The following is a 56,693-nucleotide window of genomic DNA, read 5'->3' as shown; positions in this document are numbered from 1 at the left end:
CTTCGAGTATTTCCTCGTCCAGCCGATGGACGGTCCGTCGCGCGACATCAACACGAAGCTCGCGATCGACTGGTGCAAGCGTCATCCGCAGTGGCGCCTGTCGATGCAGACTCACAAGTATCTGAACATTCCCTGATTTGCCGTGCTGACGATTACCCGAAAACTCGAATTCGACGCGGGCCACCGCATCCCCGATCACCGCAGCCAGTGCCGTAATCTGCACGGCCATCGCTATGTGCTCGAAATCACGCTGCAAGGCGATCTGGTCGACACCGAAGGCGCGCCCGACCGCGGCATGGTGATGGATTTCGCCGACGTGAAGTCGCTCGCAAACGAGCACCTGGTCGACAAGTGGGACCACGCGTTTCTCGTCTACGAAGGCGACACGCAGGTGCGTGGCTTTCTCGACAGCATGGCGGGTCACAAGACGGTCGTGATCGATCGCATTCCCACGGTCGAAAACCTCGCCGCGATTGCATTCGATATCCTCGCGAACGTCTACGACGCGCACTACGGCGTGAACCTGCGCTTGCATAAAGTGCGTCTGTACGAGACGCCGAACTGCTGGGCCGACGTGGTCCGCGACTAGCTTACCGCCTGAATCCACACCCCGCCGCGCGAGCGAACTCTCGCGTTATTGTCACGGTATGATCGTTCCGACCAACACACGGAGCGAGACATGCCGGTCACCGCATCGCGTCGCAGCAAGCATCGAGGCCGTCAGCGCCCCGGTGCCTGCCTGATTCGCTATCTGGCCCCGCTTCGCATTGCAAACCTGCGCGAGGCCAGCCGATGAGCACCTTCACCAACTCCCTCAAACAACGTCTGAAGGACAACGCGCCGCTGTTCGGGCTGTGGTTGTCGCTCGGCAGCGAGGCCGCCGCCGAAGCGCTCGCGCACGCCGGCTTCGACTGGCTGCTGATCGACATGGAGCACGCGCCGAACGATAGCGGCGGCGTCGAGTCGCAATTGCGCGCGATCGCCGCCGCCCATCTGCCGAGCGAGCCGGTGGTGCGCGTGCCCGCGAGCGAGCCGTGGCTCGTCAAGCGCGTGCTCGACGCCGGCGCGCGCACGCTGATGTTCCCGAACATCGAATCCGCTGAAGACGCGGCACGCGCCGTGCGGCTCACCCAATATCCGACCGCGGAGGCGCTCGACGGCCTGCGCGGTGTCGCGGGCGTCGTGCGTGCGGCCGGCTACGGCATGCGGCGCGACTACGTGCAGACGGCGAACGCACAAATCGCGACGATTGTGCAGATCGAATCGGCGCGCGGCTTGCGCGAGGTCGAGCAAATCGCGGCGACGCCGGGCGTCGACTGCGTGTTCGTCGGGCCGGCCGATCTGGCCGCGAGCCTCGGTCATCTCGGCGACGCGAAGCACGCGGACGTGCAGGCGGCGATGGCGCGCATCGTCAGCGCGGCCGACCAAGCCGGCATTGCCGCCGGCATCTTCGCGATGGACGTGGCCGGCGCGCGGCAGCATCGCGACGCGGGCTTTCGCTTCGTGGCGCTGGCCGCCGACGTGATCTGGATGTTGCGCGCGACGCGCCAGGCATTACAGGAGGTGAGGTCATGAACGGCAGAGTGCAGCGGGGCGCCGGGCCGAGGATTGCGCGGGCGACCGCGCAAGTGACCATTACGGCGGCGGCGCTGCTCGCGAGTACCGCGTGGAGCGCCGCGTACGCACAGGATCACGTCGCCAGGTCGAACGATCCGCAGACGCAATCCGCAGTGGCCGATTACAACGCCGGCAACCTCGCCGCTGCGCTGACCGAATTCCGCGAGGCCGCCGAGCGCGGCAGCCGGCTCGCCCAGTTCAACTACGCGATGATGCTGCTCAACGGCGAAGGCACGCCGGTCAACGTCGACGAAGGCAAGAAGTGGCTGCGCAAGGCCGCCGACGCGAACATGTCGCACGCGCAATACGTGTACGGCAAGATGTACGACGATGGCGAGTTCGTCGAGCGCGACCCGGTGGAGGCGCATCGCTGGTTCATGAAGGCCGCTGCGCAGGGTCATGTGCAGGCGGAACTCGCGCTCGCGAATCAGTTCCTCGACGGACGTGGTACCGAGCGCGACAACAAGCAGGCGTTCGTCTGGTACAAGAAGGCGGCGCAGGGCGGCGACATGACCGCGCAGTATGTGACCGGCTCGTTCTACGAGCGCGGCGGCGATGGTGTCGACCGGAATCTGAATGTGGCGCGCGCGTATTACGCGGCCGCGGCGGCACAGGGCGATCCGGCCGCGCGCCTGAAGTATCAGCAGTTGAGCGCGCAGTTGCGCGATCAGAAGGAAGTGAAACCCCAGTAGTGAAGCAGCAATCAAGCAAAAGGGCGCTCGCAAAGAGCGCCCTTTTGGCATTTTCGATTGCTGCGTGCCGTTAGCTACGCTTAGCTCTGCATCAACCGCTTCTGTCGCGCGACACTCATGATCAGCCCGGTCGCGACACCCAGTGTAGTCAGCGCGGTGCCGCCGTAACTCATGAACGGCAACGGCACGCCGACCACCGGCAGAATGCCGCTCACCATGCCGATATTGACGAACGCGTACGTGAAGAACGCCATCGTCAACGAGCCGGCCAATAATCGCCCGAACAAGGTCGCGCCATTGGCCGCGATGTAGAGCCCGCGCGCGATCAATAGCATGTACAGCGTGAGCAGCACGATCCCGCCCGCCAATCCGAACTCTTCGGAAAACACCGCGAAGATGAAGTCGGTGTGCTTTTCGGGGATGAACTCCAGATGCGCTTGCGTTCCCTTCAGCCAGCCCTTGCCGAGCGGGCCGCCCGAACCGATCGCTATCACCGCCTGAATCGTGTGGAAGCCTTTGCCGAGCGGGTCCGAGGTCGGATCGAGCAGCGTGCAGATACGGTGCTTCTGATAGTCGTGCATCAGCGGCCACTGCACTTCGGGCTGACAGATCTTGTCCTGGAACGCCGCGATCGACACAACCGCGATCACGCCTGCGATCAGCACCGGCACGATCAGCTTGAAACTCAGCCCCGCGAAGTAGATCACGAACAGGCCGGCGGCGAACACGAGCACGGCCGTGCCGAGGTCGGGCTGCTTCGCGATCAGGCCGACCGGCACGATGAGGATCGCGAAGCCGACCAGGTAGTCGTACCAGCGCATCACGCCTTCGCGGCGCTGGTAGTACCAGGCGAGCATCAGCGGTGTCGCGATCTTCAGTATTTCCGATGGCTGGATCACCACGCCGACGTTGATCCAGCGCTTCGCGCCTTTGCGCGTGAGACCGAACATCGCGACCGCGACCAGTAGCGCGATCCCGAACGTGTAAAGCGGGACCGCGAAGCGCATCAGCGTGTTGGGCGGCACATTGGCGAGCCCCCACATCAGCACGAAGGTGAGCAGGATGTTGCGCAACTGGTCTTCGACGCGGCCCGGCATATCGAGACTCGCGCTGTACAGCGTGACGATGCCGACGCACAGCAGCAGAAACACGATCAGGGCGAGCGGACGGTCGAAGCCCGCGAACATCCGCTTGATGCGGTCGAGCCAGGCGCGCTTGTCGAATTGCATGCCTTTCTCCTTATTCGTCGATACCGCCGGTGGCGAGCTGGCGCGGTGACGCGCCCTGGACGCTGTCCTCGCGCGATGGGGCCGCGACGCTCGGCGCCGGCTCGCTGGCCGGACGGGGTTTGTGCGGGGCGTCGGACGTACGCGACGCGGATTTCTTTGCCGCGGCCAAAGCCGATGCCGGCCTGGCCGCCGACGCCGCCCGCGCCGCACTGGCCGAAGCCGCTGCCGGTGCGCTGGCAGGCACCGTTGCCGCCGCGCCAGCCGATGCCGCCACCGGCACGGACGCGCCGTTCGCGCCCGAAGCCGCAACAGCCGCCGACGCACCCGAGGCCGCCGCGGCAGCCGCCGCCCCCGGCACTGGCAGTGCCTTGAAGCCCGCCGCAATCCTGAGCGGCTGGGCGCCCTCATGCTGCGCCGGCGTCTCACCGACCTGTGGCGCGGACGCTTCGACGGTGTTCGATGCCGCTGCCGCGACGGCTGCTTCGACCACGCCGGGCTTGTTCTTGCCGACCAGGTAATAGTCGAGCACCCTGCGCGCGATCGGACCGGCCGCCTCCGCGCCCCAGCCGCCGTTTTCGACGATCAGCGCGAGCGCGATCTTCGGTTGCTCGACGGGCGCGAACGCGATGAACAGCGCGTGATCGCGCAAATTCTCAGCGATCGCGTGACCCTTGTAGTTCGCGCCTTGCAGCGAGTACACCTGCGCGGTACCGGTCTTGCCTGCCGCCTGGTACGCCGCGCCGGCGAACACCTTGGCCGCCGTGCCGTTCGTGACCACGCCTTCCATCGCATGCTTGATGAAGTCGATGTCCTGCTGCTTGACCGCGATCCTGTCACTCGGGTCGCGCACCACTGGCCGCGTGTCCTTCGTGATCGGATTCTCGATGTCGCGCACGAGGTGCGGCTTCATCACGACGCCGTTGTTCGCGAGCGTTGCGGTGGCATGCGCGAGCTGCAGGATCGTGAACGAGTTGTAGCCCTGGCCGATGCCGAGGCTGACCGTCTCGCCTTCGTACCACTTCTGCTGCTCGGGTTTGCGGTACGCGTGGCGCTTCCAGTCGGTCGACGGCAGGATGCCCTTCGCTTCGCCGGCGATGTCGATGCCGGTGATCTGCCCGAAGCCCCACGGTTTCATGAAGTTCGCGATGTTGTTGACGCCGAGATCGTGCGCGAGCATGTAGAAGTACGTGTCGTTCGACACGACGATCGCACGGTTCATGTCCACCCAACCCTGGCCCGAGCGCACGTCGTTGCGGAATGTGTGGCCGCCGAACGTGTAGTAGCCGGGGTCCTGGAAGCCCCAGCTCGGCGTGCGCTTGTGCAGCGACAGCGCGGCGAGCGCCATGAACGGCTTGTAGGTCGAGCCCGGTGGGTAGGTGCCGTGTAGCGGCCGGTTCAGCAGCGGATGGTCGGGCGAGTTGTTCAGCTCGTCCCAGGTCTGCTGGTCGATGCCGTCGACGAATGAATTCGGGTCAAAGCTCGGCGCCGACACGAACGCGAGCACGTCGCCGGTGGACGGCTCGATCGCCACGAGCGCGCCGCGACGTCCGGCGAACGCCTGCTCGGCGACCTGCTGAAGGCCGATGTCGAGCGATAGCACGAGGTTGTTGCCCGGCGTCGCCTGGGTGCGCGACAGCGTGCGCACCGGGCGGCCGCCCGCCGTCACCTCGACTTCCTCGAAGCCGGTCTGGCCGTGCAGCTCGGTTTCGTAGCTCTGCTCGACGCCGATCTTGCCGATGTAATCGGTGCCCTTGTAGTTGTTCGCGTCCAGACGCGGATCGTAGTGGTCCGGATCGCTGTCGTTCTGATCGCTGGCGTCGTCGATGCGGTCCTGGTCGCGCTGCGAAATCCGTCCGATGTAGCCGATCACGTGCGCGGCGGTCGGCCCGAGCGGGTACTGACGGAACAGCCGCGCGCGCACTTCGACGCCGGGGAAACGGAAGCGCTGCGCGGTGAAGCGCGCGACTTCGTCGTCGGTCAGGCGCGTGCGGATCGGCAGACTTTCGAAGTTCTTCGAGTCTTCCTGGAGCTTCTTGAAGCGGCGGCGGTCGCGCGCGTCTATCGAGACTACCGTAGCGAGGTTGTCGACCACGTTATCGAGCGTGTCGTTCAGCTTCGAGGGTGTGATTTCGAGCGTGTAGGCCGAGTAGTTTTTCGCGAGCACGACGCCGTTGCGGTCGGTGATGATGCCGCGGTTCGGCACGATCGGCGCGACGGAGATGCGGTTTTCATCGGCCTGCAGCGAGTACTTGCTGTAGTGCCAGACCTGCAGGAACAGGAAGCGAAAGCCGATCAGCCCGAAGCAGACGAACACGAACAGGCCCGCCGCCGCGACGCGCAGGCGGAATTTCGTGAGCTGCTGTTGAGTGTCCTTGAATTCGGTCATGCGATTCTGCAAAAGGCCGGCATGCGGCCATCAAGAGTGTGCGCCCAAATTGGCCGCGGGCCGTGGGCCCGATGCGGGTTCAAATGGGGCGCGTATCGTCCGGGTCGGCGGGGCGGCGCTGCGGCATCAGCAACAAGATGCTCGCGAGCGGCCACAGCGCGGCTTCGACGAAACCGTCGATCAGATAACTCCAGCCCGGAAACGCCGCACCGGTCAACAACCGGATCACGAACGGCACCAGTTGCGCGACGACGAGTAGCGGCATCACCGCGAACGTTTGCACGCCGAGCGACATCCACAGCACGCGGCGGTGAATCGTGATCGCGCCGTACGACAGCAGCGTGTAGGCGAGCGCGTGCTCGCCGAGCAGGCTCGCGTTGTGCACGTCCATCAGCAGGCCCAGAAAAAACGCGATGCCCATGCCGACCTTGCGCGGCTGATGCACATTCCAGAACAGCAACACGAGCGCGACGAAATCGGGCACGCCGGCGAGACGCCCCCACGGCATCAGGTTCAGCAGGAACGCGGAGGCGAGGCTGAACGCGATGAAGTACGGGTTGACCGGCTGCAGGATGTATTGCGGGCGATTCATGGCTGAGCCCCCGGCTCGGCTTGCGGCTTCGCGTTCTTCGCGGCGGCCGGTTTGTCGGCTTTTCGGTCGGCTGCGGGCTTTTCGGACTTCTTGTCGGCGGCGGGTTTTTCGGACTTCTTGTCGGCGCTGGGTTTGGCCGGCGCCTTCTCCGTGGATTTGGCTGCCGGCTTTTCGGCCGCGGCTTTGTCGGCGGTGTTCTTGTCGGCCGGCTTGGCGGCCGCGGATTTGTCCGCCGCGCCCTTGCCTTCCGCGGCTTTGGCGCCCTTCTTCGCTTTCGCTTCTTTCGCGACGGTCGCCGCGTCGGGCTCGTCGGCCGGGCGCGGTGGCGCGGTGTTCTGGACGTGCAGCACCAGCACCTGACGCGCGCCGCGCACCGCCGCGACCGGCAGACTGACCACGCGGGCAAACGCGGTGTCGGCCTGCCTGTCGACGCGCACGACCTTCGCGACCGGCAGCCCCGGCGGATACACGCCGTCGAGACCGCTGGTGACGAGCTCGTCGCCGGTCTGCACGTCGGCGCTGATCGGCACGAAGCGCAGATCGAGCGTGTCGCCCTTCGGCGTGCCGTAGATCACGCTGCGCAAGCCGGTGCGCAGAATTTCGACCGGCACCGCCTGGTCCTTGTCCGTCAGCAGCGTGACTTCGGCCTGCAGCGGGAACACCCGTGTGACCTGGCCGATTACGCCGTCCTCGTCGACGACCGGCGAGCCGTTCTGGATGCCTTGCTGCGCGCCGCGTCCGATCACGACCTTCTGCGTGAACGGATCGCGCGTGTCGTACTGGATTTCGGCGGGAAGCGATTGCGTGGTCAGCTGCTGCGACAGTTGCATCAGTGCGCGCAGATGACTATTTTCGGCAGCGAGCGACGCGGCCGTGTTGGCCTGCTGCGACAGCTGCAGGTCCTTCTCGCGCAGCTTTGCGTTTTCGTTGCGCAGCGTGGCGCTCGTCACGGCGAGGTCGGCGGCGCCCATGAAGATGTCGCGCGGCACGAGCGCCGCGCGCTGCAACGGATAAAGACCCGCGCCGAGCACGCCGCGGACGATTTCGAGCGTCCGGAAACGGGCGTCGGAGATCAGCAGGGCAAGCGCCAGCACGACGAAGAACACCAGTCGCGCGAGAGCGGAGGGGCCTTGCTTGAACAGGGGCGGCGGACTGTATTCCATGGTCGGCGCCGGGGGCGTGAGCGGTTGGGTGAGACGGCGGCGCGCTAGGCAAGCGCGTTCAGCGCGCGGAGGCTGGTCGGCCCAGCCAACGACAAAGCGGCCCGCAAGGGGCCGTGTGCCAGATCCGCGCTACTGACATGGGAGGAAGGCTCGCTTACTCGTACGAGAAAATGCTGCCGAGCTTGTCCATGCGCTCGAGCGCCATGCCCGAGCCGCGCACGACGCAAGTCAGCGGATCTTCGGCGACGAGCACCGGCAGGCCGGTTTCTTCGGCGAGCAGTCGGTCGAGATCGCGCAGCAGCGCGCCACCGCCGGTCAGCATCATGCCGCGCTCGGCGATGTCCGCGCCGAGTTCCGGCGGCGTTTGTTCCAGTGCGATCTTCACCGACGACACGATCTGGTTCAGCGGATCGGTCAGCGCTTCGAGGATTTCGTTGCTGGAGATCGTGAAGCTGCGCGGAATGCCTTCCGACAGATTGCGGCCCTTCACTTCCATTTCCTTGACTTCGGAGCCCGGGAACGCGGAGCCGATTTCCTTCTTGATGGCTTCGGCGGTCTGCTCGCCGATCAACATGCCGTAGTTGCGGCGGATGTAGTTGACGATCGCTTCGTCGAATTTGTCACCACCGACGCGCACCGAGCCCTTGTACACGATGCCGCCGAGCGAGATCACGCCGACTTCGGTCGTGCCGCCGCCGATGTCGACGACCATCGAACCCGTTGCTTCCGACACCGGCAGGCCCGCGCCGATCGCGGCGGCCATCGGCTCTTCGATCAGGTACACCTGCGAGGCGCCCGCGCCATGCGCGGCTTCCTTGATCGCGCGACGCTCGACCTGGGTCGAACCGCACGGCACGCAGATGATGATGCGCGGCGACGGCGAGAACATACGCGATTCGTGAGCAGTCTTGATGAACTGCTTGATCATCTGCTCCGTGACGGTGAAGTCGGCGATCACGCCATCTTTCATCGGGCGGATCGCCTCGATGTTGCCCGGCACCTTGCCGAGCATCTGCTTGGCTTCCTTGCCGACTGCCTGAATGGTCTTCTTGCCGTTCGGGCCGCCTTCCTGGCGGATCGACACGACCGACGGTTCGTCGAGAACGATGCCCTTGCCGCGCATGTAGATAAGCGTGTTGGCGGTGCCTAGGTCAATGGCCAGATCGTTGGAGAAGTAGCTGCGCAAAAAACCGAACATTCAAAATCCTGTCTCGCTGGGGGCCGGGCCTCGCACCGTATGCGTAGGACGGCAGCGGAATAAATAACAGCTTCAACCGGGCGGTAGCGACGCCACATGAACTTGAAGCCGCGGGGGAGTCTACCGGAGGCCGTTGCAAAGCCAGGGCGGAAAACGCCGGACGTTCTTTGAATTGTCCGTAAGGCCTTGGTAAGTCGGTCCGGGTTTGGGTCGAACGCGTAATCATACCTTATAATTTTGGATGTTTTGAAGGAAACGGAGCGTACATTTTGCCGTTGCCGCTCCTTTTTTTAGATTGCCCTATCTTGTCGTAACCCGCTGTTAAAGCGCGACTTTTTAACTGTAGTGACATTCCACCCTTTCCGGTGATTGCATGGCTCTGACCCTGACCGATGTAAAACGCATCGCGCATCTTGCGCGGCTCGAACTGGCCGATTCCGACGCCGAGCACACGCGTGCCCAGCTCAATGATTTTTTCGGCCTCGTCGAGCAGATGCAGGCGGTCGATACCACCGGCATCGCCCCGCTTGCCCACCCGATCGAGCAGATCGAAGACGTCGCGCTGCGTCTGCGTGACGACGCCGTCAGCGAGACGGTCGAGCGCGAGGCTTTCCAGCGCCCCGCGCCGGCCGTTCAGGACGGCCTGTACCTCGTGCCGAAGGTGATCGAATAAGACCCGCCGGGCAGAGCCCCGGCCCGGCGGCGGCGCGAGCCTTTCGTGCCGCAGCCGCGCGGCGTCGCCGCGAACCTTGCCGGGCTGGTCTGCCGACGGGCAACCGAACGCCTCCACGGCAGCGTGACCACGCTGCCGCGCTTTCCAGGATAAAACGCAATGCATGAAAAAAGTTTGACCGAACTGCGCGCCGCGCTCGCGGCCAAGGAATGCTCCGCAGTCGAACTGGCGCAGTTGTACCTGAAGCGGATCGACGCGGCCAACAGCCTGAACGCGTTCATCCAGGTCGATCCCGAACTGACGCTCGCGCAGGCGAAAGCCGCCGACGCGCTGCTGCACACCGGCCACGCCGGCCCGCTCGTCGGCCTGCCAATCGCGCACAAGGACGTGTTCGTCACGAAGGGCTGGCGCTCCACGGCCGGCTCGAAGATGCTCGCGAACTACGAAAGTCCGTTCGACGCGACCGTGGTCGCGCGTCTGCAGAACGCCGGCATGGTGTGCGTGGGCAAAACCAACATGGACGAGTTCGCGATGGGCTCGTCCAACGAGAATTCGTACTTCGGGGCCGTGCAGAATCCGTGGGACCGCAAGGCCGTGCCGGGCGGATCGTCGGGCGGCTCCGCGGCCGCCGTGGCCGCGCGTCTCGCGCCCGCCGCGACCGGCACCGACACCGGCGGCTCGATCCGCCAGCCGGCGTCGTTCTCGGGCATCACCGGCATCAAACCGACGTATGGCCGCGTGTCGCGTTACGGCATGATCGCGTTCGCGTCGTCGCTCGATCAGGGCGGCCCGATGGCGCAATGCGCCGCGGACTGCGCTACGCTGCTCAACGCGATGGCCGGCTTCGACGAGCGCGACTCGACGAGCCTGTCGCACGAGCACGAGGACTACACGCGCTACCTCGGCAAGTCGTGGCGGGACGGCGGCGCTGACAAGCCGCTCGCCGGCCTGCGCATCGGCCTGCCGAAGGAGTACTTCGGCGCCGGTCTCGCCGACGACGTGCGCGCGTCGATCGACGCCGCTCTGAAGCAATACGAAGCGCTCGGCGCGACGCTCGTCGAGGTGTCTCTGCCGAAAACCGAACTGTCGATCCCGGTCTACTACGTGATCGCGCCGGCCGAAGCCTCGTCGAACCTGTCGCGTTTCGACGGCGTGCGCTTCGGCCACCGCGCGGCCGAGTACCGCGATCTGCTCGACATGTACAAGAAGTCGCGCGCCGAAGGCTTCGGCCCCGAAGTGAAGCGCCGCATTCTGGTCGGCACCTACGTGCTGTCGCACGGCTACTACGACGCGTACTACCTGCAGGCGCAGAAGATCCGCCGCATCATCGCGCAGGACTTCCAGGAAGCGTTCAAGCAGTGCGACGTGATCATGGGACCGGTCGCGCCGTCGGTGGCATGGGACATCGGCGCGAAGGGCGACGACCCGGTGCAGATGTATCTGGCCGACATCTACACGTTGTCGGTGAGTCTCGCCGGCCTGCCGGGCATGAGCGTGCCGTGCGGTTTCGGCGCGGGCGCGAATGCGCAGCGCCCGGTCGGTCTGCAGATCATCGGCAACTATTTCAATGAAGCCCGGATGCTTCAGGTGGCCGACGCGTTCCAGCGCGCGACCGCCTGGCACCGTCAGGCACCGGCAGGAGTGTGAGCACCATGACCAAACAATGGGAAGTCGTGATCGGTCTGGAGACCCACACGCAGTTGTCGACGCATTCGAAAATCTTCTCGGGCACCGCGACGCAATTCGGCGCCGCGCCGAACACCCAGGCCAGTCCCGTCGATCTGGCGTTGCCGGGCACGCTGCCCGTGATGAACCGCGGCGCGGTCGAACGCGCGATTCAGTTTGGCCTCGCGATCGGCGCAACGGTGGCGCCGCGCAGCATTTTCGCGCGCAAAAACTACTTCTACCCCGATCTGCCGAAGGGCTATCAGATCAGCCAGTACGAAATCCCCGTCGTGCAGGGCGGCCAGGTGACGATCCAGGTGCCGGCCAATGAAAAGACGGGCACGCAAGCGTACGAGAAAACCATCAACCTGACCCGCGCCCACCTCGAGGAAGACGCGGGCAAGTCGCTGCACGAAGACTTCGCGGGCATGACCGGCATCGACCTGAATCGTGCCGGCACGCCGCTGCTCGAAATCGTCACCGAGCCGGAAATGCGCAGCGCCGCCGAGGCCGTTGCCTACGCGAAGGCGCTGCACACGCTCGTCGTGTGGCTCGGCATCTGCGACGGCAACATGCAGGAAGGCTCGTTCCGCTGCGACGCGAACGTGTCGGTGCGTCCGGTCGGCCAGAAGGAATTCGGCACCCGCACCGAGACCAAGAACCTGAACTCGTTCCGCTTCCTCGAAGAAGCGATCCAGTACGAAGTGCGTCGCCAGATCGAGCTGATCGAAGATGGCGGCACGGTGGTGCAGGAAACGCGTCTATACGATCCGGACAAGCGCGAAACGCGCTCGATGCGCAGCAAGGAAGACGCGCACGACTACCGCTATTTCCCCGACCCCGACCTTATGCCGCTCGTGATCGACGCCGCATGGGTCGAGCGCGTGAAGAGCGAGATGCCTGAGCTGCCGGAAGCGATTCAGCGGCGCTTCGTGTCGCAGTACGGCCTCACGCCCTACGACGCGAACATGCTGACCTCGAGCAAGGCGACGGCCGCATACTACGAAGCGGTGGTCGCGAAGGTCGGCCCGGCCAACGCGAAGGTCGCGGCGAACTGGGTGATGGGCGAAGTGTCGTCGCAGCTCAATCGCGAAGGCCTCGACATTGCCGCGTGCCCGGTCTCGGCCGCGCAGCTCGCGGTGATTCTGCAACGCATTGCCGACGGTACGATCTCCAACAAGATCGCGAAGGAAATCTTCCTCGCGATCTGGGAAGAGAAGGCCACCGACGAAGCCGCCGCTGATCGCATCATCGAGGCGAAGGGGCTGAAGCAGATCTCGGACACCGGCGCGCTCGAAGCGATCATCGACGAAGTGCTCGCCGCGAACCAGAAGTCGGTCGACGAATATCGCGCCGGCAAGGAAAAGGCGTTCAACGCGCTGATCGGCCAGGCGATGAAAGCAACCAAGGGTAAGGCCAACCCTGCTCAGGTCAATGAATTGCTCAAGAAAAAGTTGTCCTGAGTTGAAGTGCCGCGGCCGGGCGTGATCACGGCCGTGTCACCACGGGCCGTTGCCGGATCGAAGCAGGGCAACGGCCCGTTTTATTTTGCGGACCCGCTTCAGCCGGTTAAGCGTAGACCACGGAGTGTGTGCATGACAAATCATCCCGATCTCGACGATTTCCGCGTGCCGTACTTCGACGACGGCAAGAAGAAGAACCACTTCTCGCTCGACCATTACGATCCGAAGGCGAAGCCGTTTTCGAGCGGCTCGAAAGAAGCGGACCGCGCGCGTCTGTCGCAAGTGGGCCTGCTGCTCGACAACCTGCAGGAGCGGCTGCACGCGCAGCGCAAGCGTCGCGTTCTGCTGGTGCTGCAAGGCATGGACACGAGCGGCAAGGACGGCACGATCCGCGCGGTATTTCACGAAGTCGACCCGCTCGGCTTGCGCATCGTGCCGTTCAAGGCGCCGACGCCCGTCGAACTCGCGCACGACTTCCTGTGGCGCGTGCATTCGCAGGCACCCGCGGCCGGCGAGCTGACGATCTTCAATCGCAGTCACTACGAAGACCTGCTCGTGCCGACCGTGCAGGGCGAACTCGACGCGGACGAGTTCCAGCAGCGCTGCTGCCACATCCGTCAGTTCGAGCAGTTGCTCTCCCACAGCGGCGCGACGATTGTCAAGTGCATGCTGCATATTTCGAAGGACGAGCAGCGAGTGCGTTTGCAGGAGCGCATCGACGATCCGCTGAAGCACTGGAAATTCGACGTGTCGGATCTCGAAGCGCGCAAGCAGTGGGACGCATATCAGTCCGCGTATCGCGACGCGCTGGCCGCGACGTCGACCGAATACGCGCCGTGGTACGTGATTCCGGCCGACTCGAAGACGCATCGCAACGTGATGGTCGCCGAACTGCTGCTGCGCACGCTCAATGCGCTGAAGCTCGAATATCCGCCAGCCAAGGAAGCGCTGAAGGGCGTCAAGGTCGAGTGAACGCGGCCTCGCTCTTTGGCTTCAGAAACGAATCGAACAAAAGAGGAACGACATGTTGCGTGTGATTACCGCCAACCTCAATGGCATCCGCTCGGCGGCGAAGAAGGGCTTTTTCGAATGGTTCGGCGAACAGGGCGCCGACGTGCTGTGCGTGCAGGAAATCAAATGCTCGCAGGACGACATGACGCCGGAGTTCATGGCGCCGCACGATTTCACCGGCTATTTTCAGCACGCGGTGAAGAAGGGGTACAGCGGCGCGGGCGTCTATACGCGTCATGAGCCGGACGAAGTGGTGATCGGCTTCGGCAGCGAGGAGTTCGACCCGGAAGGGCGCTATGTCGAGCTGCGTTTCGGCAAGCTGTCGGTGGTCTCGGTGTATGTGCCGTCGGGGTCGAGCGGAGACGAGCGCCAGCAGGCCAAATTCCGTTTCATGGACGAGTTCATGCCGCATCTCGCCGAGCTGGCGAAGGAACGCGAGGTGATCGTATGCGGCGACGTGAACATCGTGCACAAGGAAATCGACATCAAGAACTGGAAGAGCAACCAGAAGAATTCGGGCTGCCTGCCCGAAGAGCGCGCGTGGCTCGACAAACTGTTCGACGAAGTCGGCTATGTGGACGTGTTCCGCACGCTCGACCAGCGGCCCGAGCAGTACACGTGGTGGAGCAATCGCGGTCAGGCGTATGCGAAGAATGTCGGGTGGCGGATCGATTATCAGATCGCGACGCCGGGCATCGCAAGCAAGGCGAAGCGTACCGACGTGTTCCGCGACATCAAGTTCAGCGACCATGCGCCGCTGACCGTCGACTACGACCACAAGGTCAACAAGTAAGCGCACCAGCCGCGGCGCGTGCAGCGCCGTGGCCCGCCAGCAGTCGGTAGAAGCGGGGTATCAGTCGCGCGCCGTCTTGCGGGTCGGCCGGCCGATCCCCGCGTAATCGGGCAACTCGTCGACGCTCTTGCCGATTGCCTTCGCATACAGCGACAGCATGTCCGGCAGCCGCTTGATGATGTCGTCGCGGCGCGCCGGTGTGTACGGGTGCACGTAGATGAAGCCCTGCTCGCGATTGCCGCGCGTCGCTTGCGCGAGCTTGTCCCACAGCGTGACCGCCGCGCGCGGATCGAAGCCGGCGCGCGACGCGATATCGCTGCCGATCACGTCGGCTTCGGTTTCGTCGGTGCTCTCGTACTTCATTTCCAGCAGACGCGAACCGATGCCTAACGGCGCCATGCCCAGGTCGGCAAGGCCGAACAGTTGCGGGATCGTGCCGGACGAATCGAGCTGGCTCGCCTGCAACTGACCGAGCCGCATGCGCGCGTGCTCGCGCAACGCGTGCGCGATCTCGTGGCCGATCAGCATGCCGACCTCGTTGTCGTTCAGGCGCACGCGATCGAGTATCCCGCTGTAGACGACGATCTTGCCGCCCGGCAGGCAGTACATGCGGATGTCGTTCGAGCGCACCACCGCGACTTCCCACTTCCAGCCCTTGGCTCGCTCGTTCCATTTCAGCGAGTACGGAATCATCCGGTCGATGATCGAGCGCACGCGCGTCACGCGCGCGTCCGTGTCGCCGTACAGGCGGTTCGCGTGGCTGGCGCCGTAGACGATCTGGCTGAACTCTTCGGCGGCCTGCGCCTCGAGCATCGACGACGGGATCAGGTTGCGGAACACCATGTAGCCGCCGTAGCGCAGTTGGGGGCTCACGTAGTAGGGCGGCGGGACGGCCGCGGGGGCCGACGCGCCGGCGCTCGGAGCGCTGCCGCTAGCGCCGGACGCGCCCGCGGCACCGGCGTTGGCGTTGGCGCCGGTATTGTTATTCGCGCCAGGGTTGGCGCCGCCGGCGCCGCTGTTGTTGCCGGCCGCAGCCGAGGTCGCGTTTTCGGCGCTGGCGCCGCTTGGCGCGGACTTGGCCGCAGGCGTCGGGGCCGGGTTGGCTGTCGCACCGCTCGTGGTCGCGGCGGCAGCCGGCGCGGGCGCTTGCGCGCCGCTCACCGGGCTGGCGCCAGTCGCTGGTGTGCCCGCCGCATAGGCGCCCATCGGCATCGCCAGCGCGACGCTCGCGCAGCCGAGTACGCCTGCGGCGCTGAGTGCGGTGCGGCGCGCGCGGGTCGGAAACGGTACCTTCACGACCGGTCCCTCCACGGCGCGATGCGCACCAGCAGCAGCATGCCCGGCACCGCGAGCGCGGTACAGAGGATGAAATAGTCGAACCAGCCGATCCGCGCGACCACAAAGCCGCTCGCCGCCGACGCGAGCGTGCGCGGCACCGACGCGAGGCTCGTGAACAGTGCGAACTGCGTCGCGGTGTAGCGCGGATCGGTGGTGCTCGCGATGTATGCGGTGAACGCGGCCATCGTCAGACCGGTGGCGAAGGTCTCGAAGCCGTACACCAGCGCGAGCGCGACCGAGCGCGGATCGAGCTGCACGCTCCAGTCGATGCCGACCAACGACAGCAGCTTCGTCGTCCCTTGGCTCAGCGCGACGGCGATGTTGTAAATCGCGGCAAGTCCGGGTGAATCCGGGCCGAGATGCGCGAGCCACGCGAAGCCGAGCGTCGACACCATCTGCAGCAATCCGAAGATCCACAAGCCACGGCCGATGCCGATCCTCATCAGCCAGATGCCGCCGATGATGCCGCCGGCGAGACTCGCGCCGAATGCCGTGGTCTTCGCGATCACGCCGATTTGCGTGCGCGAAAAGCCGATGTCGAGGAAGAACGATGTGGACAGCGTGGTCGCCATCGTATCGCCGAGCTTGTAGAGAAAGATGAAGCCGAGCACGAAGAGGGCACCGCGCCAGCCGTCGCGCTGAATGAATTCCCTGAACGGCTCGACGATCGCCTCGCGCAGATTCTTCGGCGGCTGGCCATGCACCTCGGGCTCGCGCACGACCAGCGTCATCAGAACGCCAGGCAGCATGAACGCAGCCGTCACGATGAACACAGTGCTCCACGGCAGATGATCGGACAATATCAACGCGAGCGAACCGGGCACGAGCGCCGCGATCTTGTACGCGTTCACGTGCACCGCGTTGCCGAGGCCCTGCTGCGTATCGCTGAGCAATTCACGCCGGTATGCGTCGATCACGATGTCGGAGCTCGCGCCGAAAAACGCGACCAGCGCAGTCAGCGCGGCGACGCTCCAGATCGCTTCACGCGGCGACACGAAACCGAGCGTCGCCATCGCGCCGGCCACGAGCAATTGTGTGACGAGCATCCAGCCGCGCCGTCGGCCGGGCCGCCAGCCGGGCACGCGCGGCACGTAGCGGTCCATCAGCGGCGCCCAGACGAATTTCCAGGTGTACGGAAACTGGATCAGCGCGAACAGGCCGATTTCCTTCAGATTGACGCCTTCCGAGCGCAGCCACGCCTGCACGAGGTAGACGAGCGTAAACAGCGGCAATCCCGAAGTGAAGCCGAGAAAGACGCAAATCAGCATGCGCGTATTCAAAAACGCGCGCCAGCCGGGATGTTCTTCGTGAGCGGTAAGTGCGGGCGCCTCGTGCGGCGGGTTCGACATGTGGATAACTGAGGTTAGCTTTTCTTGACGCGATAGACCGCAAGACTACCACGCCAGTTCACGCCCCACCGCACCACCTGTCCGTCGTGCAGCACGACACGATCGAGAATTTCGATGCCGACTTCGGGCGCGAGCGCTTCGAAGTCCTTGATCGTCAGCACGCGCACGTTCGGCGTGTTGTGCCATTGATAAGGCAGCGACTTCGACACCGGCATGCGCCCTTGCAGCACCGACAGCCGGTGCGCCCAGTAGCCGAAATTCGGAAACGACACGATGCATTGCTTGCCGACCCGCACCGTCTCGCGCAGGATCGCAGCGGTCTGATGAATGGTCTGCAGCGTCTGCGACAGCACCGCGAAATCGAAGCTGCCGTCTTCGAACAGGCGCAGGCCGTCTTCGAGATTCTGCTGGATCACGTTGACGCCGTTCTGCGTCGCGGCGAGCACGCCGGCGTCGTTGATCTCGATGCCGTAGCCCTGCACCTCCAGTTCCTCGTTCAGCAGCGACAGCAGCGAGCCGTCGCCGCAGCCGAGATCGAGAACGGTCGCGCGCGGTTCGACCCAGCGGGCGATCGCGCGGAAGTCCGGGCGCGATGCCAGGTAATCAAGTGCTCGCTGGTTCATGCGTTGACCTCGTTTGCAATGCGTTCGTAGTAGGCGCGCAGCAGGTTGTGATAGCGCGCGTCGTCGAGCAGGAAGGCGTCGTGGCCGTGCGGCGCGTCGATCTCCGCGTAGGTGACCGTGCGCTTGTGATCGAGCAGCGCCTTCACCAGTTCGCGCGAGCGAGCCGGCGCGAAACGCCAGTCGGTCGAGAAGCTCGCGATCAGATACTTCGCGGTGGTGTGCGCGAGCGCGGCGGTCAGATCGCCGTCGAAGGCCTTGGCCGGATCGAAGTAGTCGAGCGCGCGCGTGATCAGCAGGTAGGTGTTGGCGTCGAAGTAGTCGGCGAACTTGTCGCCCTGATAGCGCAGATAGGATTCCACTTCGAACTCGACATCGAAGCTGAAGTTGTAGTCGTCGAGCGCGCCTTCCGCGCGACGCAGCGAGCGGCCGAATTTCTCGGCCATGTCGTCGTCCGACAGATACGTGATGTGGCCGATCATGCGCGCGACGCGCAGGCCGCGCTTCGGCTTCACGCCGTGCGCGTAGTAGTTGCCGCCGTGGAAGTCGGGGTCCGACAGAATCGCGGAGCGCGCGACCTCGTTGAACGCGATGTTCTGCGCGGACAGCTTCGGCGTCGATGCGATCACGATGCAATGGGCGACGCGCTCCGGATACATCATGCTCCACGCGAGCGCCTGCATGCCGCCGAGGCTGCCGCCCATCACGGCGGCGAAGCGAGTGATGCCGAACGCGTCGGCGACGCGCGCTTGGGCGTTGACCCAGTCTTCGACGGTGACGACCGGAAACGTCGCGCCATACGGCTTACCGGTGGCCGGGTCGATGCTCATCGGCCCGGTCGAGCCGAAGCACGAGCCGAGGTTGTTCACGCCGATCACGAAAAATTTGTCGGTATCGAGCGGCTTGCCGGGGCCGACCAAATTGTCCCACCAGCCGATGTCCTTCGGATTGTCGGCGTACACGCCCGCCACGTGATGCGATGCGTTCAGCGCGTGGCACACGAGCACCGCATTGCTGCGCGCGGCATTGAGCGTGCCGTAGGTCTCGACCATCAGGTCGTAGCCCGCGAGCGAGCTGCCGTTGCGCAATCGCAGCGGCTCGGTGAAATGCATTTTTTGGGGAGCGACGATGCCGATGGAGTCCATTCATTCCGCCATTGAGTCAACAGGGCGGCTAAACGGCGTCGGCGAAGCACGAGGAGAAGGGCGGTGTGCGCAGCTGACGACCTCTTTAGCCGCATTTATAGTGAACCGCGGGCCTGAGGCCCAAGGTTCGCGCGCCCGCAATCGAGTCAGCAAATCGGCGCGTGAAAGGGGGAAACCGGGTGCAACGTGTTCGGGATGCCTTGGCGCGGTCTGTTATGCATCGTGGGACCGCGGCGGCGTCAGGCGCAAAGTATAGCGGAAAATACCACGCGGCAGCGGCGCGGGCGGTGCCGCGCGAAGGGACCGAGTCCTCGCGGACTACTGAAGAATCAGCAGCAGTTGCTCGTCCGCGTGTTCGGCGGGCGGCCGCGCGAAACCGCTGCGCACATAGCGATGCCAGCGGCCGATCACGTAGCTCACCAGCAGGCTCGCGCGAATCGCGGGATCGTAGCCGGCGGGCAGTGCGGTGGATTGCGGCGCAATCTGCGGGTCGGTATGGCCAGTGGCGTGGTTATCGGCACGGGCAAGCGCTTCGGTCTGCGCGAGTCGCAAGCACTGCTTCAGCGATGCCTCGACCCGTTCGAGCATCTGGTTCACGCGCTCGGTCAGCCGTTCGTGCTCGCCGACCAGCGCCTCGCAGGTCAGCACCCGCGTCATGCCGGGATTTTTCGCGGGGAAGTTGAGCAGCATCAGCGCGATCGAGCGCGCCTGCAGCACGCCGTTGCTTTCGTGACCGGTGATCTGGTTGATGAGGCCGAACAGCGTCTGCTCGATGAACTCGATCAGCCCTTCGAACATCTGCAGCCTTGCTGGCGAAATGACGATACAGCGCGGCTTCCGACACACCGAGCCGGGCGGCGAGCGCGGCCGTGGTGACCTTTTCGCTCTTCGGCGCCTCTAGCATGCTGGCGAGCGTCTGCAGGATGTGCACGCGACGCTCGCCCGGCTTCGGACGCGTTGCGCGTGTCGCGGCGGAGGATGCCGCTGAGGCTTCGTCAGGCTTGTCGATCGGCTGCATGGCTGTCGTCCCCCGGCTGATGTCGTTGGCGGCTTTCGTCCCTACTGTCCCGGCTTGCGTCCCTTCCATCGAACCGCGCGCGTGCCCAGTCGTAGCGATTTTAGCGAACGAATGCTGCGGTCGACATAATGCGGCCGGCCGGTGCCCGGCAGGCGCGTCGGTACGCCAGCCGCGTGCGGCTTGCGCGGCAGGTGCCCGGTGATCCACACGGTGCGGATGCCGAGCCGCCGATAGTTCTTCAGGTGCGAGCGCGTGTCCTCGACGAGGATCGCGTCTTTCAGCGACACGTGCGCGTCGCGCATCGCGCGGCGCAGCATCGCGTGATCGGGCTTCGCGCGCCATTGACGGCGATCGCGCATGTGCTCGATCGCGATCACGCGCTCGAACAGCCGCTCGATGCGCAACTCGGCGAGCACCGCGCGCGCGTAGCTTTCGGGCGCATTGGTCAGCACGATCTTGCGGCCCGGCAGCGCCGCGACGAGCCGCGCGACGCCGCGCTCGTGGCGGATCATCGAGCCGAGGTCGGGGAACGTGTGCACGACCTTCAGGAAGTCGTGCGCGTCGAGCGGATGATGACGCGTGAGCCCGAGCAGTGCCGCGCCGTAGCGCAGCGTGTAGCCGGTGCGCAGACGGTTGGCTTCGTCGATGTCGACTTGCAGCGCGTCGATGATGTACCGGGTCATGCCGCGATTGATCGCGGGAAAAATGGCATGCGACGCGCGATGCAGCGTGTTATCGAGATCGAACAGCCAGACTGGCTTGCCGCTCGCGATGTCAGGACGGCGGCGCCGCGAAGTGGGGGTGCGCATGGTGGAGGTCTTCAGCCGCTGACGGGCGTTTCATGCTGCGGATGCGGAGAGTTTGCCGCATCGACGCCCGGGGCGCGCATAGGCTGCCGGCCGCGAGATGCGGCACAGGCGTCGCGCCGCTCGGACGCAACCCCTGTGCCGGGGATGCCGCAACGCTCAATGCGAGCGGATCATCGTGCCGAATGGCTGTTCGGTCAGGATTTCGAGCAGCACCGAGTGTTCGATGCGGCCGTCGATGATGTGCACCGAGCGCACGCCGCTCTTCGCCGCATCGAGCGCGGACGAGATTTTCGGCAGCATGCCGCCGGAGATCGTGCCGTCTTCGAACAGGCCGTCGATTTCGCGCGCCGACAGGTCGGTCAGCAGATTGCCTTCCTTGTCCATCACGCCGGGGATGTTGGTCATCATCACGAGCTTTTCGGCGTTCAGCACGACCGCCAGTTTGCCCGCGACGAGGTCCGCGTTGATGTTGTACGACAGACCGTCTTCGCCGAAGCCGATCGGCGAGATTACCGGAATGAACGCGTCGTCCTGCAGTGCCTTCACGACCGCCGGGTTGATCGCTTCCACTTCGCCGACCTGGCCGATGTCGACGTACTGGCCAGGCTTTTCTCGATCCGGCATCAGCATCTTGCGCGCGTGGATCAGGCCGCCGTCCTTGCCGGTCAGGCCGACCGCGTGGCCGCCGAAGTGGTTGATCAGCATCACGATGTCCTGCTGCACCTCGCCGCCGAGCACCCATTCGACGACTTCCATCGTCTCTTCGTCGGTGACGCGCATGCCCTGGATGAACGTGCCCTGTTTACCGATTTTCTTAAGCGCCTGGTCGATTTGCGGACCACCGCCGTGCACGATGACCGGGTTGATGCCAACCAGCTTCAGCAGAATCACGTCGCGCGCGAAACCCTGCTTCAGACGCTCTTCGGTCATGGCGTTGCCGCCGTATTTGATGACCACGGTCTTGCCGTGATACTGGCGGATGTAAGGCAGCGCCTCGGCCAGAATTTCGGCTTTCAGGGTGGGCGCAATCTGCGAGAGGTCGGGAAGCTCGGACATGGCGGCAGGCTCGGGCACGGAACAGTTAAAACAGCGCGAATTGTACAGGACTGGCGCGCTGCAACAGGGTTTTCGGCAGCGGCGCGAGCGACGGTCGGTGCAGGTTTGGCGGACCGCACCTTGACGGGCCACGGGGGCGGGCAAACAGCAAGCGTAACGCACTTGCGTGACGGCCGTGCATTGGCCGAACGGACGGCTGCACCTAGGCGTATCAGTCATGGCATCATGATCTGACCGATGCCCCCGGCCTTTCGCGCCCATCCGCAATGAAACCGTCTTCTACCCGTTCCGGGAGCAGCGCGCGCTGTCCGCGCTGCGGCAATGCCTTCGACTGCGGCATGCAGGGCGAGACATCATCTCCGTGCTGGTGCCGTGCTTTGCCACCGCTGCCGGCAGAGCGGCTGAAGCCGGGGGGCCGCTGCTTGTGCCCGGAATGTCTCGCCGCGGAGATTGCCCAGGCGACACGCGAGGCAAGTGGCGTTGAACGGCCGTAAACGCTGCGTTTGCCAACGGCCGATCTGAACCCGCCTATGCACCGCGATGCTGCGCCACCAGCGCTCGCAGATCGCGCGCCACTGCTTCCAGCGCCGGCTCCCACTCGCCGAACCGCGGCTGCCGATACAACGTGGCGCTCGGATACCACGGGCTGTCGCCGCGCTCCAGTAACCAGACCCAATGCGGATTGACGTCGAGCAGCACCCACGTGTGCTGGCCGAGCGCGCCGCTCAGATGCGCGACCGATGTGCATACGGTGATCACGAGGTCGAGCGCGCCGACGAAGGCGGCGGTCTCGTCGAAGGTGGCGAGGCTCGCGGTGTGATCGATGATGCGCAGGCCGGCCGCGCGGGCGGCGGCGACCTCGGCGACCGCGCCCGGCTGCAGCGAGTAGAAGGTGACGTCGTCGATGCCGGCGAATTGCGCGGCATAGCGCTGCCAGCCGACGCTGCGAAACGGGTTGCGCTGATGCCCGCGGCTACCCGTCCAGGCGAGGCCGACCTTCACGCGGCGCCCGTCGGCAACGCGTTCGCGCCACGCCGCAAGCGCGGCCACATCGGCGAACAGGTAGGGCGCGGCTGGAATGCTCTCTTCGCGGGTATCGAAGATTAGCGGCAAGCTCAGCAGCGGAATTTCATAGTCCATCGGCGGCAGCGATTCGACGCCGCCGCCGGACGAGAAATCGTCGACATGAGCGCCGAGGCTGCGCGGGAGCAGCGCGCCCATCTGCGGAAACGAATTCCACACCACGCGGCCGCCGTCACGATGCACACGCTCGGCCAGCATCGGGATATAGCGGCTGAACTGCAGCACGTCGCCCATCCCCTGTTCGCCCCAAACCAGCAGCGTCTTGCCGGCGAGCGGCTCGCCGCGCCAGATCGGCGCCGGCATCACGGGACGGCTGCCGCCGAGCTCCCTGGAGCCGTCCCAGCGCGCCTCGTGCGATACCCACCCTTCGGCGTATCGGCCGCGCAGGAGTTGCAGCATGCCGAGGTTCGAGCGCATCGTCGGGTTCTGCGGGGCGAGCTCGCAGGCCGTCGTGGCGGCCTGTTCGGCGTCGTCCCAGCGTTGCGCTTCACGTAACGTCAGCGCATAGTTGTTGTAAGCCAGCGGACTGACAGGCGCGCGCTGCACGGCCTGGACACCGGCTTCGAGCGCGTGGGGCAAGTCCAGACTCTGGCGATACGCGTTGGCGAGGTTGATCCATGCGTTGCCATCGTCGGGGGCATCGCAAATTGCGGCTTCGAGCAGCGCGAGCCGTTCGCTCAGATCTCCGTCGGTAAGCGTCAGCGCGCTCGCGAGATTGTTGCGTAGCTGCGGCAGCGCGGGGTCGAGCGCCAGCGCACGGCGATACGGAGGGATCGCGTCGGCATGCCGGCCGGCCATCTGCAGCGCGTAGCCGGCGCGGAAGTGCGCGACGGCGCTCCCCGCATCGAGTTCGGCAATAATGGCGGCGAGATCGATCGCCTCCGCATGGCGCTTCTGCGCGAGCCACGCGGCGATCAGCGCGTCGAGCGAGGCGCCGTCGAGCGGATGCAGTTTGGCCGCGGCGTCCAGGGAACGAGCTTCGTCCGCCGTGGCGCCGCTGGCTCGGGACGCGGCGGCATCGCGCAGCAAGGTCAGGAATGCGGACGAAGCGTCGGCTTCGCGAATCGCGGTGGGTACCATGAACGGATGGCGCGGAGCAGTCGTCAATGCAGCCTGGCGACGCGCGATGCTATTTGGAAGACAGTCATGTTACCGGCACTCGGCCGCCTGGTCAGCCATGCGGGTCCGAACGGGTAGACTAGGGTCATGCAACGTATAACCAACACCGGTCGCGTCAATCTCGGTCATCTGTTCTGGCTGCGCAGCCTCGCGATCATTGGTCAGCTGCTGACGATCGCGTTCGTGCAGATCTTCATCGGCGCCAATCTGCCGTTGCCCGCGATGCTGCTCGTGATCGGGCTCGAAGTGCTGTTCAATGCGCTCACATGGTTTCGCGTGTCGCAGCAGCGACCCGAGTCCAACATCGAGCTGTTCGGGCAGATCTGGGTCGATCTCGGCGCGTTGTCGGCGCTGCTGTTTCTGTCCGGCGGCACCACCAACCCGTTTGTATCGCTATACCTGCCATCGCTTGCAATCGCGGCGGCCGTGCTGCCGTGGTATCTGATGGCCTGGCTCGCGGCGTTCGCGGTCGCCTGCTACGCGATGCTCAGTTTCGATTCGGTGCCGCTCAATCTCGAGAATCCCGCCAACCTGTTCGACTACTACCGCTCGGGCATGTGGGTCAATTTCATGGTCAGCGTAGGGCTGATCGCGTGGTTCGTCGCGCGCATGTCGCGGGCACTGCGGCTTCGTGACGCAGCGCTTGGAGAAGCGCAGCAGCGCTTGCTTCAGGACGAACGGGCGGTCGCGCTCGGCGTGCAGGCGGCCACCGTGGCTCACGAAATCGGTACACCTCTGTCTACAATCGCAATGTTGTCAGAAGAATTGCGCGACGCGGCGCGCACCGACGCGGGACTCGCTCCCTACCGCGCCGATCTCGAACTGCTCGAGCAGCAGATGACGCTGTGCACGTCGGCACTCGCGCGCTTGCGCAGCCGCGCGACGACCACGACGAACCGTCAGCCGGTCGACGAATGGCTCGAATCGTTTGCCGAGCAATGGCGCCTGCGCCATCCGCACGTGAAGTTCGAGCGGCTCGGTACGCCGCCCGCCGATGTCAGTCTCAACGACACGGTGGCCGTCAGCCAGATACTGACGATCCTGCTCGACAACGCCGCGCGCGCGAGCCGCGATCACGTGACGCTGTCTTGCACGCTCGCGCCGCGCGGCGACCAGATCGTATTCGAAGTGTGCGACCACGGTCCAGGCATTCCGGTCGCGCTGCGCGGCTCGCTCGGCACGATGCCGGTGGAGAGCACGCAGGGCGGTCACGGCGTCGGTTTATATCTGGCGTTTTCGGCGGCGGCGCGTCTGAAGGGATCGATCGAGCTGACCGACGCCAACGGCGGGCGGCCGCGCGGCACGCGTGCGGTGCTGCGACTGCCGCTCGGCGCGCGCAAGATTTCCGGAGCGAGCCCGCAAGGCGCCGCGCCATCCAACACGGAGAAACAGGCATGAGCGAAAAGAATTTTCTGGTGATCGACGACGACGAAGTGTTCTCCGGCATCCTGGCGCGCGGCTTGACGCGGCGCGGCTACACGGTGAGCGAAGCGCACAACGCGGACGAGGCGATCCGGCTCGCGAATCAGCAGAAGTTCAGCGAGATCACGGTGGACCTGCATCTGGGCAACGACTCCGGCCTGACGCTCGTCGCGCCGTTACGCGATCTGCAGCCCGATGCGCGCATGCTGGTGCTGACCGGCTACGCGAGCATCGCCACCGCGGTGCAGGCGGTCAAGGACGGCGCCGACAACTATCTCGCGAAGCCCGCCAACGTCGAGACGATCCTGTCGGCGCTGCAAAGCGAGGCGAGCGCGTTGCAGGCAGAGGAGGCGATCGAGCATCCGCAGCCGCTGTCGGTGGCGCGGCTCGAATGGGAACATATTCAGCGGGTGCTCGCCGAACACAACGGCAATATCTCGGCGACCGCGCGCGCGTTGAACATGCATCGGCGCACGTTGCAGCGCAAGCTGGCGAAGCGGCCGGTGAGGCAGTAGGCCGCGATCGGGCGGCACAAGACAAAACGGGCTGCCTATCCGATATCCGAAGGCAGCCCGTTTTTCATGTATCAGCGCTTGGCGCTGTCACCGCGCATATCACAGCACGTAGCGCGACAGATCCTCGTCTTCCGCGACTTCGTTCAACGCGCGATCGACATACGCCGCGTCGATCTGCACTGTCCGGCCGGAATGATTGCCGGCCGAGAACGACACTTCCTCGAGCAGCTTTTCGATGACCGTATAAAGACGCCGCGCGCCGATGTTCTCAGTCTTCTCGTTGACGGAGTACGCGATCTCCGCAAGACGGCGGATGCCGTCGTCGGCGAATTCGAGGTGCACGTCTTCGGTCGCGAGCAGCGCCTGGTATTGTTTGACGAGGCTCGCATCCGTCGACACGAGGATCGATTCGAAGTCGTTGACCGACAGCGAGTCGAGTTCGACGCGAATCGGAAAGCGCCCCTGCAGTTCCGGGATCAGATCGCTCGGCTTCGCAAGATGAAACGCGCCGCTCGCGATGAACAGGATGTGATCGGTCTTCACCATGCCGTACTTGGTGTTGATCGTCGTGCCTTCGACGAGCGGCAGCAGATCGCGCTGCACGCCCTGACGGGACACTTCACCGCCGCCGGCTTCGTTGCGCGATGCGATCTTGTCGATTTCGTCGAGGAACACGATGCCGTTCTGTTCGACGTTCTGCACCGCCTTGGCTTTCACCTCTTCGTCGTTCAGCATCTTGCCGGCTTCTTCGTCGGTGAGCACCTTCAGCGCTTCCTTCACCTTCATCTTGCGGCGCGTCTTCTTGCCGCCGCCTATGTTGGCGAACATCGAGCGGATCTGCTCGGTCATGTCTTCCATGCCCGGCGGCCCCATGATGTCCATGCCGACCTGCGGCTGCTCGACGTCGAGCTCGATTTCCTTGTCGTCGAGCTGGCCTTCGCGCAGGCGCTTGCGGAACGTCTGACGCGTCGTGCTGCCTTCATCGGCGGTATCGGTCGAACTCGTGCTCGAACCGAAACCGACCGGCCGTGCGGTCGGCAGCAGAATGTCGAGAATGCGGTCTTCGGCCAGATCGCCGGCCTTGGTCCGCACTTTGCGCATTTCGGTTTCGCGAGTCTGTTTGACCGAAATTTCGATCAGGTCGCGCACGATGCTGTCCACGTCGCGGCCCACATAGCCGACTTCGGTGAACTTGGTTGCTTCGATCTTGATAAACGGCGCGTCGGCGAGCTTCGCGAGACGCCGCGCGATTTCGGTCTTGCCGACGCCGGTCGGTCCGATCATCAGGATGTTCTTCGGGGTGATTTCCTGGCGCAGCGGCTCGTCGACCTGCTGACGGCGCCAGCGGTTGCGCAGCGCGACGGCCACGGCTTTCTTCGCGCGGCCTTGGCCGATGATGTGTTTGTCGAGCTCGGAGACGATCTCGGCGGGGGTCATGGTGCTCATCGATGGGTCCTTACTCGATCGTCTCAATGACGCGGTTATGGTTCGTGTAGATGCACATGTCGCCGGCGATTTCCAGCGATTTCTCCACGATGTCGCGCGGCGATAGCTCGGTGTTGTCGGCAAGCGCCCTCGCGGCCGCCTGCGCGTACGCACCGCCCGAGCCGATCGCGCAGATGCCGCCTTCGGGGTCGAGCACGTCGCCGTTGCCGGTGATGACGAGCGTGGTGGTCGCGTCCGCGGCGATCAGCATCGCTTCGAGACGACGCAGCATGCGATCGGTGCGCCAGTCTTTCGCGAGCTCCACGGCCGCGCGCGTCAGATTGCCCTGATGTTTTTCGAGCTTCGCCTCGAAGCGGTCGAGCAGCGAGAAGGCATCCGCCGTGCCGCCGGCGAAGCCGACCAGCACCTTGCCGTTATAGATGCGCCGGACCTTCTTCGCGCCGCCTTTCATGACGATGTTGCCGAGCGTCACCTGGCCGTCGCCGCCGAGCGCCACCTTGTTGCCGCGGCGCACGGAAACGATCGTCGTGCCGTGAAATTGCTCCATATGCGTTCCTCTTTGCAAAACGGGTAGGACGCGGCAGCGCTGCGCGCTACCGCATGAATCCAGTCAGCGGACGGCGCGCCGGCTGGCGCGCTCGTGAGCGCATGTTCGATCTATTTTAGGGCGGGCGCGGTCATATCAAGATCCGCCGGAAGGCCTAGGGAGAAAAACTGAAAATCCGCTCAGGAAGCCTGAGAAACGAGGCGGGAACGCGAGGCGGGACGGGAGGGATGGCGGAGCTTGCGCGGACGTCGCGCAAAAAGAAAAGGCGCACGGTTCACCGTGCGCCTCTAGACGAAGCAGCGTTTCAGGGCGCGAGGCAGAAGCCGCGCCTCAGCTAATCAGTCGCCGAACAGTTTCTGGCGCAGTTCGCGGCGCTCTTGTGCTTCGAGCGACAGCGTGGCTGTAGGCCGTGCGAGCAGACGCGGAATGCCGATCGGCTCGCCGGTTTCTTCGCACCAGCCGTAGTCGCCCGCCTCGATGCGCGCGATCGATTGCTGCACCTTCTTCAGCAGCTTGCGTTCGCGGTCGCGCGTGCGCAGTTCGAGCGCATGCTCTTCCTCGATCGTGGCGCGATCGGCCGGGTCCGGCACGATGACCGTTTCACGCAGATTCTCGGTCGTCTGGCCAGCATTGCGGAGAATGTCCGCCTGCAACTGTTCGAGCCTGTTCTTGAAGAAGGCGAGCTGATCCTCATTCATGTAATCCTTGTCGCTCATCTTCAGGATTTCGGCTTCGGTCAAGAGTCGTTTCGTCGTCATCTGGCTTACTTCTTCAATGTGAGGCAAAACTCATAGTGCCCGCACTTTCGTATTGCCCGCAAACGCGTCGCGTGGACGCGCGGCGCAGGGTGGTCACGAACGTTGGGCTGTCGTGACGCCGAAGCGCCTGGCATCCACACACACCGGGCGTTGCTAGCTACGCCGCTGCGGGGCCGAACTCCTCTGGAAACCGATTCACACATGCTCCTGAGGCATCGCTCGCCGACAAGCGCTTGCCCTTTCAGGCCGTGCCCGCCAGCGTTTTCGGCGTGTCTCCGGACAAGATTTTCCGGCGCCGTTTCAGGCCCGTCGCGGGATACGCGCGACCGGGCAATTCGTTGTCATTCTCCAGTGGGCACGTATTGTAACTGAATCACAATCCGGCACCGCAACTGCCGAAATTCCGCCTGCGGTGCAGCGATATCCCGAAAATATAACGCGCACAAAGCCAAAAAGCGATGGTCGTGCACGCTTTAATGCAGCAGGGTTTTCACGCGGTTTTCATATAGCCGGCAATCGCACGGTCTTGGTGCCGCGGCATCGCAGTTTCTGCAGAGGATTCACGCCCGCGCAGTCGGCGTCGCGCGTCTCGGCGCAATAGAAGTAGCACGACGCATGCCGCGCTATGCGCGGCGTGTCGTGGGCCTTCTACGGGATTTGCTGGTGTGACGGCGCTGCGCCCGCTCAGGCGAGGCAGGCGTCGAGACCGTCGGTGATCAGGTCGCGCGGCAGTTCGATGCCGATGAACACCATCTTGTTGGTCTTCTTCTCGGCCGGTTGCCATTTCGCGGCGAGGTCGCTGCCCATCATTTGATGCACGCCCTGGAACACGACCTTGCGATCGACGCCCTTCATGTACAGCACGCCCTTGTAGCGCAGCAGGTGCTCGCCGTAGATCTGCAGGATGCCACCGAGGAAGTCCTCGAGCTTGTTCGGATCGAACGGACGATCGCTGCGGTACACGAACGACTTGATCTTGTCGTCGTGATGCGCGTGGTGGTGATGCCCATGATCGTGGCCTTCGTGATCGCAATGGCCATGGTCGTGATCGCAGTTCGCGTGATCGTGGTCATGGTCGTCGTGCGTGTGGCCGTGTTCGTCGTGCGCATGCGCGTGGCTGTGCGCGTGTTCGTCTTCGGCGAGGAAGTCCGGGTCGATTTCGAGCTTCGAGTTCAGGTTGAAGCCGCGCAGATCGAAAATTTCCTTGATGTCCGCTTCGCCGAAATTGACGACCCTGATCGCCGCCTTAGGGTTCATGTGCAGCAGACGGTGACGCAGATCGCCCACCTGCCGCTCATCGACGAGATCGGCCTTGGTGATGAACAGGCGGTCGGCAAAACCGACCTGGCGCTGCACCACTTCGTGCTCGTCGAGCTGACGGTCCGCGTGCTTCGCATCGACCAGCGTGATGATCGCGTCGAGCAGGAATTCGCTCGCGATCTGATCGTCCATGAAGAAGGTTTGCGCGACCGGGCCTGGATTTGCGAGGCCGGTGGTTTCGATCACGACACGATCGAAGTCCACTTCGCCCGCCTGCTTCTTCGCGGCCAGATCGTTGAGCACGCGCGACAGGTCGCCGCGAATCGTGCAGCAGATGCAGCCGTTGCTCATCTGGATGATCTGCTCGCTCGTGTCCTGCACGAGGATCTCGTTGTCGATGTTCTCTTCGCCAAACTCGTTCTCGATGACGGCGATCTTCATGCCGTGCTTTTCGTTCAGAATGCGCTTGAGCAGGGTGGTTTTACCGCTGCCGAGAAAGCCGGTCAGGATGGTGACTGGAATCATGTGGGTCGCCTGTAAGTCGTGAAACGGTGCGTGATCGAACGCTAGCGCAAGGCTAGCCAGAAGCGTGAGGCCGGCCGCCGCAGCCAGATGGCGCGGCCCTGTCCAGCCGGTTATTGAAACATATTTGCCTGGCGGGCGCAGGGGCGGCCGCCTTGCGGCCGGCTGATGTCCGGCCGCGCGGAGGCTGGCCGCTGCCGCCGCCGGCACGCGCAATTGCCCACGAAATATGGGCGATCAGGCGATTTGCAACAGCAGGCCCTTCAGATACTCCCCTTCGGGGAATGCCGTGAGCAGCGGATGATCGACGCCCGCGCCGAGCCGCTTCAGGATGCGTGCGTCGACGCGGGCGTCGGCGGCGGCGCCGGACACGATCTTCTGGAACAGTTCGGGATCGATCGCGCCCGAGCACGAGTAGGTGAACAGCAAACCGCCCGGACGCAGCAGCCTCAGGCCCGTCAGATTGATGTCCTTGTACGCGCGCGACGCGCGGTCCACGTGCTCGCGCGATGGCGCGAACTTCGGCGGATCGAGCACGATCAGGTCGAAACGTTCGCCCTCGTCGTAGAGGCGCCGCAGTGTCTTGAACGCGTCGGCGTCGAGCCAACTCGCGCGATCGGCGTCGAAGCCGTTGGCCGCGACGTTCTGCTGCGCGAGCGCGAGCGCTTCACCCGACGAATCGACCGACACCACGCGCTTCGCACCACCCTTGAGCGCCGCGAGTGAAAAGCCGCCGGTGTAGCAGAAGCAGTTCAGCACGTCGCGATCTTTCGCGAACTGCTGCACGAGCAGGCGGTTATCGCGCTGATCGACATAGAAGCCGGTCTTGTGGCCGTTGCGCACGTCGACGTGATAGCGCACGCCGTTTTCGCTTGAGATCAGCTGCTCCGAAGGCGGCTCGCCCGCGAGCACACCGGTGACCTGTTCGAGCCCTTCCTTCTGACGGATCGACACGTCCGAGCGCTCGTAGACGTTCGGGCAGCCGGTCGCGCCGATCAGCGCCGCGACGATCGCGTCCTTCCACGCCTCGACGCCGGCCGCCATGAACTGACAGACGATCTGGCTGCGCTGACCCGCGTCCTCGGCGACGTAGTAATCGACGATCAGCCCCGGCAGACCGTCCGCCTCGCCGAAGATCAGTCGCACGGCGCCGGTGTCGCGGACCATCGCCTGACGATGCGCGAACGCGCGCTGCACGCGGCGCTTGAAGAACGCGTGATCGATCGGCTCGGCTTCGTCGAAGCTCCACACGCGTGCGCGGATCTGCGAGTGCGGGCTGTAGGCGGCGCGCGCGAGGAAGCGGCCATCGTGCGCGCGCACGAGCACGGTCGCGCCGGGCGCGGGGCGGCCGTCGACATGTTCGATCGCATTGGCATAGACCCACGGATGGCGGCGCAGCAGCGATTTTTCTTTCGACGGTTTGAGCGTAACGGTATTCATCAGATGTCGGTGAGGTAGTAGCGATGGGGCGGCGCGTCGTGGCGCGCGGCCGGCAGTCGCGTGATCAGTTGCGTTTCTTGGCGCGAGGATGCGCGCTGTCGTAGACGTGGGCGAGGTGCTGGAAATCGAGGCCCGTATACACCTGCGTCGCGGTGATGCTCGCGTGTCCGAGCAGTTCCTGCACGGCGCGCAGATCGCCGCTCGACTGCAGCACGTGCGTCGCGAACGAATGGCGCAGCACGTGCGGATGCACGTTGGCAGGAATGCCGGCCGCGAGCGCCGCGCGCTTCACGCGCTCGCGCACGACGTTCGGCGACAGCCGGTTGCCGCGCGCCGACAGGAAGAGCGGATGCGGATCGTGGCGGACCATCCGTTCGCGCACCGCGAGCCATGCATTCAGCGCCGCGACCGCCTTGCTGCCCACCGGCACGACGCGGCGCCGGTTGCCTTTGCCGAGCACTTCGACTTCGCCGGAATCGAGCTTCAGCCAGCCGGCCGAGCGATAACCGTCGGCGTCGGCGAAACGCACGTCGAGGCCGACCAGTTCGGCGAGGCGCAGGCCCGACGAGTAGAACAGCTCGAGCATCGCGTGATCGCGCAGGCCTTCCGGGGAGTCGGCGGGCGGGCTGTCCATCAGGCGCGCGGTGTCGTCGACGGAAAGCGCCTTCGGCAGCGTTTTCGCCTGCTTCGGCGCGCGCACCGCGGCGACCGGATTGGCCGGCAGCTCGATTTGGCCCGCAAGCCAGCGATAAAACGCGCGCCACGCCGACAGCCGATGGCCGATCGACCGCGCGGTGAGGCCGCCCGCATGCGCGCGCGCGACGGCGCCGCGGATGTCGACGGCGGTGAGACTTTCGAGCGCTCGGCCTTTGGCGAGCAGCTTCAGTTCCGCGAGCTCATGCGTATAGCCGCGCAGCGTATGCTCCGACAGCCGCCGCTCGTGCTCGAGATGCGAGAGATAGGCGGCGATCGGGTCGGCGGCGGTCACGGTGGGCGGTGACGTTGCGTGGCTCAGCGCGGCAGCAGCCGGCTCAGCGCGGCGCTCGCGAGCGCGCCGATCTGCGTGAGGAAATCGGTGGCCATGCCTTCGTGGAAGCGTCGCGGGTCGGACGAGCCCATCACGAGCAGGCCGAACGTCGGCGCGTCTTCAGCACCTTCGGGGTCGCGCAGCGCAAGCAGCGCGATCGATTCGGTGGTCTGCGCCGTTTCGCCCGATGGGGCGCTGGGGTCGTCGGTCGCGCTTGCCGGCGGGTTGGCCGCGCCGTTGGACGCGCTCGCCGCCTGCGGGAGCCATTGCGCGGCCTCGAAGCCGGTGTTCGCGCCGCAGTAAGGCGTGCTCAGGCTGCCCGCGAAAATCCGCACTTCCTCGCTGACGTGGCGCGCGAAGTCGGCTTGCGCATAGGGCTCGGCGACGTCCCACACACGCAGTGCCGCTTGCGGCACGTCGAAGATATCGAGCAGACCGCCGGCGATCGTGCGCGGCAGCGCGTACGGATCGCGCTCAGCCATCACGCGGATGGTCCAGCGGTTGAACTTCGCCGCGATGCTGTCGTTCTCGTGACCGTAGCGCAGCAGTTCGGCCAGACGCCGTTCGAGATGCTTGTTCTTGTCGCGCAGCATCTCCATTTGCCGCTCCTGCAGCGACACCGCGGCTTTGCCGTGCGGGTTCGCGAGCCGGATGGTCGCGAGCGTTTCCGCGTGTTCGACGAAGAATTCGGGATTGGCGAGCAGGTATTCGGCGACTTCGCGATCGTTCATGGTTTCGGCGTGAGGACTACGGGATGGCCGCCTCGCGGCGGCGCGTAGGTCAATGAGTTAGACGGAGGGCGCCACGGCGGCCGGGCTGGACGGATTGTGCTGCGACGAGTCGGGCGATGCGCTCGACGCATCTTCTGCCAACTCGATCTCCCCTTCGAAGACGGTGACCGCGGGGCCGGCCATCAGCAGCGGCGCGCCTGGTTGCGCGATGTCCCACGTGATCGTCAGATCGCCGCCGTGCGTGTGCACGAGCACCGGCGAATCCAGCAGGCCGCGCCGAATACCGGCCGCGACCGCCGCGCACGCGCCGGTGCCGCACGCGAGCGTTTCGCCCGCGCCGCGTTCGTAGACGCGCAGCCTGATCTCGTTGCGGTTGACGATCTGCATGAAGCCCGCATTGACCCGCTGCGGGAAGCGCGTGTGCCGCTCGATGGCCGGACCTTCGACCAGCACAGGGAACGCCTCGGCATGGTCGACGACCTGCACCGCATGCGGGTTGCCCATCGACACCACCGACATCCAGCGCGTCGTGCCGTTCACGTCGAGCGGCCAGAGCGTATCCGCGCCTTCGCGGCGGCCTTGCAGACCTTTGGTCGCGAACGGCACGAGTTCGGGATCGAACACGGGCGTGCCCATGTCGACGATCACCTCGCCGTTGTCCTGCATCGTCAGCGTGATCGTGCCTTTCTGGACTTGCACGCGCACGCTGCGCTGGTCGGTGAGACCGCGCTCGCGCACGAACTTGACGAAGCAGCGCGCGCCGTTGCCGCAATGTTCGACCTCGCCGCCGTCGCAATTGAAGATGCGATATCTGAAATCGACGCCTTCGACGGTCGGCTTTTCGACCAGCAGCAACTGGTCGGCACCGACGCCGAAATGGCGATTCGCGAGCGCGCGCACCTGCGCCGTGGTCAGTTCAAGCGGTTGGGTATAGCCGTCGAGCACGACGAAGTCGTTACCCGCGCCGTGCATTTTGGTGAATTTGAGCTTCACGTTTTTCGTGTATCCGTTGCTGCGTAGGGCTTCGCGCGTGCGGGCGGAGCCGAAAATCCGGGCTTTGCCGGCTGTTGGGTGAATCACCCTTTCGAGCCGTGCTGGGCCAATAGCAGATGATACACGTTGGCCCATCGGAAACGGTATGGCGGGCAAGGGGCCTGGATGCCGCCTCACGTGCGCTCATCGACGTGCTCCGACTGCTGGGAGCCGGGTCCCAGCGCCATCTTCAATACACCCCAGGCACTCCCGGCGGCCGCGTCTTGAACCGCTTGTGCACCCAGTAATACTGCTCGGGCATCAGCGGAATCTGCTCTTCGAGAAATTCGTTCATGCGTCGCGCATCGGCGTCATCATCGCCGGTCGGATAGTTGTCCCAAGGCTTGAAGACCTTGAGCCGGTAGCCCTTGTAGTTCGGCAGCACTTCGCCGATGAACGGTACCACCTGCGCGTGCCCGACCTTAGCGAGACGGCCGACCGCGGTCAGCGTGCAGGTCGGCACGCCGAAGAACGGCACGAACGTCGAATTGCGCGCGCCGTAGTCCATGTCCGCGCCGAGCATCACCGGTTTGCGTTCGCGCAGCCAGCGCAGTACGACGCGCGCGCTGTCCGCGCGGCTTGCCATGTCCGCGCCGAAACGCGCACGCGCCGCTTTCGCGACTGCCTCGAGCTCCTGATTCGACATCGGCTGATACAGCGAGCCGCACTGGCGCTTCAATGAGTAGTTCAGAAAAATCGAACCGGCCTCGATGCCGACAAAGTGAAAGCCGAGAAAGAGCGTCGGCGGCAGGTTCGGGTCGGTCAGATCGATTGCGCTGTCGAGCTGGATCAGCTTTTCGAGCTTCTTCGCCGAGCCGAACCACTGCACGCTGCGCTCGAGATAGCTGCGGATCGCGTGACGGAAGTGCTTCTGCGCGACGTCCTCGCGGCGCTCGTCGCTCCAGTCGGGGAAGCACAGCTTCAGATTCGTATGAACGATGCGCTTGCGACGGCTCGGGATTTGATAGAGCAGCCAGCCGAGCCCGTCGCCGAGACGGGCGACGAATCCATATGGCAATAAGGCAAAGAGTTTGAGCAGCCCGACTGCGAGCTTCGCGCCGTAGCTACTCAGCATGCAGCCTCCGGGCGCACGGCGCTGCTAGGGGCGGGATTGCGGGGAGCGGAAAAATTGGCGTGATACCGCACTCGTGGACACTCTGTGACATTCAAAGGAAGTCGCTATAATAAGGGCTTCGCCGAGTTAATAGACAACTTGCGGGGCGAAGCCGGCGGGTGCGGTCCATGGGTTTCCATGAGTCAAGCGTCCATCGGTAAGGTAATCCGCTAAAGCGTCGCCGCTTCAGACTCCCGAAGTCGGCTACGTGGAACGCAACCGTAACCACTAACAGGAGTCTGCAACGTGGCAAACGACTACTTCTTCACTTCCGAATCCGTTTCCGAAGGCCATCCCGACAAAGTCGCGGACCAGATCTCGGACGCGATCCTCGACGCCATCCTCGCTCAAGACAAGTACTCGCGTGTCGCGGCCGAAACGCTGTGCAATACGGGTCTCGTCGTGCTGGCCGGTGAAATCACCACTACCGCGAACGTCGACTACATCCAGATCGCGCGCAACACGATCAAGCGCATCGGCTACGACAACACAGACTACGGCATCGACTACCGCGGCTGCGCGGTGCTCGTCGCCTACGACAAGCAGTCGCCGGACATCGCCCAGGGCGTGGACCGCGCGCACGACAACAACCTCGATCAAGGCGCGGGCGACCAAGGTCTGATGTTCGGTTACGCGTGCGAGGAAACGCCGGAACTGATGCCGCTGCCGATCCACCTGTCGCACCGTCTCGTCGAGCGCCAGGCGAATCTGCGCCGCGACGGCCGTTTGCCCTGGCTGCGTCCGGACGCGAAGTCGCAGGTCACCGTGCGCTACGTCGACGGCAAGCCGCATTCGATCGACACCGTCGTGCTGTCCACCCAGCATGCACCGGACATCGAGCTCGACACGCTGCGCGAAGCGGTGATCGAAGAAGTGATCAAACCGACGCTGCCGGCCGAGCTGATGAAGGGTGATATCAAGTACCTCGTGAACCCGACCGGTCGCTTCGTGATCGGCGGTCCGCAGGGCGATTGCGGTCTGACGGGCCGCAAGATCATCGTCGATACGTACGGTGGCGCGGCACCGCACGGCGGCGGCGCGTTCTCGGGCAAGGACCCGTCGAAGGTCGACCGCTCGGCGGCTTACGCCGGCCGTTACGTCGCGAAGAACATCGTGGCCGCGGGCCTCGCGTCGCGCTGCCTGATCCAGGTGTCGTACGCGATCGGCGTCGCTCAGCCGACCTCGGTGATGGTCAACACCTTCGGCACCGGCCGCGTGTCGGATGCGACGATCACGGAACTCGTGCGTCAGCATTTCGACTTGCGTCCGAAGGGCATCATCCAGATGCTCGACCTGCTGCGCCCGGTCTATGAGAAGAGCGCGGCGTATGGCCACTTCGGCCGCGAAGAGCCGGAATTCACGTGGGAAGCCACCGACAAGGCGCTCGCACTCGCCGAAGCGGCAGGCACCGAGCCGGTCGCGGCAATCGCGTAACTAGCGCGTAACCAGCGCGAGTCGATAGTTACCTGAAAGCGAAAAACCCCGCCGGCGTGAGCCGGGCGGGGTTTTTCTTCGTCCGTCGACGGCGTAACGATGCCGTCGCGCTCGAAGTCTTGCACTAGCCACTCAACGCGCAACAGCAACTCACCGGCCCAGCAATCTCAGCGGCTCGCAAACGCAAACGCGAACCACCCGCTGCTGCTCGTCGACAGCCGACGCGGTCGGCGGCTCGCAGGCGTGCGCACCGCCGGCGCGTGTTTCGCGACCGCGAGGTGCAACGGTGTCGGCTTGCGCAGCAATGTGCGCAGCGACAGACGGCGCGTGCCGCTCTGCTGGCGCAGCGCCGAGAAGAACGTATGGAACCAGGTGCGAAAGCCGTCGACGGCCTTCGCGTCGCGCCACTGCTCGCCGAGCGCGCGGGTGCGCGCGGCATGGTGACGCAGCGCCCGCATCATATGACGGCGCGCGGGACGCGCCGCTTTCAGCGCGGCGCGGGTAAGACGGGTGCTCAAAAGAGTATGCATGGCTTCACATTTAGGCAATGAACCGCACGTCGGCGCGTGCATCGGATGTGCACGGACAAACAGCACCATATGTGCCAATGACGGGGTTGCGATGAACGGCCTGAAAGCCGGAAATTCGGTGCGCGTCGTGTCGCGAGAGATCGCGACGCGAAACATGGCGCGCAGCGCAGCGAAGGTACAACGCGGAGAAACCGACGGCACGAGCCTTGACGGCCTGCGCACAATAGAAAACTGCGTAAGCGGCGATCGACATGCGAGCAGGCTACACGGGAATCGTGACGTCAGAAAGTCGGGTTAGTACCCTGCGAGATCGAATTCCCTCAGGATCGAATCGTCGCCGACACCAAGCTGGTTTCACTTGTGACGGGCGATTTGCGTGCATATTTGACCAGCGAATGTGCGATGCGGGTGCACCGCACGCTTGAAACCGGTGCATTGGCGCGCCGCGAAACAACGCACCCCGATCGCGCCCGTTTTACAATCGAACATCAGTTAGTCGACGTTAACGGAACGCCATGTCACTCCATTCGAAGAAAGAGCAGATTCAAACGTTGCGGGAGCAGGGTTTTGTCGTTGTGCCAGGACTCGTGTCGCCCGAGCGTTGCGACGAGCTGAAGCGGATCGCACAGCGGCAGCTGCAGGAAGCGGCGGCACCGATCGAATTCGAAGCGGATCTGAAGTATCCGGGCGCGCCGTCATCGAAAGATGCGCCGGGCGGACATACGGTGCGGCGCCTGCTCGACGCGTACGGTCGTCACCCCGCGTTCGCGCAATGGGCGACCGCGCCCGAAATCCGTGGCTGGATGGAACTGTATTTTGGCGAGGAGCCGCGACTGTCGCGCGCGCATCACAACTGCATGATGACCAAGCACCCCGCATACGGCAGCCTGACCGGCTGGCATCGCGACGTGCGTTACTGGTCGTTCGAGCGCGACGACCTGGTGTCGGTGTGGCTCGCGGTCGGCCCGGAAACCATCGATAACGGCGCGCTGTGGTTCGTGCCGCAATCGCATGGCGCCGCCTTCACGTCCGAGCGTTTCGACGAAGCGAAATTTTTCCGCACGGATCTCGCCGAGAACGAGGCGGCGATCCGCACCGCGGTGTCGCCGGAGCTGAAGACCGGCGACGTGGTGTTCTTCCACTGCAACACGCTCCACTCGGCCGGCAAGAATCTCAGCGATCAGGTGAAGTTCTCGCTGGTGTTCACCTATCACGGCGTAAGCAACGTGCCGCTGCCCGGCACGCGCTCGGCCGCGAAGCCCGAGATCGCGTTCTAGCTATTTTCGTCGTGGGCGTCGCGCGGACGCTCAGCGCTTGCGCCCCGACATCGCGATTCCCGTCAGCCCGGCGAGCGTCGCCACCACGCCCGCGACGATCAGCACGATCGCCTTGTTGCTCGGCGAACCGGTAAAGAAGCGCGACACGTCGCTGCTCACCGAATTGAACGCCTGCCCGCCGAAATACAGCAGCACGATGCCGCCGACAATCAGCGCGATCGAAATCGCCTTCGCCATCTGCACCTCCCATCAACTTGAACCGGCCAGAGTGTAGGTGAGCCGCGCGTGCTCGTCCATCCCGCATACTGGGTGCCTGCAAGCGCCGCGTCGATTGGCTAACATAGCGGTCTAGCCGCACCACGGCGACATCACGACAATAAATCCCCGAGCAGCACGCCTCCCGCAACGCGCGAATCCTCACGCCCGCAATTCTCGGGCGATCTCATCGACAAGGACACTAGCAATGGCTTACGAAGCAGCTTCAGAACGCTATTCGGACATGCAATACCGCGTCTGCGGCAAGTCGGGTCTCAAACTGCCGGCGCTGTCGCTCGGCCTGTGGCACAACTTCGGCGACACCACGCCGATCTCGACGCAGCGTGACATCCTGCGCACGGCGTTCGACCTCGGCATTACGCACTTCGATCTGGCGAACAACTATGGCCCGCCGTACGGCAGCGCGGAAACCAATTTCGGCCGTCTGTTCAAGGACGATTTCAAGCCGTATCGCGACGAGCTGCTGATTTCGTCGAAGGCCGGTTGGGATATGTGGCCGGGTCCGTACGGCCAGGGCGGCGGCTCGCGCAAGTACGTGCTCGCGAGTCTCGACCAGAGCCTGAAGCGCATGGGCCTCGAATACGTCGATATCTTCTATTCGCATCGCTTCGACGCGCACACGCCGCTCGAAGAAACCGCGGGCGCGTTGGCGAGCGCGGTGCAGCAGGGCAAGGCGCTCTACATCGGCATCTCGTCGTACTCGTCGGCGAAGACCCGCGAAATGACCAGGCTGCTCGCCGAATACAAGGTGCCGCTGCTGATCCATCAGCCGTCCTACAACATGCTGAACCGCTGGATCGAACACGACCTGCTCGATACGCTCGCCGAAGTCGGCGCGGGCGCGATCGCGTTCACGCCTCTCGCGCAAGGGCTGTTGACCGGCAAGTACCTGAACGGCGTGCCGGCCGATGCGCGCGTCAACAAGCCGGGCGGCGGTTCGCTGAAAGACGAGCATCTGAACCCGCAGAACATCGAACACGTGAGGAAGCTCAACGACATCGCACAGCGCCGTGGTCAGAGCCTCGCGCAGATGGCGCTCGCATGGGCGTTGCGCGATCAGCGCGTGACGTCGGTGCTGATCGGCGCGAGCCGCGCGGAGCAGGTGCGCGAGAACGTCGGCGCGCTGAAGAACCTCGCATTCTCGGCCGACGAACTCGCCGAAATCGATCGCTATGCGACCGAAGGCGGGATCAACCTGTGGGAAAAGCCATCGACGGACCAGGCGATCTGATCGCGTGAGGAGCCAGCCGTCCGCGCAACAGGCGGACCGAACGAACGGCAAAACGAAGCCGCACGCTCAGCGTGCGGCTTTTTCGTTGGTACTTCGCGCCGCGCCGCTACACGAGCGCCGGCAGACCCTCGACCAGCGCCACCGCGCACATCACACCGATCAGCGCGCCCAGCACACGCAGCGCGTTGTGTCGCAACTCGGTTTTGCAGGGCAGCGCGCCGACGAATAGCGCACCCGCTAACGCCATCGGAATGACCAGGATGAAATCGCCGATCGTGAAGTACGTCATCTTCGTCTCCTCCCATGCAGGATGGATGCTATGTCGTTCCGGCAGAGGCTGCGGTTTTGAAATCATGCAGCACCAGTGCACGAATCGAGTATAGGAGACGGATGGAGCGGTGCGGCGGCGCGAGCTTGCGCGCCGGCGCTTATTCGCAAGCTGCTGAACCCCGGCGCGACGGGCGTGCGGCGATTGGCGCGGCGCAACAAAACACGGCGCAAAGTATCGAGCGTTCACTTACGCAAGCCTTTCGTTTTGCGCCGATCCATGCGGGATCGATGATCGCGCGCGGCTATTCGCGTGCGCGCAGGCGTGTCGCCGCGACCAGGCCGATCACAAGCAGCGCACCGACCAGCCCGACGACCCCGTTCCAGCCATGACCGGCCCACACGTGGCCGCCATACGAGCCGACCAGGCTCGAGCCGATGTAGTACGCGAGCAGGTACAGCGCCGCAGCCTGGCCTTTCGCATCTTTCGCCAGACGCCCGACCCAGCCGCTCGCGACCGAATGCCCGGCAAAGAACCCGAATGTCACGCACGCGATGCCGGTCGCGACCGCCGCGAGCGGATGCAGCATCGTCAGCGCGAGGCCGAACACCATCAGCAGCAGGCTCCCCATCAGCACGCGCGCGCGGCCGAACGTATCGGCCATGCGCCCGGACCACGGCGACGCGACCACACCGACCAGATAGACGATGAAGATCGCGCCGATCTCCGTCTGATTCAGCCGATACGGCGGCGCGAGCAGCCGGTAGCCGATGTAGTTGTACAGCGTGACGAAGCTGCCCATCAGAACGAAGCCGAGCAGGAACAGCAGCGGCAAGCCCGGTCGCGTGAACTGCCGCAACAGCAGCGTGCGGTGATGCGCGAAGCCGAGCCCGCGGCGTGGCACGAAATGGCGCGATGGAGGCAGCAGTGCGCGGAACGCGAGCATCGACAGCAGGCCGAGCACGCCGATCGTGCCGATTGCGACGCGCCATGAAAACAGATCGGCGACCACGCCGGTGATCACCCGCCCGGCCATGCCGCCGATCGCCGTGCCGCCGACGTACAAACCCATCGCGAGACCGAGACCGTCGGGATGCACTTCCTCGGCGAGATAGGCCATCGCGACGGCCGGCACGCCGCCGAGCGCGAGCCCTTCGAGCGTGCGCAGCACGAGCAGCTGATTCCAGTGCGGCGCCACGGATACGCCAATCGTCAGCACCGACGACACCGTCAGCGACAGCGTCATCAGCTTGTGCCGACTCCAACCCTCGGAGACGAAACCGGCGACGAAAATCGCCAGCGCGAGCGCCGCGGTGGATAGCGACAGCGACAGACTGCTTTGCGCCGGCGTCACGTTGAACGCTTCGGAGAACGACGGCAGCAGCGGTTGCACGCAGTAAAGCAGCGAGAACGTCGCATAGCCGGCGAACAGCAGCGCGAGGCTGGCGCGCCAGTACGCGCGCGAGCCGCGTTCGAGATAGGGGATGTCCGACACGCTGGCGGTGCGGGTGGAAGCAACTGAAGCTGCAACGGGGGAGGGAACGGCAGATGCAGTCCGCTGGGATTGCGGCGGCAGGGTCACAACAGAACTCCTTGGGTCACACGGAAACGCGCGAAAGGCGTTAAGGATACGCTGAAAACTCGCTTCGAGCCCGTGGCGTGGGCAACGCGCGCGCCCTTCACGCCTCGCATGTCGCGCGCCCGTCTCCCGGCGCTAGCCGTGCGCGCCCGCGTCGTTGGCCGGCGCCGGCGTCTGCGTCGCACCCGAAGTCGCGGACGGCGGATGCCCGACCACATCGTCGCCCGGCAGTCCCGACGTATCCCAGCCGCCGCCGAGCGCCTTCACGAGCGCGACGCTCGCGGCCATCCGGCGGCGCGCGATCGACACCGCGTTGCGCTCGTTGGTGAGCGTGGTCGTCTGCGCGACGACCACGTCGAGATAGGTGATCGCGCCGTTCCGGTAGCGGTCCGACACGACCGCGAGCGCGCGCCGCGCGGCCGCGACCGCGTCGTCCTGGGCGGCCGCTTCCTGTTCCAGCACGCGCAGCGCGGCGAGATTGTCCTCGACCTGGCCGAACGCGTTCAGCACCGTTTGCCGATATTGCGCGACGCTTTCGTCGTAGTGCGCGCGCGCCTGATCCTTGGCGGCCGCGCGGCCGCCGAAGTCGAGCAGTGTGCCCGCGAGCGTCGGCCCGAGCGACCACAGCCGGCTCGGCGCGAGCAGCCATTGGCTGTAATTGGTCGCTTCGAGTCCGCCCGTCACGGCCAGCACGAGGTTCGGGAAAAACGCCGCGGTGGCCACGCCGATCTGCGCGTTCATCGCGGCGACGTGCCGCTCGGCCGCAGCGATGTCGGGACGCCGCTCGAGCAATCCGGACGGCACGCCGGTCGCCGCGACGACCGGCACCGCGACGAGCGGCGCGACCGGCAGCGTGAAGCTCGACGGCGGCTGACCCATCAGGATCGCGATCGCATGTTCGAGCTGCGCGCGCTGCACGCCGAGATCGAGCGCCTGCGCCTGGGTCGTCTTCAGCTGCGCTTGTGCCTGCGCGACATCGGCATCGGTCGCGATGCCGCCGGCGTAGCGATGCTGAGTCAGTTCGAGCGCCTGCTGGTAGGCCTTGATCGTGTCGTCGAGGAGTCGGCGCTCCTGGTCGAGCCCGCGCAGCTCGAAGTAATCGGTGGCGAGCTCGGCCTGCATCGACAGCAGCGCGGCGTCGACGTCGGCGGCGCTCGCCTGCGCGCCAGCCTTCGCGCCTTCGACGCTGCGCGACACGCGGCCCCACAGGTCCGGTTCCCACGACGCGTCGACCTGCACCAGATAGTCGTTCAGCGCGAGACCGGCGGTCGATTTATGCAGCACGTTCTCCGAGGTCCGCGTGCGCGAATACTGGACGCCCGCGGTGACCACCGGGAAGAATTGCGAGCGATATTGCGCGACGCTCGCGCGCGCCGCGCGAAAGCGCGCTTCGGCGGCCTGCACGTCCTGGTTCGCGCTCGCGACCTGCGGTTCGAGTGCATCGAGCGATGCGTCGCCGTAGATGCGCCACCACGCGCCGCGCGTGAGCGTGTCAGCGGGTTGCGCGGGCTTCCAGCCGGTGCCCTCGAGTTCGCGCCAGGTCGCGGGCGTGACGGCGGCGGGCTTCACGTAGTCGGGGCCGACGGTGCAGGCGCCGAGCGCGCCGGCGAGAGCCAGCGCGACTGCCGGGGCGCGAATGGAAACGCTCGCCGACCCGCGCGCGAATTCAGCCGAAGACGCAAGCACGCGCCGCAAAACCGACATCTTCATCATCACGTCCTCGCGCCCGGCCGCGCGCCGGCTAGCGCCGCCGGCGAGCTGGCCGCCGCGCCGGTCGCACCGGCTCCAGCCGCGCCTTCCGAAGCCGGACCCTCTTCCGCCTTGCGCGGCACGATGCGCACCGGTGCGCCATCGACGATCGAATCCTGCGGATTCAGGATCACCTGCTCGTTGCCCTGCAAGCCCGCCACGATCGCGACGCGCGTGCCGAAGTCCGTGCCGAGCGATACCGGCAGCAGCTTCACCTTGTGCTGGGGATCGACGGTCGCGACCTTGACGCCGTCGGGGCGGAACAGCAGCGCGTTGCCCGGCAGCGTGAACGACGCCGTGCCCGCGCCGAGCGCGAAATGCACCTGCGCGTACGCGCCCGGCAACAGCTCGCCGCTGTGATTGTCGACGTCGACTTCGACGAGCATCGTGCGCTGCTGCGGATCGACCGCGCCGGCGGTGCGCGCGACCGTGCCCGGATAGTGCCGCGACGGCATCTCGGTCAGCGTCAGAAACGCGCTCTGCTGCGCGCGCACCTGCTGCGCGTACGCTTGCGGCACGTTCACATAGACACGCAGCCGGTCCGCCTGAGCGACATGAAACAGTTCCTTCGCGGGACCGCCCGAGCTGCCCGCGTCAATCAGCGCGCCGACGTCGACGTTGCGCGCGGTCACGGTGCCGTCGAACGGCGCATAGACTTTCTGGAACGACTGGGTCTTTTCGAGTCGTGCGACGTTGAAACGCGCGGCGTCGAGCGTGGCCTTTTTCGCGAGCATGTCGCCGACTTTTTCGTCGGTCTCCTGCTTCGACACCGACTTGCTTCTGAACATATCCGTCCAGCGATCCGCGGTGCTCTTCGCCAGCGCGTAATTCGCTTCGGCGTTCGCGAGATCGGCGCGGGCGGCGCGCAACTGGTCGTCGATTTCGGGCGTGTCGATTTCCGCGAGCAACTGGCCGCTCTTCACGCGCGCGCCGATGTCGGCGTACCACTTCTTCAGATAGCCGTTGGTGCGTGCGTAGATCGGCGTGTCGAGGAAGGCCTGCACGTTGCCGGGCAACGTCAGATCGAACCCGGCCGACGACTTCTGCGGCTGCACGACTTCGACGCTCATCTGGCTCGTGTGCTCGGCATCGCGTTCGAGCGCCGCATGCGCATCGTGGCGCGACCAGATGCCTTGCGCGGCGAGCGCGAGCACCGCGACGGCGGCGGCGATCATGATCAGGTGCGTGCGTCGCGCTTTCGCCGGATCATGCGCGGCGTGACCGCCAGAGCCAGAGCCAGAGCCCGAACCCGAACCCGAACCCGAACCCGAGCCGCCGGGACGTTGTGCTTCCATCAAGCTTCCCCTTCGAAATTGCATGGGCAGTCGAGGCTGCCTCTTGTGTCGTGGCATCGCATGTTGCGCGTGCCAGTTGGTACGGTCATCGCGTGCTGGATGTTCATGGCTTCTGCACCACGTGTTCCGCGGCACGCTGATGCCGCGCCGCGAGCCGTCGATAGATCATCGAGAACACCACCGGCACGAAGATCAGCGTGGCCAGCGTGCCGACCCCGAGCCCGCCGATCACCGCGCGCCCGAGCGGCGCATTCTGCTCGCCGCCTTCGCCGAGACCGATCGCCATCGGCACCATGCCGATCACCATCGCGAGCGCGGTCATCAGCACCGGGCGGAAACGCGTGAAGCCCGCTTCGATCGCCGCGCGGGTCGCGTCGCCGTGCAGCAGCAGCTGTTCGCGCGCGAAGCTGATCACGAGAATCGAGTTCGCGGTCGCGATGCCGATACACATGATCGCGCCGGTGAGAGCAGGGATCGACAGTGTGGTGTGGGAGAGGAACAGCATCCACACGATGCCCGCGAGCGCGCCCGGCAGCGCGGTGATGATGATGAACGGATCGAGCCACGACTGGAAATTGACGACGATCAGCAGATACACGAGCAGCACCGCGAACAGCAGACCGGCGAGCAGGCCCGAGAACGACTCGTTCATCGTTTGCACCTGGCCGCGCAGTTCGATCGTCGAGCTCTTCGGCAGCTCGGCTTTCGATTCGTCGATGATCCTGCGGATGTCGTCGGACACGCCGCCGAGGTCGCGGCCGTCGGCGGTGCCGTAGATGTCGATCGTGGTTTGCGCGTTGTAGTGCGTGAGCACCGCGTTGCTGGCTTCGCGGCGCATCGTCGCGAGCGAGCCGAGAATGTTGTTGCGGCCGTTGGCGTTCAACGGAATGTTCGCGAGCGATTGCAGCGAATCGATCGTGTATTGCGGCGCCTCCGTGATCACGTTGTAGCTGACGCCGTTGCGCGGGTTGAGCCAGAACGTCGGCGTGGTCTGCTGGCTGCCCGACAGCGTGATCAGCAGATTGCTCGCGATATCGTGCTGCGAAAAGCCCGCTTGCTGCGCGCGCGTGCGATCGACGTCGATGAAAATCCGCGGCAGATCGGCGGGCTGCTGGATGCGCGCATCGACGAGGCCCGGCACCGTGCGCAGACGGTTCAGCAGCTTCGCGGCGAACGCACGATTGGCGGCCACCTCACGGCCGACGATCTGGATGTCGATCGCCGACGGCATGCCGAAATTCAGCGTCTGACTGACGATATCGGCCGGCAGAAACGCGAACTGCACGCCGGGGAATTCGTCGGTGAGCGTGCGCCGCAAGGTGCGCACATAGCCGGTGCTCGGATGATGTTCGGGATTCAGCGTGATCAGGATGTCCGAGTCGGAGGTGCCGATCGTGCCCGTGTTGCTGTACGACAGGTTGATACCCGACACCGGCAGGCCGATGTTGTCGATGATCGAATGCAGTTCACCGGCCGGAATCAGCTGACGGATGCGCGCATCGACTCGATCGGTCAGCACCGCGGTTTCCTCGACCCGCATGCCGGTTTTTGCGCGCATATGCAGTGCGATCGTGCCGGCATCGACGGCGGGGAAAAAGTCGCGGCCGATAAACGGCAGCAATAGCAGCGACGCGCCACAGCACACGAGAAACAGCGTGACGAACAGACCCGGTCGCGCCACACGCGCTTCGAGAAACTTGCGATAGCGCTCGCGCAAACGCGAGAAACCGCGCTCGAACGCGTAGTGCACGCGCATGAACGGATTCCGCGTTTGCGCCGGCGCGTGATGCAGATCAGCGGGCTTGTGATGATAGCGCAGCAGATACTTCGCGAGCGTCGGCACGAGCGTACGCGAGAAGAAGTACGACGCGAGCATCGCGAACACCACCGCTTCGGCGAGCGGAATGAACAGGTAGTGCGCGACACCGGTGAGCAGAAACATCGGCACGAACACGATACAGATCGACAACGTCGACACGAGCGTCGGAATCGCAATCTGATGCGCGCCGTCGAGAATCGCCTGTTCCAGCGTCTTGCCCTGTTCGAGCTGATGGCTGATGTTCTCGATCGCGACGGTCGCATCGTCGACCAGAATCCCGACCGCCAGCGCGAGCCCGCCGAGCGTCATGATGTTGATCGTCTGGCCGAGCGCGGACAACGCGATGATCGACGTGATCATCGACAACGGAATCGATACCGCGATGATCAGCGTCGCGCGCCAGTTGCCGAGGAACAGCAGAATCATCAGGCCCGTCAGGCACGCGGCGATCAGCGCTTCACGCAGCACGCCCTCCACCGATGCACGCACGAACAGCGACTGGTCGGCGACAGGGTCGATATTCAGCGACGGCGGCACCAGATTGCGCAGCGTGGGCATCATCGTCTTGATGCGGTCGACGATATCGAGCGTGGACGTGTTGCCGCTTTTGTTGATCGTCAGCAGCGCGGCGCGCTGGCCGTTCACGCGCACGATGTTGGTCTGCGGCTGGTAGCCGTCGCGCACGTGCGCGACGTCGCGGATATAGACGGTGCCGTTTGCGGTGGTGCGGATCGGAATGTTGTTCAGCCCGGCGAGCGAATCGGGGCTGCCGTTCATTACCACCGAGTACTCGGTCGAGCCGATTTTCGCGGTGCCAGAAGGCAGAATCAGGTTCTGCGCGGAGACCGCGCTGACCACGTCCATCGGCGACAGATTGCGCTCTTGCAGCTTGCGCGAATCGATATCGATCATGATCTGCCGTTGCTTGCCGCCATACGGCAGCGGCGCGGATGCACCCGGCACGGTGGCGAGCTGCGTCTTCAGGAAGTTATTGCCGAAGTCGAACAGCTCCTGCTCGGTCAGCGACGCGGACGACAACGCGAGCCGCAGAATCGGTACCGTCGACGCGTTGTAGCGCAGGATGAACGGCGGCGTGATGCCGGGCGGCAGCGAGCGCACTTGCGACTGCGACAGCGCGGTGACCTGCGCTAGCGCTTCGTCGATATTCGCGCCCGGCTGGAAAAAGATCTTGATGACCGTGATGCCGTTCAGCGACGTCGATTCCGTGTGTTCGATATCGTTGACCGCTACCGACAAGCCGCGCTCGTAGTTCAGCGCGATGCGCCGCTCCATTTCGTCGGGGGGCAGGCCGTTGTACGACCAGATCACCGACAGCACCGGAATATCGATGTTCGGAAAGATGTCGGTGGGCGTGCGCAGAATCGTCAACGGTCCGACGATCAGCAACAGCAACGCCAGCACGACGAACGTATAGGGGCGCCGTAGCGCGAGACGAACGATCCACATGACTAGCGCGGTCGAATGAAATCAGCGGCGGCCGCACCGCGCGGATCGGAAACGCAGGCGCGCCGGTCGGCGCGAAGGCAGGTGCGAAGCTGCGCCTCACTCGCATCTGGCAGATCGTTCTGGTAATGCACGTTTTTGATGTCTCCCCCCGGCAGGGTTTATGATGGTCTTCGTTACGACGTCTGACGCGGAGATCATCGGCTGTGCGCAGCGTAATGGGAATAGGGCGAAACGACTGGTGAAAGCCTTCTATTCGCCTTCCCAAAGCCCCGCAAAGCGGGAACAATGACTCGAACCTCTCACGCGCCATGCGCGCGACAGATTAAGTGCGCACGCAACGTCCAATGCGAAGCGGCGTTTTTATCATCACCTCGACCGGCGTGAAATCATAAAGCCGGCTAAGGGAAGCGGGGAATTATCATGCAAGTCGGTTCCATTGTCCGATCGGTACATATCGCCGTGCCGCAAGGCGCGCGCGGAATCGTCATGCGCATTCTTGGCGACATGGCGATGGTGGCGTGGTACGCCGGCGAACCCGGCGCATCGCGGCAGCTCAATACCGAACCCTTTTTCCTCGAAGATCTGATCGATACCGGCGACCTGATACGTCCGGCCGGCGCGCAGACGCATTGAACGAGACGCTTACCTGTTGCTCATGGCCGTTGTGTGACACGCAGGAGCGGTTGTAGTGATGTTGTAAGGTGAGATCGGCTCGCCAGCATCGCTACGGGTCGATGCGCGCGTCGATTCACGGCGCGCCGCAAATCAGCCCGTATTTCTAGCGATGCCACGCACGCATTGCGAGCCGTCGCCCTCGTCTTTAGCCGCGGCGCGGCGCACAATGCGGGGCATGAACGACACCATTCCCGATAATTTCCATCCTGAGGCCGGCGCCGATGGCGCCGTGCCGTTCGCGCGGCTCACGCCGGAAACCGTGCTGGACGCGATCGACGGCGTGCTCGCAACGTCCGGCGTGCGGACCGACGGCCGTCTGCTGCCGCTCAACAGCTACGAAAATCGCGTGTATCAGGTCGGCGTCGAAGACGGTCCGCCCGTGGTCGCGAAGTTCTATCGTCCCGAGCGTTGGAGCGACGCGGCGATTCTCGAAGAGCACGCGTTCGTCGCCGAACTCGCCGCGCGCGAGATTCCGGCCGTGCCTGCGCGCATTCTCGATGGCCACACACTGCATAGCTTCGACGGTTTCCGCTTCTCGGTCTTCGAGCGACGCGGAGGTCGCGCGCCGGATCTCGACCGGCGCGACACGCTCGAATGGCTCGGACGTTTCATCGGACGCATTCATGCGATCGGGCAAACCCAGGACTACGCGGAACGTCCCGCGCTGAACATCGACACGTTCGGCTACGAGCCGCGCGACTTCCTGCTCGCGCATCGTTTCGTGCCCGACGACCTGCGCACCGCGTGGGAAACCGTCGTGAATCTCGCGCTCGAAGGCGTCGCGCTTGCGTTCGAACGGGCCGGCGAGATTCGCACCTTGCGACTGCACGGCGACTGTCATCCGAGCAACGTGTTGTGGACCGATGCGGGCCCGCATTTCGTCGATTTCGACGACAGCCGCATGGGTCCCGCGATTCAGGACCTGTGGCTGCTGCTGCCGGGTGAACGCGCGGAGGCGTCGCGCGCGCTCGCCGATCTGCTCGCCGGCTACGAGGATTTCTGCGAGTTCGAGCCGCGCGAACTGTATCTGATCGAAGCGCTGCGCACGTTGCGGCTCATTCACTATCAGGCCTGGCTCGCCCGCCGCTGGAACGACCCGGCGTTTCCGGCCGCGTTTCCATGGTTCAACACCCAGCGCTACTGGGAGGACCGCATCCTCGAGATGCGCGAGCAGATCGGCGCGATGCAGGAAGGGCCGTTGTGGCCGGTTTGACGCGTTGACGATCAAGGCGCCTGCGACGCCACGTTCGACGACTCCACCAGCGTCGATCTGACGATCACCTCCGCGCGCACGTCCCGTCCGATCGCTTCGATCGCGGGACGCATATGCGTGAAATCATCGGGCGTGCACACGTCGCTGTCGAAATGCGTGGCGCCGTCGCGCGTCATCGTGACCACGTTGCTGAGCGGATCGAACGTGTACTCCGACGTGAAATCGACGAAGCGGTCCTGCGTGCGTTGCGCCTCCGGCATGTCGAGCACGCGGAAGTTGGCCGGCAGTTCGATGCGCGCGCGTTCGTGGATCGCGAGGTTGTGGCACACGAACGGCTGCGTGCGCTTGCGTTCGCCGAGCCAGTAGCGCGTATCGGCCTCGACGCCGCCGCCGAGGCTCGTCAAGGCCGGGATCGATGCGGTCATGCCGGTCACCACGAGACTTTCCAGCGTGCCTTTCATCGTCAGCGTGAGCGGGCCGTCGACCGCGCTGAGGTCGCTCGTCGTCAGCGTCGCGGTGCCGCGCAGATTCGCGTTGCGCAACTCGGCCTGGATCGATTCCTCGCGTTGCCCGGGCGTCTGCGTGCGTAGCCGCGCGCGGGCCTGCTCGGCGTGCGGTCCGGCATCCTGAAGCCGATACGTGAAGCTCGCCGAGCCGTCCGGTTCGATCTTGATCGCGAGATCGGTGCTGCGCGACATCTGCGCGGTGGCCGGTGTTTGCGCGAGCACGCCGTCGTCGATCAACACGGTGGGACGGTTCATGTCGGATGAAGGCAGAAAACCGAACTCGACGTTCGACGCGGTCGAATCCGCGTACGTCTGCAAATCGGGCAGCCACGTGATCGCATGATTGATGACGCCGTAGCCGGGCACGCTCGGCAGCGTGTAGATGGTGCCGCTGCTGATCAGCGCCGGCTCGTTGCGCACGCCGACCGCGTCGAGCAGCGCGCCGTAGAGCGCGACGTGGTCCTTGCAATCGCCATAGCGGTTCGCGAGGATCGCGCTCGCGCTGTGCGGCACGACGGAGCCTCGCCCGACGTAGATCGCGACATAGCGGATATTGCGGCGAACCCAGTCGTACAGCGTTTTGGCTTTGTCGCGCGGGGTGTGATCGTGCGCGGTCAACTGCTGCGCGAGCTGGGTGATCGCGGCGTCGTGCGTACCCGGGTCGGCCGCGGAGCTGCGATAGGACGCGGCGAACGCGGCATAGCTCGGAAACGTCGACACCATCAGCCGATCCCCGTACGACACGTACGCGATCGAGCCGCGTTCGAGCCGGTCGAAATGCGCCTTGTCGTAGCGGAATTCGTAGCGCGTGCGGCCGTCGCGCGTGATGGGCGTCACCGCGCTGAAGCCCCGCGCGTCCGCGTACAACGGCTTGTCAGCGGGCAGGTCGTAGATCAGGCGGAAGTCGCGGGTCGGCGCGAGGTCGGGCGGCGTGAAGTCGCTGAATTCTCCAGGCACGATCGGCTGCCGCTGCGTCTTGCGGTACGTCAGATGCACGCGCGCGCCGGGTTCGACCGCGGGGAACACGATCACCTTTTCCTGGATGTCCTGGAACATCGGCGCGTCGAACGAACGGACTTCCTGCACGTCGCGGATCTGCTCGGGCGCTACGTCGTGACGTTTACCATCGGCGGTGACCGTATAGGCCTCGAGGATCTGCACGTCGGCCATGTTCCGGTTGAACCAGACGTATTGCTGCGCGACCCGCTCGACACCGGCTTCGGTGTTCACGCGCAGCGTCATCGAATCGAGCTTCGCATACGAGCCGTCCGCGTTGATGGTGAAGGTCTGCGTCTCGCCTTCGTTGGTGTACGGGTCGTCCAGTTTGACCGGCATGCTCGCGCTCGCGGCATGAATGCCGGCCAGCCAGCTGGCGGTGGCAAGGACCACGAGGCAGAGTCGCATGACGGTAGGTATCCCCGGACGATAACGTTGACGGCATCGCCAGCTAGCGTCGTTTCACGCCGCGCGGATGTCAAGCGGCTGGCGCGCATCTGGAAGCGACTCGGAGATTGCCCGGCGGGTATGCACCGCGCACCCACAGCGTCCCGACATTGAGCAAAACACTTAATCGTGTAATGATAATGTTTCTCAATTGAAAGGCATCGAAAGCTTTTTGTCACGCGTCTCCTCCTCTGTGACCGCCAGCCAGCCCTTCACGCGATCGCCCGGACCACAAGCCGGCCGATCCGCCTCTTCTCACTCGAATTCTTGTTACCGCTCTAGCCCGGAGTCCGTTTTGAAAGCGCCTGAATCGATCGATTTGAAACCTACCGTCCCCGCGCCGGGCGCCGCCGCGCAGCAGGCGCCGGGGCGGCAGCGTTCGCGTCGTGCGACCGTCATCAAGTGGCTGCGCAATGTGCATGGCTGGATCGGCTTGTGGGGCGCGGTGCTCGGGCTGATGTTCGGCGTGACCGGCTTTCTGCTCAATCATCGCGCCGGTCCGCTCAAAGTTTCCCCGGGCGCGCCGCAGGTCGAGGAAATGCAGATCGCGGTGCCGGAGAAACCGCTGCACTCGCCGGGGGAGATGGCGAAGTGGCTGCAACGCGAACTGAAGATCGACGGCAAGCCTGGACGCGCGAAGCGCGAGCCCGCCCATCCGGTCGCGTGGGGCGATCACAGCACGATTCAGCCTGAGCAATGGCAGGTCGGCATCATGGGCCCGGGCCAGAGCGTGCAGGCCGAGTACTGGGTCGGCAATGGCTTCGTGACGGTGAAGCACACGCGCAACTCGTTTTTCGCGACGCTGAGCAATCTGCACAAGGGCGTGGGTCTCAGCGTCGGGTGGGTGCTGTTGATCGACACGATCGCGGGCAGCCTGATTCTGCTGTCGCTGACCGGCGTGCTGCTGTGGACCGAATTGAATAAACGCCGCGTGGTGGGCGTGGTACTGCTGAGCGGATCAGTGATCGCGGCGGTGGTTTGCGGCTTGATGTAAGCGCGGAAGGCACGCCCGGTGCCCTCCGTCTGGTTTGTTGAACGCGGCAGGCTACACTTTGCAAGCGGCGCCACCCGACGCCGCAATCTCCCGCGCAGCCTTCGCCCCTTCGACCTGCAATAGCGTCGGCAGCGACACGCCATTCTTGGCCGCCGTCACCTCCGCGAGAATCGACACGGCGATCTCAGGCGGCGTCCTGCTGCCGATATAAATGCCGACTGGCCCATGCAAACGGGCCAGTTCGGCTTCGTTCAAATCGAACTCCTTCAAACGCTCGCGTCTCGCGTGATTGTTCCGGCGCGAGCCGAGCGCGCCGACATAAAACGCCGGCGTCTTCAATGCTTCCATCAGCGCGAGATCGTCGAGCTTCGGATCGTGCGTGAGCGCGATCACCGCGCAGCGCTCGTCGAGCTTCATGTCGATCACGGTATCGTCCGGCATCGTGCGGACGATCTTCGTGCCCGGCACGTCCCATTCCTCGGTGTATTCCTCGCGCGGATCGCAGACCGTCACCTGATAATCGAGCCCCACCGCGATGTGGCATAGATAGCGCGACAACTGCCCGGCGCCGATCACGAGCATCCGGTAGCGCGGGCCGTGGATCGTCAGCAGACGCTCACCGTCGAAATGCACGCCGTCGGTCGCCTGCGCGTTGTCGAGCCGCACCGCGCCCGTCGCCATGTCGAGCTCGCGCGCGACGAGCCGGCCGTTCTCCACCGCGTGACACAACTCGGCGATGCCGCTTTGCCGCGTCAACGGTTCGAGCACGAGCTGGATCGTGCCGCCGCACGGCAGCCCGAAGCGATGCGCTTCCTCGGCTGTGATCCCGTATTTCACCGCTTCCGGATGCGTCTGCTCGATGCCCTGTTGCCGTACGCGGTCGATCAGATCGTCTTCGATGCAGCCGCCCGACACCGAGCCCACCACGAGGCCGTCGTCGCGCACCGCGAGCATCGCGCCCTCGGGACGCGGCGACGAGCCCCACGTCTTCACGACCGTCACGAGGAGCGCGCGATGTCCGTCTTCCAGCCAGCGGGCGCTGGTTTTCAGAACTTCGAGATCCACGCTGTCCATGATTTCTTCCCCTTCTTTGCTTCGCCGCCGGACTCTCCGTCCGCGGCGTCGTTCGATTCCGCTTGCGCAGACGCGGACGCAGGTTCGGCTTCGGTATCCACCGAGGCGTCTCCGTCCGCAGCTTCATCAGCGCTATTCTCACCCGAGAGCTGGGCACTCAGGCGCTTGAAAAACTCCCCGGCGATCTTCCGGGCCGCGCCGTCGACGAGCCGCGAGCCGATCTGAGCGAGCTTGCCGCCGACCTGCGCGTTGGCGGTGTAGGAGAGCTTCGTCGCGGCATCGCCGTCGGCTTCGAGCGTGACCTGCGTATTGCCCTTCGCGAAGCCGGCCGCTCCGCCCTGGCCTTCGAACACGATCTTGTAGGCGTTCGGCGCGTCGATGTCGGTCAGTTGCATCCGCCCCTTGAAGCGCGCCTTGACCGGGCCGACTGCCGCGCTCAGCGTGACCAGGTACGCGTTTTCGCCGTCCGGGTCGATGCTTTCGCAGCCGGGGATGCAGGCGCGCAGAATCTCCGTGTCGTTCAACGCGTCCCACGTTTGCTGCTGCGCGACCGGCAGCGTATGAGTTTCGCTCAATTCCATGACGTTGCTCCTGCGAGTGTCGTCGCGGCGACGGCGTGGCGAGGCGTGCGCGTCAATTGCGCGAGGTCGCGGCCGAACGCTGCGAGACTGTCTAGATTATGAACCGGACGATGCGCGTCGACATACGGCAGGATCGCCTGCACGCCGCGCGCCTTCGGAGTGAAGCCGCTGAACCGCAGCAGCGGATTGAGCCACACGATGCGATGCGCGAAACGTGCGAGGCGCGCCATTTCGGTATCGAGCACGTCGATCGCTTCGTGATCGAGACCGTCGGTGACGAGCAGCACCGTTGCACGACCTGCGAGCACGCGGCGCGCCCAGCGCCGGTTGAATTCGGCGAGCGCCGCGCCGATGCGCGTGCCGCCCGACCAGTCGACCACCTGATCGCTGAGCGTCGCGATCGCGACGTCGGGATCGCGTTCGCGCAATGCGCGCGTCGCGTTCGTGAGCCGCGTGCCGAACAGAAACACCTGCAGACGTTCGCGCGACTGCAACAACGCGTGGCAGAAGTACAGCACCGCGCGCGAGTAGTTGCTCATCGAGCCGGAAATGTCGAGCAGCAGCACGAGCGGCGGCTTGCGCTCGACCCTCGCGCGATACTTCCACACGGTCCAGTCGCCACCGGCGCGCACCGCGTGCCGCGCGCTCGCGCGCAGGTCAGCGTGCGTGCCGTGCGATGCCGCCTTCAGGCGCCGCGTCGGTTCGGTGGCGAGCGGCAGCCGCTGGCCGCGGATCAGATGACGCAGCGTGCGCCATTCGTCGGCGCTCAGCGTGTCGAAATCGCGATGACGCAGCCGCTCTTCCGCGCTGAACGTCAACTGAGCATGCAACTCGTGCTGCTCGGTTTCTTGCGGCGCATTCAGATGCGGCGACGGCGGCATGCGTACCGCGAGCGCATCGGCGAGACGGTTGTTGCGCTTCGGCGGCGGCAGCCCGTCGCGCACTTTCGGCAGCAGCAGTGCGCGCAGCTTGCCCTCCCAGTCGGGGTCGCGCCAGAAAAGATCGAATGCGGCATTGAAGAGCTCGCGTTCGTCGGGCGCGGTGACGAGCAGCGCGGCAAGCGCGGCGCGCACGTCGTCGCGGCGGCCGAGATCGATCCACTGCAACGCGGCGAGCGCGTCGACGGCCTGTGCGGGCGACATCGGCAAACCGGCGCCGCGCAGCACGCGCACGAAATGAACGACGTTGCGCGCGAGCGTGGGCGCGAACTGCTGGTTCGCGCCGTCGTGTCTGCCTATGCCGATGTCGTTCGTCATGCCGACGACCCTCACCCGGCCAGACACTGCGCGATCTGCGCGGCATCCACGCGCGCGAGATCGTCCTGATACTTGAGCAGCACGCCGAGCGTGTTCTGCACCGATTGCGGATCGAGCTCCGTTACCGACAGCGCTTCGAGCGCGCGGCACCAGTCGATCGTTTCGGCGATGCCAGGCGCCTTGAACAGATCCA

Annotated in this window: 51 protein-coding genes and 1 pseudogene (2 of these 52 only partly in view); 18 read left to right on the top strand and 34 right to left on the bottom strand. The window is 64.9% G+C overall.

From position 1 onward, the window contains the following. From queE to AB4Y34_RS18570, 4 genes are all read left to right on the top strand, one after another. Positions 1-136, top strand: the final stretch of a protein-coding gene (queE, locus tag AB4Y34_RS18585) for a 7-carboxy-7-deazaguanine synthase (protein ID WP_184226151.1). 497 nt of this gene lie to the left of the window's left edge; the window shows 136 of its 633 coding nt (coding positions 498-633); its start codon lies beyond the left edge, outside the window; it ends in the stop codon at positions 134-136. Positions 137-145: 9 nt separating this feature from the next. Next, complete coding sequence (queD, locus tag AB4Y34_RS18580) at positions 146-589, top strand: 6-carboxytetrahydropterin synthase QueD (protein WP_026228977.1); 444 nt, start codon at positions 146-148, stop codon at positions 587-589. A 203-nt stretch (positions 590-792) separates the two neighbouring features. Further along, complete coding sequence (locus tag AB4Y34_RS18575; RefSeq protein WP_176380653.1) at positions 793-1,575, top strand: HpcH/HpaI aldolase/citrate lyase family protein; 783 nt, start codon at positions 793-795, stop codon at positions 1,573-1,575. Further along, positions 1,572-2,309 carry a tetratricopeptide repeat protein gene (locus AB4Y34_RS18570; protein ID WP_176380654.1) on the top strand — a complete coding sequence of 246 codons (738 nt, stop codon included), beginning with the start codon at positions 1,572-1,574 and terminating at the stop codon, positions 2,307-2,309. The genes AB4Y34_RS18575 and AB4Y34_RS18570 overlap by 4 nt, the downstream gene beginning before the upstream one ends. An 80-nt stretch (positions 2,310-2,389) precedes the next feature. On the opposite strand, the gene rodA is transcribed toward AB4Y34_RS18570, so the two are convergent. From rodA to AB4Y34_RS18545, 5 genes are all read right to left on the bottom strand, one after another. After that, positions 2,390-3,538, bottom strand: a complete 1,149-nt coding sequence (gene rodA, locus AB4Y34_RS18565) for a rod shape-determining protein RodA (protein ID WP_176109829.1) — start codon at positions 3,536-3,538, stop codon at positions 2,390-2,392. A 10-nt stretch (positions 3,539-3,548) separates the two neighbouring features. After that, positions 3,549-5,924 (bottom strand): penicillin-binding protein 2, encoded by a 2,376-nt coding sequence (gene mrdA / locus AB4Y34_RS18560; RefSeq protein WP_368716814.1) that lies wholly within the window; start codon positions 5,922-5,924, stop codon positions 3,549-3,551. A gap of 79 nt (positions 5,925-6,003) precedes the next feature. Then, positions 6,004-6,516 (bottom strand): rod shape-determining protein MreD, encoded by a 513-nt coding sequence (mreD, locus tag AB4Y34_RS18555; protein ID WP_176109827.1) that lies wholly within the window; start codon positions 6,514-6,516, stop codon positions 6,004-6,006. After that, complete coding sequence (mreC, locus tag AB4Y34_RS18550) at positions 6,513-7,679, bottom strand: rod shape-determining protein MreC (protein WP_176380656.1); 1,167 nt, start codon at positions 7,677-7,679, stop codon at positions 6,513-6,515. Before mreC ends, mreD begins: the two co-directional genes overlap by 4 nt. A gap of 154 nt (positions 7,680-7,833) precedes the next feature. Further along, positions 7,834-8,877: a rod shape-determining protein gene (locus tag AB4Y34_RS18545; protein WP_004189550.1), complete on the bottom strand. Its 1,044-nt coding sequence runs from the start codon at positions 8,875-8,877 to the stop codon at positions 7,834-7,836. A 373-nt stretch (positions 8,878-9,250) separates the two neighbouring features. Between AB4Y34_RS18545 and gatC the strand changes: the two genes are divergently transcribed. From gatC to AB4Y34_RS18520, 5 genes are all read left to right on the top strand, one after another. Then, positions 9,251-9,550, top strand: coding sequence for an Asp-tRNA(Asn)/Glu-tRNA(Gln) amidotransferase subunit GatC (gene gatC / locus AB4Y34_RS18540; RefSeq protein WP_176109825.1), 300 nt, complete (start codon positions 9,251-9,253; stop codon positions 9,548-9,550). Between the two features lie 159 nt (positions 9,551-9,709). Next, complete coding sequence (gene gatA / locus AB4Y34_RS18535) at positions 9,710-11,197, top strand: Asp-tRNA(Asn)/Glu-tRNA(Gln) amidotransferase subunit GatA (RefSeq protein WP_368716813.1); 1,488 nt, start codon at positions 9,710-9,712, stop codon at positions 11,195-11,197. A gap of 5 nt (positions 11,198-11,202) precedes the next feature. Then, positions 11,203-12,678, top strand: coding sequence for an Asp-tRNA(Asn)/Glu-tRNA(Gln) amidotransferase subunit GatB (gene gatB / locus AB4Y34_RS18530; RefSeq protein WP_176380658.1), 1,476 nt, complete (start codon positions 11,203-11,205; stop codon positions 12,676-12,678). Between the two features lie 132 nt (positions 12,679-12,810). Then, positions 12,811-13,650, top strand: coding sequence for a PPK2 family polyphosphate kinase (locus tag AB4Y34_RS18525; RefSeq protein WP_368716812.1), 840 nt, complete (start codon positions 12,811-12,813; stop codon positions 13,648-13,650). A gap of 52 nt (positions 13,651-13,702) precedes the next feature. Beyond that, positions 13,703-14,482 (top strand): exodeoxyribonuclease III, encoded by a 780-nt coding sequence (locus AB4Y34_RS18520; RefSeq protein ID WP_176109821.1) that lies wholly within the window; start codon positions 13,703-13,705, stop codon positions 14,480-14,482. A 60-nt stretch (positions 14,483-14,542) separates the two neighbouring features. Here AB4Y34_RS18520 and AB4Y34_RS18515 read toward each other — a convergent pair whose 3' ends face one another. The 7 genes and pseudogenes from AB4Y34_RS18515 to argB form a co-directional block, all read right to left on the bottom strand. After that, entirely contained in the window at positions 14,543-15,778 is a 1,236-nt protein-coding gene (locus AB4Y34_RS18515; RefSeq protein ID WP_368716811.1) for a M48 family metallopeptidase, read from the bottom strand. Beyond that, a complete protein-coding gene (locus AB4Y34_RS18510) occupies positions 15,775-17,169 on the bottom strand; it encodes an AmpG family muropeptide MFS transporter (protein ID WP_176109819.1) in 1,395 nt (464 codons plus the stop codon). The genes AB4Y34_RS18515 and AB4Y34_RS18510 overlap by 4 nt, the downstream gene beginning before the upstream one ends. A 14-nt stretch (positions 17,170-17,183) precedes the next feature. Then, positions 17,184-17,792 carry a methionine biosynthesis protein MetW gene (gene metW / locus AB4Y34_RS18505; RefSeq protein WP_013088070.1) on the bottom strand — a complete coding sequence of 203 codons (609 nt, stop codon included), beginning with the start codon at positions 17,790-17,792 and terminating at the stop codon, positions 17,184-17,186. After that, on the bottom strand, positions 17,789-18,934 hold the full coding sequence (locus tag AB4Y34_RS18500) for a homoserine O-acetyltransferase (protein WP_176367374.1): 1,146 nt from the start codon (positions 18,932-18,934) through the stop codon (positions 17,789-17,791). Before AB4Y34_RS18500 ends, metW begins: the two co-directional genes overlap by 4 nt. Positions 18,935-19,252: 318 nt before the next feature. Beyond that, positions 19,253-19,952 (bottom strand): annotated as a pseudogene (slmA, locus tag AB4Y34_RS18495) (nucleoid occlusion factor SlmA). A gap of 41 nt (positions 19,953-19,993) precedes the next feature. Next, complete coding sequence (locus AB4Y34_RS18490; RefSeq protein ID WP_176380664.1) at positions 19,994-20,761, bottom strand: pyrimidine 5'-nucleotidase; 768 nt, start codon at positions 20,759-20,761, stop codon at positions 19,994-19,996. 156 nt (positions 20,762-20,917) lie between these two features. Then, a complete protein-coding gene (gene argB / locus AB4Y34_RS18485) occupies positions 20,918-21,817 on the bottom strand; it encodes an acetylglutamate kinase (protein ID WP_013088074.1) in 900 nt (299 codons plus the stop codon). Positions 21,818-22,083: 266 nt separating this feature from the next. Between argB and AB4Y34_RS18480 the strand changes: the two genes are divergently transcribed. Then, positions 22,084-22,311 carry a cysteine-rich CWC family protein gene (locus AB4Y34_RS18480; RefSeq protein ID WP_176109814.1) on the top strand — a complete coding sequence of 76 codons (228 nt, stop codon included), beginning with the start codon at positions 22,084-22,086 and terminating at the stop codon, positions 22,309-22,311. Positions 22,312-22,345: 34 nt separating this feature from the next. On the opposite strand, the gene AB4Y34_RS18475 is transcribed toward AB4Y34_RS18480, so the two are convergent. Next, on the bottom strand, positions 22,346-23,980 hold the full coding sequence (locus AB4Y34_RS18475) for a hypothetical protein (RefSeq protein WP_368716854.1): 1,635 nt from the start codon (positions 23,978-23,980) through the stop codon (positions 22,346-22,348). Between the two features lie 126 nt (positions 23,981-24,106). Between AB4Y34_RS18475 and AB4Y34_RS18470 the strand changes: the two genes are divergently transcribed. Together AB4Y34_RS18470 and AB4Y34_RS18465 are read left to right on the top strand one after the other, a co-directional pair. After that, complete coding sequence (locus tag AB4Y34_RS18470) at positions 24,107-25,417, top strand: ATP-binding protein (protein WP_368588335.1); 1,311 nt, start codon at positions 24,107-24,109, stop codon at positions 25,415-25,417. Continuing rightward, complete coding sequence (locus AB4Y34_RS18465) at positions 25,414-25,956, top strand: response regulator transcription factor (RefSeq protein ID WP_013088076.1); 543 nt, start codon at positions 25,414-25,416, stop codon at positions 25,954-25,956. The genes AB4Y34_RS18470 and AB4Y34_RS18465 overlap by 4 nt, the downstream gene beginning before the upstream one ends. 99 nt (positions 25,957-26,055) lie before the next feature. Here the strand turns inward: AB4Y34_RS18465 and hslU are convergent, their stop codons facing one another. The 9 genes from hslU to AB4Y34_RS18420 form a co-directional block, all read right to left on the bottom strand. After that, on the bottom strand, positions 26,056-27,402 hold the full coding sequence (hslU, locus tag AB4Y34_RS18460; protein ID WP_176109812.1) for an ATP-dependent protease ATPase subunit HslU: 1,347 nt from the start codon (positions 27,400-27,402) through the stop codon (positions 26,056-26,058). A 10-nt stretch (positions 27,403-27,412) separates the two neighbouring features. After that, on the bottom strand, positions 27,413-27,949 hold the full coding sequence (hslV, locus tag AB4Y34_RS18455; RefSeq protein WP_176367378.1) for an ATP-dependent protease subunit HslV: 537 nt from the start codon (positions 27,947-27,949) through the stop codon (positions 27,413-27,415). A gap of 338 nt (positions 27,950-28,287) precedes the next feature. Next, positions 28,288-28,707, bottom strand: coding sequence for an RNA polymerase-binding protein DksA (gene dksA, locus AB4Y34_RS18450; protein ID WP_008923580.1), 420 nt, complete (start codon positions 28,705-28,707; stop codon positions 28,288-28,290). Between the two features lie 684 nt (positions 28,708-29,391). Continuing rightward, a complete protein-coding gene (locus tag AB4Y34_RS18445) occupies positions 29,392-30,492 on the bottom strand; it encodes a GTP-binding protein (protein WP_176380667.1) in 1,101 nt (366 codons plus the stop codon). A 234-nt stretch (positions 30,493-30,726) separates the two neighbouring features. Beyond that, positions 30,727-31,929, bottom strand: a complete 1,203-nt coding sequence (locus AB4Y34_RS18440; protein WP_368716810.1) for a class I SAM-dependent rRNA methyltransferase — start codon at positions 31,927-31,929, stop codon at positions 30,727-30,729. 64 nt (positions 31,930-31,993) lie between these two features. After that, positions 31,994-32,917, bottom strand: coding sequence for a tyrosine recombinase XerC (gene xerC / locus AB4Y34_RS18435; protein ID WP_368716809.1), 924 nt, complete (start codon positions 32,915-32,917; stop codon positions 31,994-31,996). A 23-nt stretch (positions 32,918-32,940) separates the two neighbouring features. Further along, positions 32,941-33,687 (bottom strand): DUF484 family protein, encoded by a 747-nt coding sequence (locus tag AB4Y34_RS18430; RefSeq protein ID WP_176380670.1) that lies wholly within the window; start codon positions 33,685-33,687, stop codon positions 32,941-32,943. 57 nt (positions 33,688-33,744) lie between these two features. Then, positions 33,745-34,680: a diaminopimelate epimerase gene (gene dapF, locus AB4Y34_RS18425; RefSeq protein ID WP_368716808.1), complete on the bottom strand. Its 936-nt coding sequence runs from the start codon at positions 34,678-34,680 to the stop codon at positions 33,745-33,747. A 229-nt stretch (positions 34,681-34,909) separates the two neighbouring features. Then, the gene (locus AB4Y34_RS18420; RefSeq protein ID WP_176109805.1) at positions 34,910-35,794 is read right to left on the bottom strand and encodes a lipid A biosynthesis lauroyl acyltransferase; all 885 of its coding nucleotides are present in this window, start codon (positions 35,792-35,794) and stop codon (positions 34,910-34,912) included. 285 nt (positions 35,795-36,079) lie between these two features. Between AB4Y34_RS18420 and metK the strand changes: the two genes are divergently transcribed. After that, on the top strand, positions 36,080-37,267 hold the full coding sequence (gene metK, locus AB4Y34_RS18415; protein WP_368716807.1) for a methionine adenosyltransferase: 1,188 nt from the start codon (positions 36,080-36,082) through the stop codon (positions 37,265-37,267). Positions 37,268-37,434: 167 nt separating this feature from the next. Here the strand turns inward: metK and AB4Y34_RS18410 are convergent, their stop codons facing one another. After that, positions 37,435-37,797, bottom strand: a complete 363-nt coding sequence (locus AB4Y34_RS18410) for a hypothetical protein (protein ID WP_176380674.1) — start codon at positions 37,795-37,797, stop codon at positions 37,435-37,437. Between the two features lie 515 nt (positions 37,798-38,312). Between AB4Y34_RS18410 and AB4Y34_RS18405 the strand changes: the two genes are divergently transcribed. Further along, positions 38,313-39,074 carry a phytanoyl-CoA dioxygenase family protein gene (locus AB4Y34_RS18405; RefSeq protein WP_368716806.1) on the top strand — a complete coding sequence of 254 codons (762 nt, stop codon included), beginning with the start codon at positions 38,313-38,315 and terminating at the stop codon, positions 39,072-39,074. Between the two features lie 30 nt (positions 39,075-39,104). Here AB4Y34_RS18405 and AB4Y34_RS18400 read toward each other — a convergent pair whose 3' ends face one another. Then, on the bottom strand, positions 39,105-39,311 hold the full coding sequence (locus AB4Y34_RS18400; RefSeq protein ID WP_152851698.1) for a DUF3185 family protein: 207 nt from the start codon (positions 39,309-39,311) through the stop codon (positions 39,105-39,107). A 226-nt stretch (positions 39,312-39,537) separates the two neighbouring features. On the opposite strand from AB4Y34_RS18400, the gene mgrA reads away from it, so the two are divergent. After that, entirely contained in the window at positions 39,538-40,581 is a 1,044-nt protein-coding gene (gene mgrA, locus AB4Y34_RS18395; protein ID WP_176380676.1) for an L-glyceraldehyde 3-phosphate reductase, read from the top strand. A 106-nt stretch (positions 40,582-40,687) separates the two neighbouring features. On the opposite strand, the gene AB4Y34_RS18390 is transcribed toward mgrA, so the two are convergent. The 5 genes from AB4Y34_RS18390 to AB4Y34_RS18370 all read right to left on the bottom strand — a co-directional run bounded on the left by AB4Y34_RS18390 (position 40,688) and on the right by AB4Y34_RS18370 (position 48,758). Beyond that, positions 40,688-40,870, bottom strand: a complete 183-nt coding sequence (locus AB4Y34_RS18390) for a hypothetical protein (RefSeq protein WP_008923386.1) — start codon at positions 40,868-40,870, stop codon at positions 40,688-40,690. Between the two features lie 283 nt (positions 40,871-41,153). Then, complete coding sequence (locus tag AB4Y34_RS18385) at positions 41,154-42,344, bottom strand: MFS transporter (RefSeq protein WP_368716805.1); 1,191 nt, start codon at positions 42,342-42,344, stop codon at positions 41,154-41,156. A 219-nt stretch (positions 42,345-42,563) separates the two neighbouring features. After that, complete coding sequence (locus AB4Y34_RS18380; protein WP_368716853.1) at positions 42,564-44,132, bottom strand: efflux transporter outer membrane subunit; 1,569 nt, start codon at positions 44,130-44,132, stop codon at positions 42,564-42,566. An 8-nt stretch (positions 44,133-44,140) separates the two neighbouring features. Continuing rightward, complete coding sequence (locus tag AB4Y34_RS18375; RefSeq protein WP_368716804.1) at positions 44,141-45,472, bottom strand: efflux RND transporter periplasmic adaptor subunit; 1,332 nt, start codon at positions 45,470-45,472, stop codon at positions 44,141-44,143. A 103-nt stretch (positions 45,473-45,575) separates the two neighbouring features. Continuing rightward, positions 45,576-48,758 (bottom strand): efflux RND transporter permease subunit, encoded by a 3,183-nt coding sequence (locus AB4Y34_RS18370; protein WP_368716803.1) that lies wholly within the window; start codon positions 48,756-48,758, stop codon positions 45,576-45,578. A 420-nt stretch (positions 48,759-49,178) separates the two neighbouring features. Here AB4Y34_RS18370 and AB4Y34_RS18365 point away from each other — a divergent pair, with 420 nt between their 5' ends. Continuing rightward, entirely contained in the window at positions 49,179-49,391 is a 213-nt protein-coding gene (locus tag AB4Y34_RS18365) for a hypothetical protein (RefSeq protein ID WP_013088095.1), read from the top strand. Positions 49,392-49,608: 217 nt separating this feature from the next. Beyond that, positions 49,609-50,646, top strand: a complete 1,038-nt coding sequence (locus AB4Y34_RS18360; protein ID WP_368716802.1) for a serine/threonine protein kinase — start codon at positions 49,609-49,611, stop codon at positions 50,644-50,646. 11 nt (positions 50,647-50,657) lie between these two features. Here AB4Y34_RS18360 and AB4Y34_RS18355 read toward each other — a convergent pair whose 3' ends face one another. Then, positions 50,658-52,556: a DUF3857 and transglutaminase domain-containing protein gene (locus AB4Y34_RS18355; protein ID WP_176380681.1), complete on the bottom strand. Its 1,899-nt coding sequence runs from the start codon at positions 52,554-52,556 to the stop codon at positions 50,658-50,660. Between the two features lie 334 nt (positions 52,557-52,890). Between AB4Y34_RS18355 and AB4Y34_RS18350 the strand changes: the two genes are divergently transcribed. After that, the gene (locus tag AB4Y34_RS18350; protein ID WP_368716801.1) at positions 52,891-53,589 is read left to right on the top strand and encodes a PepSY-associated TM helix domain-containing protein; all 699 of its coding nucleotides are present in this window, start codon (positions 52,891-52,893) and stop codon (positions 53,587-53,589) included. Positions 53,590-53,640: 51 nt separating this feature from the next. On the opposite strand, the gene AB4Y34_RS18345 is transcribed toward AB4Y34_RS18350, so the two are convergent. The 4 genes in view from AB4Y34_RS18345 to AB4Y34_RS18330 are tightly spaced (at most 11 nt apart) and all read right to left on the bottom strand, a layout consistent with a single transcriptional unit that may run on beyond the window. Continuing rightward, positions 53,641-54,663, bottom strand: coding sequence for an XdhC family protein (locus AB4Y34_RS18345; RefSeq protein ID WP_368622980.1), 1,023 nt, complete (start codon positions 54,661-54,663; stop codon positions 53,641-53,643). Then, entirely contained in the window at positions 54,636-55,244 is a 609-nt protein-coding gene (locus AB4Y34_RS18340; protein WP_368716800.1) for a CoxG family protein, read from the bottom strand. Before AB4Y34_RS18340 ends, AB4Y34_RS18345 begins: the two co-directional genes overlap by 28 nt. Further along, the gene (locus AB4Y34_RS18335) at positions 55,235-56,500 is read right to left on the bottom strand and encodes a VWA domain-containing protein (RefSeq protein ID WP_368716799.1); all 1,266 of its coding nucleotides are present in this window, start codon (positions 56,498-56,500) and stop codon (positions 55,235-55,237) included. Before AB4Y34_RS18335 ends, AB4Y34_RS18340 begins: the two co-directional genes overlap by 10 nt. A gap of 11 nt (positions 56,501-56,511) precedes the next feature. Further along, positions 56,512-56,693, bottom strand: partial view of an AAA family ATPase gene (locus tag AB4Y34_RS18330; protein WP_368716798.1) — the 3' end only. 700 nt of this gene lie beyond the right edge of the window; the window shows 182 of its 882 coding nt (coding positions 701-882); its start codon lies beyond the right edge, outside the window; the stop codon is at positions 56,512-56,514.

The sequence above is a fragment of the Paraburkholderia sp. BR10954 genome (assembly GCF_040965775.1).
GTDB classification, from domain to species: Bacteria; Pseudomonadota; Gammaproteobacteria; order Burkholderiales; family Burkholderiaceae; genus Paraburkholderia; species Paraburkholderia youngii.
Note: the sequence above shows the minus strand (reverse complement) of the source record. Positions and strands in the feature narration are given on the sequence as shown.

Bases quoted from the DNA above. Each gene is read 5' to 3' on its own strand.
- AB4Y34_RS18575 (WP_176380653.1), top strand. From the start codon at position 793: ATGAGCACCTTCACCAACTCCCTCAAACAACGTCTGAAGGACAACGCG.
- AB4Y34_RS18570 (WP_176380654.1), top strand. From the start codon at position 1,572: ATGAACGGCAGAGTGCAGCGGGGCGCCGGGCCGAGGATTGCGCGGGCG.
- rodA (WP_176109829.1), bottom strand. From the start codon at position 3,538: ATGCAATTCGACAAGCGCGCCTGGCTCGACCGCATCAAGCGGATGTTC.
- mrdA (WP_368716814.1), bottom strand. From the start codon at position 5,924: ATGACCGAATTCAAGGACACTCAACAGCAGCTCACGAAATTCCGCCTG.
- mreD (WP_176109827.1), bottom strand. From the start codon at position 6,516: ATGAATCGCCCGCAATACATCCTGCAGCCGGTCAACCCGTACTTCATC.
- mreC (WP_176380656.1), bottom strand. From the start codon at position 7,679: ATGGAATACAGTCCGCCGCCCCTGTTCAAGCAAGGCCCCTCCGCTCTC.
- AB4Y34_RS18545 (WP_004189550.1), bottom strand. From the start codon at position 8,877: ATGTTCGGTTTTTTGCGCAGCTACTTCTCCAACGATCTGGCCATTGAC.
- gatC (WP_176109825.1), top strand. From the start codon at position 9,251: ATGGCTCTGACCCTGACCGATGTAAAACGCATCGCGCATCTTGCGCGG.
- gatA (WP_368716813.1), top strand. From the start codon at position 9,710: ATGCATGAAAAAAGTTTGACCGAACTGCGCGCCGCGCTCGCGGCCAAG.
- gatB (WP_176380658.1), top strand. From the start codon at position 11,203: ATGACCAAACAATGGGAAGTCGTGATCGGTCTGGAGACCCACACGCAG.
- AB4Y34_RS18525 (WP_368716812.1), top strand. From the start codon at position 12,811: ATGACAAATCATCCCGATCTCGACGATTTCCGCGTGCCGTACTTCGAC.
- AB4Y34_RS18520 (WP_176109821.1), top strand. From the start codon at position 13,703: ATGTTGCGTGTGATTACCGCCAACCTCAATGGCATCCGCTCGGCGGCG.
- AB4Y34_RS18510 (WP_176109819.1), bottom strand. From the start codon at position 17,169: ATGTCGAACCCGCCGCACGAGGCGCCCGCACTTACCGCTCACGAAGAA.
- metW (WP_013088070.1), bottom strand. From the start codon at position 17,792: ATGAACCAGCGAGCACTTGATTACCTGGCATCGCGCCCGGACTTCCGC.
- AB4Y34_RS18500 (WP_176367374.1), bottom strand. From the start codon at position 18,934: ATGGACTCCATCGGCATCGTCGCTCCCCAAAAAATGCATTTCACCGAG.
- AB4Y34_RS18490 (WP_176380664.1), bottom strand. From the start codon at position 20,761: ATGCGCACCCCCACTTCGCGGCGCCGCCGTCCTGACATCGCGAGCGGC.
- argB (WP_013088074.1), bottom strand. From the start codon at position 21,817: ATGTCCGAGCTTCCCGACCTCTCGCAGATTGCGCCCACCCTGAAAGCC.
- AB4Y34_RS18480 (WP_176109814.1), top strand. From the start codon at position 22,084: ATGAAACCGTCTTCTACCCGTTCCGGGAGCAGCGCGCGCTGTCCGCGC.
- AB4Y34_RS18475 (WP_368716854.1), bottom strand. From the start codon at position 23,980: ATGGTACCCACCGCGATTCGCGAAGCCGACGCTTCGTCCGCATTCCTG.
- AB4Y34_RS18470 (WP_368588335.1), top strand. From the start codon at position 24,107: ATGCAACGTATAACCAACACCGGTCGCGTCAATCTCGGTCATCTGTTC.
- AB4Y34_RS18465 (WP_013088076.1), top strand. From the start codon at position 25,414: ATGAGCGAAAAGAATTTTCTGGTGATCGACGACGACGAAGTGTTCTCC.
- hslU (WP_176109812.1), bottom strand. From the start codon at position 27,402: ATGAGCACCATGACCCCCGCCGAGATCGTCTCCGAGCTCGACAAACAC.
- hslV (WP_176367378.1), bottom strand. From the start codon at position 27,949: ATGGAGCAATTTCACGGCACGACGATCGTTTCCGTGCGCCGCGGCAAC.
- dksA (WP_008923580.1), bottom strand. From the start codon at position 28,707: ATGACGACGAAACGACTCTTGACCGAAGCCGAAATCCTGAAGATGAGC.
- AB4Y34_RS18445 (WP_176380667.1), bottom strand. From the start codon at position 30,492: ATGATTCCAGTCACCATCCTGACCGGCTTTCTCGGCAGCGGTAAAACC.
- AB4Y34_RS18440 (WP_368716810.1), bottom strand. From the start codon at position 31,929: ATGAATACCGTTACGCTCAAACCGTCGAAAGAAAAATCGCTGCTGCGC.
- AB4Y34_RS18430 (WP_176380670.1), bottom strand. From the start codon at position 33,687: ATGAACGATCGCGAAGTCGCCGAATACCTGCTCGCCAATCCCGAATTC.
- AB4Y34_RS18420 (WP_176109805.1), bottom strand. From the start codon at position 35,794: ATGCTGAGTAGCTACGGCGCGAAGCTCGCAGTCGGGCTGCTCAAACTC.
- AB4Y34_RS18410 (WP_176380674.1), bottom strand. From the start codon at position 37,797: ATGCATACTCTTTTGAGCACCCGTCTTACCCGCGCCGCGCTGAAAGCG.
- AB4Y34_RS18405 (WP_368716806.1), top strand. From the start codon at position 38,313: ATGTCACTCCATTCGAAGAAAGAGCAGATTCAAACGTTGCGGGAGCAG.
- AB4Y34_RS18400 (WP_152851698.1), bottom strand. From the start codon at position 39,311: ATGGCGAAGGCGATTTCGATCGCGCTGATTGTCGGCGGCATCGTGCTG.
- mgrA (WP_176380676.1), top strand. From the start codon at position 39,538: ATGGCTTACGAAGCAGCTTCAGAACGCTATTCGGACATGCAATACCGC.
- AB4Y34_RS18390 (WP_008923386.1), bottom strand. From the start codon at position 40,870: ATGACGTACTTCACGATCGGCGATTTCATCCTGGTCATTCCGATGGCG.
- AB4Y34_RS18380 (WP_368716853.1), bottom strand. From the start codon at position 44,132: ATGTCGGTTTTGCGGCGCGTGCTTGCGTCTTCGGCTGAATTCGCGCGC.
- AB4Y34_RS18375 (WP_368716804.1), bottom strand. From the start codon at position 45,472: ATGGAAGCACAACGTCCCGGCGGCTCGGGTTCGGGTTCGGGTTCGGGT.
- AB4Y34_RS18370 (WP_368716803.1), bottom strand. From the start codon at position 48,758: ATGTGGATCGTTCGTCTCGCGCTACGGCGCCCCTATACGTTCGTCGTG.
- AB4Y34_RS18365 (WP_013088095.1), top strand. From the start codon at position 49,179: ATGCAAGTCGGTTCCATTGTCCGATCGGTACATATCGCCGTGCCGCAA.
- AB4Y34_RS18360 (WP_368716802.1), top strand. From the start codon at position 49,609: ATGAACGACACCATTCCCGATAATTTCCATCCTGAGGCCGGCGCCGAT.
- AB4Y34_RS18355 (WP_176380681.1), bottom strand. From the start codon at position 52,556: ATGCGACTCTGCCTCGTGGTCCTTGCCACCGCCAGCTGGCTGGCCGGC.
- AB4Y34_RS18345 (WP_368622980.1), bottom strand. From the start codon at position 54,663: ATGGACAGCGTGGATCTCGAAGTTCTGAAAACCAGCGCCCGCTGGCTG.
- AB4Y34_RS18340 (WP_368716800.1), bottom strand. From the start codon at position 55,244: ATGGAATTGAGCGAAACTCATACGCTGCCGGTCGCGCAGCAGCAAACG.
- AB4Y34_RS18335 (WP_368716799.1), bottom strand. From the start codon at position 56,500: ATGACGAACGACATCGGCATAGGCAGACACGACGGCGCGAACCAGCAG.